The organism is Alteromonas sp. LOR (assembly GCF_000753865.1).
In the GTDB taxonomy this organism is placed as follows: Bacteria; Pseudomonadota; Gammaproteobacteria; order Enterobacterales; family Alteromonadaceae; genus Alteromonas.
Window position 1 is genome coordinate 115,344 of sequence record NZ_JQFW01000015.1, and the last position, 57,671, is coordinate 173,014.

Annotated in this window: 60 protein-coding genes (2 of these 60 cut by a window edge); 28 read left to right on the forward strand and 32 right to left on the reverse strand. The window is 45.0% G+C overall.

Annotation, left to right across the window (positions count from 1 at the left end):
• On the forward strand, positions 1-968 hold the 3' portion of the coding sequence (locus JV36_RS0105820) for a branched-chain amino acid aminotransferase (protein ID WP_268746554.1). The gene continues 61 nt to the left of window position 1, outside the view; the window shows 968 of its 1,029 coding nt (coding positions 62-1,029); its start codon lies beyond the left edge, outside the window; its stop codon occupies positions 966-968.
• 143 nt (positions 969-1,111) lie between these two features.
• Here the strand turns inward: JV36_RS0105820 and JV36_RS0105825 are convergent, their stop codons facing one another.
• Positions 1,112-2,902, reverse strand: a complete 1,791-nt coding sequence (locus JV36_RS0105825; protein WP_032096356.1) for a GGDEF domain-containing protein — start codon at positions 2,900-2,902, stop codon at positions 1,112-1,114.
• 252 nt (positions 2,903-3,154) lie between these two features.
• Positions 3,155-3,928: a haloacid dehalogenase type II gene (locus JV36_RS0105830; protein WP_081926545.1), complete on the reverse strand. Its 774-nt coding sequence runs from the start codon at positions 3,926-3,928 to the stop codon at positions 3,155-3,157.
• A 309-nt stretch (positions 3,929-4,237) separates the two neighbouring features.
• On the opposite strand from JV36_RS0105830, the gene JV36_RS0105835 reads away from it, so the two are divergent.
• The gene (locus tag JV36_RS0105835) at positions 4,238-4,555 is read left to right on the forward strand and encodes a DMT family transporter (protein WP_032096355.1); all 318 of its coding nucleotides are present in this window, start codon (positions 4,238-4,240) and stop codon (positions 4,553-4,555) included.
• A gap of 53 nt (positions 4,556-4,608) precedes the next feature.
• Here JV36_RS0105835 and JV36_RS0105840 read toward each other — a convergent pair whose 3' ends face one another.
• Positions 4,609-4,905 carry a hypothetical protein gene (locus JV36_RS0105840; protein WP_032096354.1) on the reverse strand — a complete coding sequence of 99 codons (297 nt, stop codon included), beginning with the start codon at positions 4,903-4,905 and terminating at the stop codon, positions 4,609-4,611.
• 442 nt (positions 4,906-5,347) lie between these two features.
• On the opposite strand from JV36_RS0105840, the gene JV36_RS0105845 reads away from it, so the two are divergent.
• A complete protein-coding gene (locus JV36_RS0105845; RefSeq protein ID WP_032096775.1) occupies positions 5,348-6,550 on the forward strand; it encodes a hypothetical protein in 1,203 nt (400 codons plus the stop codon).
• Entirely contained in the window at positions 6,550-6,969 is a 420-nt protein-coding gene (locus tag JV36_RS0105850; RefSeq protein ID WP_032096353.1) for a hypothetical protein, read from the forward strand. Before JV36_RS0105845 ends, JV36_RS0105850 begins: the two co-directional genes overlap by 1 nt.
• A gap of 11 nt (positions 6,970-6,980) precedes the next feature.
• Here the strand turns inward: JV36_RS0105850 and JV36_RS0105855 are convergent, their stop codons facing one another.
• The 3 genes from JV36_RS0105855 to zapE all read right to left on the reverse strand — a co-directional run bounded on the left by JV36_RS0105855 (position 6,981) and on the right by zapE (position 11,399).
• Complete coding sequence (locus tag JV36_RS0105855) at positions 6,981-9,074, reverse strand: EAL domain-containing protein (RefSeq protein ID WP_032096352.1); 2,094 nt, start codon at positions 9,072-9,074, stop codon at positions 6,981-6,983.
• Between the two features lie 305 nt (positions 9,075-9,379).
• Positions 9,380-10,102, reverse strand: a complete 723-nt coding sequence (locus JV36_RS0105860) for a YebC/PmpR family DNA-binding transcriptional regulator (RefSeq protein ID WP_032096351.1) — start codon at positions 10,100-10,102, stop codon at positions 9,380-9,382.
• A 199-nt stretch (positions 10,103-10,301) separates the two neighbouring features.
• Entirely contained in the window at positions 10,302-11,399 is a 1,098-nt protein-coding gene (zapE, locus tag JV36_RS0105865; protein WP_032096774.1) for a cell division protein ZapE, read from the reverse strand.
• Between the two features lie 264 nt (positions 11,400-11,663).
• Here zapE and JV36_RS0105870 point away from each other — a divergent pair, with 264 nt between their 5' ends.
• The 3 genes from JV36_RS0105870 (at position 11,664) to JV36_RS0105880 (ending at position 14,965) form a co-directional block, all read left to right on the forward strand.
• On the forward strand, positions 11,664-12,101 hold the full coding sequence (locus JV36_RS0105870; protein ID WP_032096350.1) for a ZapG family protein: 438 nt from the start codon (positions 11,664-11,666) through the stop codon (positions 12,099-12,101).
• Positions 12,102-12,183: 82 nt separating this feature from the next.
• The gene (locus tag JV36_RS0105875; protein ID WP_442853181.1) at positions 12,184-13,551 is read left to right on the forward strand and encodes a DegQ family serine endoprotease; all 1,368 of its coding nucleotides are present in this window, start codon (positions 12,184-12,186) and stop codon (positions 13,549-13,551) included.
• A gap of 334 nt (positions 13,552-13,885) precedes the next feature.
• A complete protein-coding gene (locus JV36_RS0105880) occupies positions 13,886-14,965 on the forward strand; it encodes a trypsin-like peptidase domain-containing protein (RefSeq protein ID WP_032096349.1) in 1,080 nt (359 codons plus the stop codon).
• A 164-nt stretch (positions 14,966-15,129) separates the two neighbouring features.
• Here the strand turns inward: JV36_RS0105880 and murA are convergent, their stop codons facing one another.
• From murA to mlaF, 7 genes are all read right to left on the reverse strand, one after another.
• Positions 15,130-16,392: a UDP-N-acetylglucosamine 1-carboxyvinyltransferase gene (murA, locus tag JV36_RS0105885; RefSeq protein ID WP_032096348.1), complete on the reverse strand. Its 1,263-nt coding sequence runs from the start codon at positions 16,390-16,392 to the stop codon at positions 15,130-15,132.
• 12 nt (positions 16,393-16,404) lie between these two features.
• A complete protein-coding gene (locus JV36_RS0105890; protein ID WP_032096347.1) occupies positions 16,405-16,662 on the reverse strand; it encodes a BolA family protein in 258 nt (85 codons plus the stop codon).
• Positions 16,663-16,691: 29 nt separating this feature from the next.
• Positions 16,692-17,000, reverse strand: coding sequence for an STAS domain-containing protein (locus JV36_RS0105895; RefSeq protein ID WP_032096346.1), 309 nt, complete (start codon positions 16,998-17,000; stop codon positions 16,692-16,694).
• Positions 16,997-17,635 (reverse strand): MlaC/ttg2D family ABC transporter substrate-binding protein, encoded by a 639-nt coding sequence (locus JV36_RS0105900; RefSeq protein WP_442853185.1) that lies wholly within the window; start codon positions 17,633-17,635, stop codon positions 16,997-16,999. Before JV36_RS0105900 ends, JV36_RS0105895 begins: the two co-directional genes overlap by 4 nt.
• Positions 17,636-17,759: 124 nt before the next feature.
• Positions 17,760-18,230 carry an outer membrane lipid asymmetry maintenance protein MlaD gene (mlaD, locus tag JV36_RS0105905; protein WP_032096344.1) on the reverse strand — a complete coding sequence of 157 codons (471 nt, stop codon included), beginning with the start codon at positions 18,228-18,230 and terminating at the stop codon, positions 17,760-17,762.
• An 8-nt stretch (positions 18,231-18,238) separates the two neighbouring features.
• Positions 18,239-19,015, reverse strand: coding sequence for a lipid asymmetry maintenance ABC transporter permease subunit MlaE (gene mlaE / locus JV36_RS0105910; RefSeq protein WP_032096343.1), 777 nt, complete (start codon positions 19,013-19,015; stop codon positions 18,239-18,241).
• On the reverse strand, positions 19,012-19,812 hold the full coding sequence (gene mlaF / locus JV36_RS0105915) for a phospholipid ABC transporter ATP-binding protein MlaF (RefSeq protein WP_032096772.1): 801 nt from the start codon (positions 19,810-19,812) through the stop codon (positions 19,012-19,014). The genes mlaE and mlaF overlap by 4 nt, the downstream gene beginning before the upstream one ends.
• A 388-nt stretch (positions 19,813-20,200) precedes the next feature.
• Between mlaF and JV36_RS0105925 the strand changes: the two genes are divergently transcribed.
• The 13 genes from JV36_RS0105925 to JV36_RS0105985 all read left to right on the forward strand — a co-directional run bounded on the left by JV36_RS0105925 (position 20,201) and on the right by JV36_RS0105985 (position 30,555).
• On the forward strand, positions 20,201-21,157 hold the full coding sequence (locus JV36_RS0105925; RefSeq protein ID WP_032096341.1) for a calcium/sodium antiporter: 957 nt from the start codon (positions 20,201-20,203) through the stop codon (positions 21,155-21,157).
• On the forward strand, positions 21,157-22,134 hold the full coding sequence (locus JV36_RS0105930; RefSeq protein ID WP_032096340.1) for a KpsF/GutQ family sugar-phosphate isomerase: 978 nt from the start codon (positions 21,157-21,159) through the stop codon (positions 22,132-22,134). The genes JV36_RS0105925 and JV36_RS0105930 overlap by 1 nt, the downstream gene beginning before the upstream one ends.
• 18 nt (positions 22,135-22,152) lie before the next feature.
• The gene (gene kdsC, locus JV36_RS0105935; protein WP_032096771.1) at positions 22,153-22,701 is read left to right on the forward strand and encodes a 3-deoxy-manno-octulosonate-8-phosphatase KdsC; all 549 of its coding nucleotides are present in this window, start codon (positions 22,153-22,155) and stop codon (positions 22,699-22,701) included.
• Positions 22,698-23,276 carry an LPS export ABC transporter periplasmic protein LptC gene (gene lptC, locus JV36_RS0105940; RefSeq protein ID WP_032096339.1) on the forward strand — a complete coding sequence of 193 codons (579 nt, stop codon included), beginning with the start codon at positions 22,698-22,700 and terminating at the stop codon, positions 23,274-23,276. The genes kdsC and lptC overlap by 4 nt, the downstream gene beginning before the upstream one ends.
• Positions 23,245-23,841, forward strand: coding sequence for a lipopolysaccharide transport periplasmic protein LptA (gene lptA, locus JV36_RS0105945; protein ID WP_052010202.1), 597 nt, complete (start codon positions 23,245-23,247; stop codon positions 23,839-23,841). The genes lptC and lptA overlap by 32 nt, the downstream gene beginning before the upstream one ends.
• Positions 23,842-23,843: 2 nt before the next feature.
• Positions 23,844-24,569 carry an LPS export ABC transporter ATP-binding protein gene (gene lptB / locus JV36_RS0105950; protein WP_032096338.1) on the forward strand — a complete coding sequence of 242 codons (726 nt, stop codon included), beginning with the start codon at positions 23,844-23,846 and terminating at the stop codon, positions 24,567-24,569.
• A gap of 77 nt (positions 24,570-24,646) precedes the next feature.
• Positions 24,647-26,146 carry an RNA polymerase factor sigma-54 gene (locus tag JV36_RS0105955; RefSeq protein WP_032096337.1) on the forward strand — a complete coding sequence of 500 codons (1,500 nt, stop codon included), beginning with the start codon at positions 24,647-24,649 and terminating at the stop codon, positions 26,144-26,146.
• A 28-nt stretch (positions 26,147-26,174) separates the two neighbouring features.
• The gene (hpf, locus tag JV36_RS0105960) at positions 26,175-26,462 is read left to right on the forward strand and encodes a ribosome hibernation promoting factor (protein ID WP_032096336.1); all 288 of its coding nucleotides are present in this window, start codon (positions 26,175-26,177) and stop codon (positions 26,460-26,462) included.
• A gap of 13 nt (positions 26,463-26,475) precedes the next feature.
• Positions 26,476-26,922, forward strand: a complete 447-nt coding sequence (ptsN, locus tag JV36_RS0105965) for a PTS IIA-like nitrogen regulatory protein PtsN (protein WP_032096335.1) — start codon at positions 26,476-26,478, stop codon at positions 26,920-26,922.
• 60 nt (positions 26,923-26,982) lie between these two features.
• The gene (gene rapZ / locus JV36_RS0105970) at positions 26,983-27,825 is read left to right on the forward strand and encodes an RNase adapter RapZ (RefSeq protein ID WP_032096334.1); all 843 of its coding nucleotides are present in this window, start codon (positions 26,983-26,985) and stop codon (positions 27,823-27,825) included.
• Positions 27,826-27,859: 34 nt separating this feature from the next.
• Positions 27,860-28,132 (forward strand): HPr family phosphocarrier protein, encoded by a 273-nt coding sequence (locus JV36_RS0105975; protein ID WP_032096333.1) that lies wholly within the window; start codon positions 27,860-27,862, stop codon positions 28,130-28,132.
• 296 nt (positions 28,133-28,428) lie between these two features.
• A complete protein-coding gene (gene mgtE, locus JV36_RS0105980) occupies positions 28,429-29,787 on the forward strand; it encodes a magnesium transporter (RefSeq protein WP_032096332.1) in 1,359 nt (452 codons plus the stop codon).
• Between the two features lie 39 nt (positions 29,788-29,826).
• Positions 29,827-30,555, forward strand: a complete 729-nt coding sequence (locus JV36_RS0105985) for a CBM9 family sugar-binding protein (RefSeq protein WP_032096331.1) — start codon at positions 29,827-29,829, stop codon at positions 30,553-30,555.
• 165 nt (positions 30,556-30,720) lie between these two features.
• On the opposite strand, the gene JV36_RS0105990 is transcribed toward JV36_RS0105985, so the two are convergent.
• The 7 genes from JV36_RS0105990 to rplM all read right to left on the reverse strand — a co-directional run bounded on the left by JV36_RS0105990 (position 30,721) and on the right by rplM (position 35,796).
• Positions 30,721-31,197, reverse strand: coding sequence for a ClpXP protease specificity-enhancing factor (locus JV36_RS0105990; protein ID WP_081926546.1), 477 nt, complete (start codon positions 31,195-31,197; stop codon positions 30,721-30,723).
• Positions 31,194-31,826 carry a stringent starvation protein SspA gene (gene sspA, locus JV36_RS0105995; RefSeq protein ID WP_032096330.1) on the reverse strand — a complete coding sequence of 211 codons (633 nt, stop codon included), beginning with the start codon at positions 31,824-31,826 and terminating at the stop codon, positions 31,194-31,196. The genes JV36_RS0105990 and sspA overlap by 4 nt, the downstream gene beginning before the upstream one ends.
• 114 nt (positions 31,827-31,940) lie before the next feature.
• The gene (locus JV36_RS0106000; protein ID WP_032096329.1) at positions 31,941-32,675 is read right to left on the reverse strand and encodes a cytochrome c1; all 735 of its coding nucleotides are present in this window, start codon (positions 32,673-32,675) and stop codon (positions 31,941-31,943) included.
• Positions 32,672-33,937, reverse strand: coding sequence for a cytochrome b (locus JV36_RS0106005; protein ID WP_032096328.1), 1,266 nt, complete (start codon positions 33,935-33,937; stop codon positions 32,672-32,674). Before JV36_RS0106005 ends, JV36_RS0106000 begins: the two co-directional genes overlap by 4 nt.
• A gap of 4 nt (positions 33,938-33,941) precedes the next feature.
• A complete protein-coding gene (gene petA, locus JV36_RS0106010) occupies positions 33,942-34,571 on the reverse strand; it encodes a ubiquinol-cytochrome c reductase iron-sulfur subunit (protein ID WP_032096327.1) in 630 nt (209 codons plus the stop codon).
• Positions 34,572-34,962: 391 nt separating this feature from the next.
• Positions 34,963-35,355: a 30S ribosomal protein S9 gene (rpsI, locus tag JV36_RS0106015; RefSeq protein ID WP_032096326.1), complete on the reverse strand. Its 393-nt coding sequence runs from the start codon at positions 35,353-35,355 to the stop codon at positions 34,963-34,965.
• 12 nt (positions 35,356-35,367) lie between these two features.
• A complete protein-coding gene (rplM, locus tag JV36_RS0106020; protein ID WP_032096325.1) occupies positions 35,368-35,796 on the reverse strand; it encodes a 50S ribosomal protein L13 in 429 nt (142 codons plus the stop codon).
• Positions 35,797-36,106: 310 nt separating this feature from the next.
• Here rplM and JV36_RS0106025 point away from each other — a divergent pair, with 310 nt between their 5' ends.
• Both JV36_RS0106025 and JV36_RS0106030 read left to right on the forward strand, forming a co-directional pair.
• Positions 36,107-37,159 carry a transporter substrate-binding domain-containing protein gene (locus tag JV36_RS0106025; RefSeq protein WP_152561550.1) on the forward strand — a complete coding sequence of 351 codons (1,053 nt, stop codon included), beginning with the start codon at positions 36,107-36,109 and terminating at the stop codon, positions 37,157-37,159.
• Between the two features lie 74 nt (positions 37,160-37,233).
• Positions 37,234-38,400 carry a hydroxymethylglutaryl-CoA reductase gene (locus JV36_RS0106030; protein WP_032096324.1) on the forward strand — a complete coding sequence of 389 codons (1,167 nt, stop codon included), beginning with the start codon at positions 37,234-37,236 and terminating at the stop codon, positions 38,398-38,400.
• Here JV36_RS0106030 and JV36_RS0106035 read toward each other — a convergent pair.
• The 12 genes from JV36_RS0106035 to djlA form a co-directional block, all read right to left on the reverse strand.
• The gene (locus JV36_RS0106035) at positions 38,397-38,789 is read right to left on the reverse strand and encodes a YbaN family protein (RefSeq protein ID WP_235207788.1); all 393 of its coding nucleotides are present in this window, start codon (positions 38,787-38,789) and stop codon (positions 38,397-38,399) included. The two genes, JV36_RS0106030 and JV36_RS0106035, sit on opposite strands and share 4 nt — an antisense overlap.
• 145 nt (positions 38,790-38,934) lie before the next feature.
• Positions 38,935-39,861, reverse strand: a complete 927-nt coding sequence (gene mazG, locus JV36_RS0106040; RefSeq protein ID WP_032096323.1) for a nucleoside triphosphate pyrophosphohydrolase — start codon at positions 39,859-39,861, stop codon at positions 38,935-38,937.
• Positions 39,839-42,022, reverse strand: a complete 2,184-nt coding sequence (gene relA / locus JV36_RS0106045) for a GTP diphosphokinase (protein WP_032096322.1) — start codon at positions 42,020-42,022, stop codon at positions 39,839-39,841. The genes mazG and relA overlap by 23 nt, the downstream gene beginning before the upstream one ends.
• Before the next feature lie 21 nt (positions 42,023-42,043).
• Complete coding sequence (rlmD, locus tag JV36_RS0106050; protein WP_032096321.1) at positions 42,044-43,531, reverse strand: 23S rRNA (uracil(1939)-C(5))-methyltransferase RlmD; 1,488 nt, start codon at positions 43,529-43,531, stop codon at positions 42,044-42,046.
• Positions 43,532-43,557: 26 nt separating this feature from the next.
• A complete protein-coding gene (acpS, locus tag JV36_RS0106055; RefSeq protein ID WP_032096320.1) occupies positions 43,558-43,938 on the reverse strand; it encodes a holo-ACP synthase in 381 nt (126 codons plus the stop codon).
• 106 nt (positions 43,939-44,044) lie between these two features.
• Positions 44,045-44,782, reverse strand: a complete 738-nt coding sequence (gene pdxJ, locus JV36_RS0106060) for a pyridoxine 5'-phosphate synthase (RefSeq protein ID WP_032096319.1) — start codon at positions 44,780-44,782, stop codon at positions 44,045-44,047.
• Positions 44,783-44,906: 124 nt separating this feature from the next.
• Entirely contained in the window at positions 44,907-45,617 is a 711-nt protein-coding gene (gene recO / locus JV36_RS0106065; RefSeq protein ID WP_032096318.1) for a DNA repair protein RecO, read from the reverse strand.
• A 137-nt stretch (positions 45,618-45,754) separates the two neighbouring features.
• Positions 45,755-46,036 carry a hypothetical protein gene (locus tag JV36_RS0106070; protein WP_032096766.1) on the reverse strand — a complete coding sequence of 94 codons (282 nt, stop codon included), beginning with the start codon at positions 46,034-46,036 and terminating at the stop codon, positions 45,755-45,757.
• Positions 46,037-46,117: 81 nt separating this feature from the next.
• Positions 46,118-47,839 carry a single-stranded-DNA-specific exonuclease RecJ gene (gene recJ, locus JV36_RS0106075; protein WP_081926547.1) on the reverse strand — a complete coding sequence of 574 codons (1,722 nt, stop codon included), beginning with the start codon at positions 47,837-47,839 and terminating at the stop codon, positions 46,118-46,120.
• Between the two features lie 308 nt (positions 47,840-48,147).
• Positions 48,148-48,852, reverse strand: coding sequence for a bifunctional protein-disulfide isomerase/oxidoreductase DsbC (gene dsbC / locus JV36_RS0106080; RefSeq protein ID WP_442853186.1), 705 nt, complete (start codon positions 48,850-48,852; stop codon positions 48,148-48,150).
• A 261-nt stretch (positions 48,853-49,113) separates the two neighbouring features.
• Complete coding sequence (gene xerD / locus JV36_RS0106085) at positions 49,114-50,040, reverse strand: site-specific tyrosine recombinase XerD (RefSeq protein WP_052010201.1); 927 nt, start codon at positions 50,038-50,040, stop codon at positions 49,114-49,116.
• Between the two features lie 96 nt (positions 50,041-50,136).
• The gene (djlA, locus tag JV36_RS0106090) at positions 50,137-51,012 is read right to left on the reverse strand and encodes a co-chaperone DjlA (RefSeq protein WP_032096317.1); all 876 of its coding nucleotides are present in this window, start codon (positions 51,010-51,012) and stop codon (positions 50,137-50,139) included.
• Positions 51,013-51,424: 412 nt separating this feature from the next.
• Between djlA and JV36_RS0106095 the strand changes: the two genes are divergently transcribed.
• From JV36_RS0106095 to JV36_RS0106120, 6 genes are all read left to right on the forward strand, one after another.
• A complete protein-coding gene (locus JV36_RS0106095; protein WP_032096316.1) occupies positions 51,425-53,659 on the forward strand; it encodes an LPS-assembly protein LptD in 2,235 nt (744 codons plus the stop codon).
• A gap of 61 nt (positions 53,660-53,720) precedes the next feature.
• Positions 53,721-55,004 carry a peptidylprolyl isomerase SurA gene (surA, locus tag JV36_RS0106100; RefSeq protein WP_032096315.1) on the forward strand — a complete coding sequence of 428 codons (1,284 nt, stop codon included), beginning with the start codon at positions 53,721-53,723 and terminating at the stop codon, positions 55,002-55,004.
• 14 nt (positions 55,005-55,018) lie between these two features.
• Positions 55,019-56,005, forward strand: a complete 987-nt coding sequence (pdxA, locus tag JV36_RS0106105; protein WP_032096314.1) for a 4-hydroxythreonine-4-phosphate dehydrogenase PdxA — start codon at positions 55,019-55,021, stop codon at positions 56,003-56,005.
• Positions 56,002-56,829 carry a 16S rRNA (adenine(1518)-N(6)/adenine(1519)-N(6))-dimethyltransferase RsmA gene (gene rsmA, locus JV36_RS0106110; RefSeq protein ID WP_032096313.1) on the forward strand — a complete coding sequence of 276 codons (828 nt, stop codon included), beginning with the start codon at positions 56,002-56,004 and terminating at the stop codon, positions 56,827-56,829. Before pdxA ends, rsmA begins: the two co-directional genes overlap by 4 nt.
• A gap of 8 nt (positions 56,830-56,837) precedes the next feature.
• On the forward strand, positions 56,838-57,212 hold the full coding sequence (gene apaG, locus JV36_RS0106115) for a Co2+/Mg2+ efflux protein ApaG (protein WP_032096312.1): 375 nt from the start codon (positions 56,838-56,840) through the stop codon (positions 57,210-57,212).
• Positions 57,213-57,221: 9 nt separating this feature from the next.
• Positions 57,222-57,671, forward strand: partial view of a symmetrical bis(5'-nucleosyl)-tetraphosphatase gene (locus tag JV36_RS0106120; RefSeq protein ID WP_032096311.1) — the 5' portion only. It continues 366 nt past the right edge of the window; 450 of the gene's 816 nt are visible here — the first part of the coding sequence; it begins with the start codon at positions 57,222-57,224; its stop codon lies beyond the right edge, outside the window.

Sequence of the window (57,671 nt, forward strand, 5' to 3'; positions counted from 1 at the left end):
TGGCGCTTACCCGCTTTGAAAACGACGCATGGTCTGAGACTGAGTTTGTCAGTTCAGACGCCATACAAATGCATCCTGGCGCGCATGTTCTTCACTACTCGAGCACATGTTTTGAGGGTCTTAAGGCGTTTAAGCACGAAGATGGCAGTATTAACATTTTTCGTATGGACAAAAATATCGAACGCTTTGCACAAAGCAGTCGTTTACTCAACTTGCCTGAAATAGATAAAGCGCAAGTAGAAGCAATGATTATCGACGTGGTATCGAAGTACAGCTCAGAAGTTCCAGAGCCTCCTGGTTCAATGTATATTCGCCCAACGCATGTAGGTACTGAAGCGTCTATTGGTAAAGCAGCTGCACCGTCGGCCACATCAATGCTATACGTGCTTTTATCACCCGTTGGTGATTATTTTGCCGGTGGTTTAAAGCCGCTTCGTCTTTTACTAGACGAAACGGGTATGCGCTGTGCGCCGCACATGGGTATGGTAAAAAGTGGTGGTAACTACGCCAGTGCATTACCGCCTATTCTAAAGGCAAGAGAAGAAGTGCAGGCCGATCAAATTCTGTTTTGTCCAAATGGTGACGTACAGGAAACTGGCGCGGCAAACTTCTTACTTATCGATGGCAACGAGATCATCACCAAAGGCCTAGATTCTAGCTTCCTGCACGGTGTAACTCGCGCGACAGTTCTACAACTAGCAAAAGACCATGGCATGACGGTAAGCGAAAGAGAGCTTACGGTGAGCGAGCTGCTAGAACGCGCAGCCAAGCCTGGCGCAGAGGCTGCTCTATCTGGTACAGCGGCAGTACTAACGCCTGTGGGCACGCTTATTCACAACGAAAAAGAGTATCAAGTAGGTAACGGCGAAGCAGGCCCAGTTACTATGAAGCTTCGTCAAGCGCTGAACGATATACAGTGGGGCAAGGCAGAAGATACGCATAACTGGTTAGTAAAAATTAATCCGTAACACTAGGCTACTGATTAAGAACGGTTGATTAGGCTCGTTAGATATTTCCTCTCGAGCCGCTATTGACAGCATGGCGAGGGCGCTTGTTGTGCTGTCAGTGTCTCTATCACGGTGCGCTCGTACTATTAAAAGCACGCTTTGGACTACGGCGCACTATACTGCTTCACCTGATTTCTACCACGGGTTTTCGCTTGGAACAGTGCTATGTCGGCCTGTTTATATAGCACATCGTATTGGGCCGCTTTCATACTTCCGATAGCAACACCTATACTTACCGTAACGCTTATATCTTGCGGGCATTCACTGGGTGGAATCATCGCCTCCACGTGTCCTCTCAAACGTTCAGCAAACGCCATTGCGTCAACTTCGCTTTTGTTGAAAGTCATAATGACAAATTCTTCGCCCCCAATACGGGCAAAAATATCATCACTTTGACATAGCGCTTTCACTTCATTAGCCAACGCAACCAGCACTTTATCACCAGCATCGTGACCATGAGTGTCGTTTATGGCTTTAAAATAATCGATATCTAGTAACAGAAAGGCCATGTCTATATTGATGCCCCGTTGACTTCGAAATTTTCGGTCAAGGTAACGACGATTTCCAATTCCTATTAAATAATCCGTTTCTGAGGCATCGATTAACACCTCATTGGCATGCTCCAGTCTAAGTAGTTTTTGTCTTCGCAATAATAATGTGAGGAACAATAATGCGCATATTAATGAGATAACTACAGCAGAAAATAAATAGAACGAGGAATGACGAGCCTCACGCTCTCGTTGTAACAGGCTTTCTTGAAGCTTAATCAACTCTTGTTCGTTTTTAATCTGAGCTTCGAGTTTTTTGATAATACCCGACTGAGTAACAGGCTGAATCGCATTTCGCCTGTCAATATATTCCGCCTGAACTTTTGCTGCTTCTTCGTAGTTTCCTAGCTTTAATTCAAGCATGGCTAAGCTTTCATACAGCGCTATTTCGCTCTCAACTGAGGTCTTGTTCTTAACGGTGACAATGCCCTGGCGATACAAACGCAGCGCATCATCATACCGAGTTAATGACTGGTACAAATCGCCTAACCCGAGATAAGCGGAAGCTAAAGCCTGAGGGTAAGAGCCTGCGCGAGCATTTTCGATAACGTATTTGTACATATCGATAGATTTGGTAATCAATCCTCGCTGTTGATATACGTGCGCCAAACTTACACTAGCTTCGCTGTAGGTGAAGTCAACAATAACATCATCACTGGCAAGAACGCTTTCAAAAATATTTTGTGCCTTATCTAATTGCCGAGACTTTAGGTAAGACATACCCAAACCAACGGTCATATTCATCACCATCTCAGTGTTGTTGGCTTGCTTGTGGATATCCCTCGCCTTTTTAAAATAATCGGCAGCCTCATCGTAATCACCCTGAGAGTTGAGTACGTTGCCTAAATTGCCATAAACCATGGCTAAATCGGCGGTATCTTCGCTACGCTTTGCAAATTTTAGGGCGTCTATATAGAACTTCATGGCATTGTCGTAATCCACAGTCAACTCGTAAAAAACACCAAGAGATCGATTACAAACAGAGAGTAGATGAGGATTGTTCGTGTTACGTGCGGCGGTAATTGCTTGGGTCAGATAGGTAAGAGCTTCTTCATTTTTACCTTGATACATAGTTGCCATACCAAGTAGGCGAGACACCTCAGAGCGGCTCATGTCATCTTTGCTCTCTACGCTTATAGGCAGAGCTTGTGAAGCATAGCGCTCTGCCAAGCTTGGATCTTTGTATAAGTAAGTCGACGATAGCTCAATCAACAAAGGTAACGTAGCAACACTTTTTTCATCAAGCTCAGAAAGTTGCTGCTCTACCGTTGCGATACGCTCTTCATTAGCAACTCCGTACTTAATCGGTAAAATGAGGAACAGAGCGATAATAAATCGATACGCCATTTTTCTTCCAGTTACATGTTATGGACAGTGCTTCTTGTTTTTTATTGGATTGAGAGGAGGCATTAATGCCATAGCCCCTTCTCGCAAGCATAATAGATAGGTTAACCATTGAACAGACGAAATAAAGGTTTCAACTATTTATAGTCGCTTTTGCCTGTTCAAACGTTAGAAAGTGCAACCGTTAGAAAGTGCAACCGTTAGAAAGTGACAGAACCGCGAATAAAAATGCGGTTCTGACCCCCTTTATGTCCTTTATTTTAACGCTGCGAGCATGCGAGCTAAATCATTCACGTCTGACACATTGTAGTTTGGCTTTTCCGCTAACGGAAAAAGGACTTTACCAGGGCGACGGATAAAGGCGGTTTTAAGACCAGCTTTGTTCGCACCTGCAATATCCCAGCCGTGGGCCGCTACCATAAGCGCGTCGCCAGCATCGACGCCCAAGTCATTAAGCGCCCATTGGTAGGTTTTTAAATGAGGTTTAAATACACCCACAGATTCTATGCTGAAGTTAGCATCAAAATATTGGCTTAATTTGGCATTCTTTAGCTGTAATTTAACGCCTTCAAGGGATGAATTAGTTAAGGTTACTAACTTATATCCTTGCGCTTTTAATGCCGCTAGCCCTTCGGCAACATCTGGATGCGCCGGCAAAGAGCGCAGCGGTGTCACGATGGCGGTTCGTGCATTATCGTGTGAAATAACAATATCATTATTTTCTGCCACCATTTCTAACGCTGCAACACCGATATTTCCAAAAGATTGGTATTCGCCTGTCGCTGACACCACTAAAGAATGATGCAACATAGTGGAAAACCACAATGGCAGTAAATCGTCTCGACCATTGAGCGCCTCGCCCACTGAGGTACGCATGTTTTCAAGGTCTAATAAGGTTTCGTTTACGTCAAAAATAATTACTTTAGGCTTTGTGTGTTGAGCCGTTGTCTCTGCTGAATCGTTGGCAAATACGCTGCTATTAAACAGCCAAAATACGCTAAAAAGGGATAGTAGTGTGCGACTCCTCATAATACCTCTGTCTATTTACGTTAAAGGTGAATGTGTATTTACGTTAAAGACGAATAACTTGAACGACCGTTCAAGCCATTCCTAGACTAAATGAAACACCGGGGAAAATCACGGGTTAATTGCAACATGGCGTAAATCACAGCTAAACGCATTGTTGAAATAAATAGAGAAATAGGCGTGTTTTTATCTTTTCAATTTGCCCTTTATAAAGAATCGCTCAGATGCAATCTAGTACGATATATCGAGTGTAATTTTAATATTTAAACGCTAGGCTACGCACCCACACAGCACGTTAAAAAGGAAAGACAAATGAGCTGGATATATTTGATAGTAGCGGGCCTATTAGAAATAGGATGGCCTGTGGGACTTAAGCTAGCACAGGAGGTTGAAACCCGTGTGGTAGGTATTGGGTTAGCCGTTGGCTTTATGGCTGCCAGTGGTTTTTGCTTGTGGATGGCTCAAAAGCACATTCCTATTGGTACCGCATACGCTGTGTGGACAGGCATTGGCGCGGCAGGCACTTTTTTAGTAGGCGTTATGTATTATGGCGACCCATCATCAATTGCGAGATACTGCGGCGTAGCGCTTATTGTTGCCGGAGTGATAGTACTTAAACTCGCTCACTAGAGCTTTTTCACTGTGCTGGCTTACTAAAACTGGCTTACACAAAAGCGTAACCTTTAAATATACAAAGCAATAGACAACAATTTACGCTGGCCTTTTTCTATTTTGCTCACGCTATGCAAATATTTGTCAGGGCGAAAAAAGTAAATGCGATTAAATAAGTTGAAGATAACTTTTTCTGCGCGAAACACACCGCCTCTCTCGGGCTTTTCCAACACAACATTGAATTTATAATAGCGCCCACTTCCCATAGGGTCATTGTGTTCTAACACACGATGACCTTCTTTATAGGTCACCACATTAATGGCGAGCCGCTTAGATGAGAGTAGTGCATTGTTTACAACGTTAGCCACGAACTAGGTTCGCCATATAAGTACAACCAAAATGAATAAAGTAGATAAGATAGTCATTGTCTCAATTCCACACGGTAATGACTACCGCAGACAAAGGTGAGAGAGAGGCTTGTTGGTGCTTTGATATGACGCAAACGCATATGCAGATACCACATTGCCCTTATGTAAAGGCGCGTTACCTCCCCCAATCACTCGGAGTATATCTTCAAAACACCAAGGCTTTTGGCAAATCCAGCAAATTATCGCCCTCTCGCCAAAGTGAACACCCGGTATACCCAATAAAAATAGCTATAAATGAAGCACATCTGCCACAGGTGGATTACACTAGTGTTGCGACATACGTTAAAATGTAAAATAACAACGTGTTTGCTTGGCTTTTGCTTTGTGGCTGAGCTTACTCAATAAAATACATATTCGACTGATACAGCAACAGGTTAACGTTTTGAAAAATACTAGTTTACTTAATAATGCCTTAAGCCTGCTTGCGCTGTGCTGGTGCTCTGCTTCTTTTGCAGACAACAGTGACATAGAATTCTCCGGATTTGCGCGTGCGGTAGGCGGTTATTTAGATACGTCTTCAGCAGAGTATGAGGGCTACGATGACTCAGTCAGTTTTTCAGAAAAGTCATTACTAGGGCTTCAAGCAGATTACACGCTAAATCAGTATTTTTCGGCATCGGTTCAAGTGCTGCTTCACAGCGATGAAGACCGTGAGTCTGGCATTGAGTGGCTGTATCTCACCTATGCGCCAACCGATTCTCTTCAATTTAATATTGGTCGCTTACGCACTCCCTTTTTAAAGTATTCAGACGTCACTGACGTTGGCTTCGCCTACCCATGGGTTAACGCCCCTCAGCAACTTTACAGCAGCTATTTATTTTCTCAGTACGAGGGTGGAAACGCTCGCTATAGAGGGCGATTAGGCAATTTCACTTACGACATTGAAGGGTATTTCGGCCAATACAACGACGAATTAAGAACCAGTGGCATTACCGCAGACGTGAACGTTAATTCGCTTTATGGTGGCGTTTTAGAGCTTAATTATGGCGGCTTTCAGCTTAGAACGGCTGCAGTAGAAGCAAAAACAGTAAAGGCTCAAATAGAGGGAGTGGCTCCTCTTGTTAATGGGTTACAAGCCGCTGGGTTTAATGATATTGCCGACAATTTTATTATTAATGACAGTGCGAGTTCATTTTTACTAGGGGCAAGCTACGACGGGCTCAAATGGTACGCTAGCGCCGAATGGATGAGCGTAAATTCTGATATCGGCACACTAGCTGAACTTGAAAGCTACTATGTCTCGGCAGGCTACTACATTGACAATGTGCTATTGCACGCGACGTTTGCATCTTCAAACCAGTCCGTTAATAACATTGAGAACACCATACCATTTGGGGTTAACCCCGACCTAGACACCCTATTTTTTGCCGTAGAGCAGCTAAACACTTTCTTTCCAACTGATAACCTCGATACGATAACACTCGGCGCGCGTTGGGATTTCAAAACCAACATGGCATTGAAAGCCGAAGTGTCCTTTCTTGATGGTGAAGAAGGCAATACCTCATTTTTCGAAGTGAAAGCGGGAGAGGAAGACTTTGACAGGCAAGCCACACTCTATCAAGTAGCGTTGGAGTGGGTGTTTTGATGAAGCAGGCTCTCCTTCTTTTTGCACTTTTAACACTATCAGTAGCCTCCTTTGCAACTGAGCGTGTGGTGGTGGTGGCCAACATTGCCCAGAGCAGCGTAACGTTAACTAAATCTCAAGTAAGAGACTTATTTATGAGCGGGACTTCTCCCGAGTTATTAACTCTTACGCCAGTGTCGATTGCGCCAGGTGAGCAAAGCAGAACGATATTCAACACACGCATTATTGGATTACCAGAATCTCGCATACAGGCGTACTGGGCACAAATGCGATTCAGTGGACGTTTGACGCCTCCTAAAGAAGTGGAGAGTGCAGAGCAAATGCTAGACTATTTGAGAGCGAATGAAGGCAGTGTCGGTTATTTGCCTGAGTCGACCCAACTACCTGAGGGTTTAAAAGTGGTGTACACCACAAGGTAGATCAGAAGCGCCTATTTCGTCGCAACCTGTTGCTGTAACTGACTAAGCGTAGAGGGCCGGCTATATAGAAAGCCTTGTAATAAATCGCAATCGTGTGCAAGAAGAAAAGTTTCCTGCTCTTCGGTTTCAACACCTTCCGCACACACGGCAAAATTGAGACTTTTTGCCATAGTAATGATAGCAACGGTTATCTTCTCAGACCGCTCAGACTGACCTATTTGACTGACAAACTGCCTATCTATCTTAAGCGTATCGATGTTAAATTCGGTGAGATAGCTAAGTGAGGAATAACCCGTGCCAAAGTCGTCTAGGGACAAATGGCAACCGTACTTTTTTAGCGCCAAAAAAAAACTATTCGCCACACCGAAGTTATTCATATAAGCAGTTTCTGTAATTTCAAACTCAATATGCTGAGCTGAAATCTCTCCGGAGTCTAAACCATTTAAAATATAGCTAGTCACTTCAGTATTATTCAGATCGTGAGGACTTAAATTAATAGACACACGAATATGACTACCAAACCGCGCTATCAACTGTGGCAACTCCTTACAGGTTTGATTAATAACCCATAGCGAAATAAGCGATATTTTGTCGGCTTTTTCTGCAACAGGAATAAATTCAGCAGGAGAAACGTGGCCTAATACTTCATCATGCCAACGAAGCAGTACTTCAACACCTTCAATATTTTTCTGCGGCCCGACTTTTGTTTGATAGGTAAGGTAAAAGCTATCATTTTCTAGTGCGTTAGCAAGACGCATCGATATCTGCATCTTTCGCTGTGTATCTTCAAACATGGCACTGTTAAACCAAACTAGGCGACCTTTGCCTTCTTTTTTGGCGCGGTACATTGCCACATCAGCATTGGTAATTAAGTTGGACGCCTCGTAATGACATTCACTCGCTACAGCAATACCAATACTTAAACTTGAGTCTAACCGCAGTCGGTTAACATCGTGTGCTTTCATTACCGAATCAATGAGGTTTGTCGCGATATGCTCCACATCTCCGTGAGTGCTCACGCTGTCTACAATAACGAGGAACTCATCTCCGCCAAGCCTTCCCAAGGTGGCATTATCTGGCAAGACGTGACTCATGATAGCGCTAATATGTAATAAGAGTTTATCTCCGGTGTCATGACCAAATGAGTCGTTGATATTTTTAAAGCCGTCAACGTCTAAAAACATAAGGCACAATTCGGTATTTTCTCGCTCATTTTTCGCTAACAGCGAGGATAGTATTTTCATTAAGTACTGTCGGTTTGGCAGGCCCGTTAAAACGTCAAAATTGGCAAGGGTTTCTAGCTTTGACTGTTGCTGTTCAAGCAACAGGTTTTTCTGTGCATTCATCTGTGACTGAGATTTGATATTAGCCATCATGTTGTTAAATGCGTGGGACAGTGCTGCAGTCTCTAACTTATTCGTTTCTTCTACCGTGACATCATAACTTTGTTCATCCACTACGCTATCCATTGTTTTTATCAGGTTTTCTAACGGACGTAGGGAACGACGATGGAGTCGTGTAGAAATAAATAATGATAACAGTGTTAGTGCAATAACCGATGGAGCAACTAAAATCACATACCGTTTGCGGTTTTCATGAAGCGCCTCTTGTAAGTTAAACGTGAGAACTAACTTACCCATTGGAAAACTCATTTCACCAATATTTTTGACAACGACAACTTTAGATTCAAGATTATGCATCCCCAAAGACAGTTGGCTGTAATCGCCATTTTCTGGGGTGCGATCAAATTCCATTGACGACTGAGCGACTGCTTCATCGCGACTGTTTTTAGCAACCGATAACCCTGCTGCACCCACATAGCTATTTAGCAGGTTGTTTTCATCATCGTACAAGTTGGCTGTTTCAACGTACTCATATTCTTCAAGTCTAAGCAAGATTTGGGTTTGATTAAATTGGCCTGCAGGCTCGTCGATATAATCAAGCAAATCAATCGCCATATTTTGTGCAATCGCTTCAACTTCTGTTGCTATAAACTCTATATATAGCTTTTCATACACATAAATCGACAGGCTGATAATGAGCGTGCTCACAACCGCTATCGATGTAATGGTAGTAAAAGAAATTTCAAAACGAAGACTTTTCAAAGGTACTCTCTATTTATTTCCAACTCATTAACAGCTGAACATCATTGGCAGACGCTGTCGAAAAATCATTTTGTATATTTTTTGTTTTAACGCTTTGTATTAAGACCAAAAACAGCGCGGTAAATCTCATCCCGACAAAACGGGGCGAATAGTAGCAAAACGTAAAGTGAACACTAATTATACTTTAGATGCTTCCCTTGTTTGCGCAAGTATAGTTGAGCTCACGAGCTGTGAGGTAGTTATTCTTGAAGCACAAAAAAGCCCACTAAAAAGTGGGCTTTGGTAGTCTAATCGACTGCTTTTAATTAATTAGGTGTTATTGCGTTGTGATAAACGTCTTGAACGTCATCACAATCGTTAAGCATGTCCATGAACTTTTCAAACATTGGCATATCATCTTCGCTGATTTCCGTTTCTGTTTGAGGCATCCAGCTCATTTCATCGGCTAAGAAATTGATATCTGGGTACGCTTCTGTAAGCGCAGTTTTAACCTGGTAGAACTCAGTATGTGGCGCGTATACCGTTACCTTGCCATCGTCTACTTCAACGTCGGTCACATCAACATCGGCTTCCATCAACACTTCTAAAATAGCGTCCTCGTCATCACCTTCAAACTGAAACACAGCTTGGTGGTCAAACATGTGAGAAACCGCACCTTGCGCACCAAGTTTTGCATTGGTTTTAGTAAAGCAGTTACGCACCTCAGTGATAGTGCGGTTAGCGTTGTCAGACAAGCAATCGACGATAACCATACAGTTACCAGGCCCGAAACCTTCATAACGCATGGGCTGAAAATCTTCACCAACGCCACCGGCTGCTTTGTCTATTGCCTTGTCTATAACGTGGCCCGGCACTTGGTCTTTTTTAGCTTTTTCCATCAAGCGACGCAGCGATAGGTTCGTGTCTGGATCGGCACCGCCATTTTTGGCGCACACGTAAATTTCTTTACCGTATTTAGAGTAGACCTTGGTTTTCGCGCCAGCTGTTTTTGCCATGGCGTTTTTTCTTACTTCGAATGCTCTTCCCATCTTAAGATTCTCTTCCTCGCAATTTTAGTGCAACTTTGCGTATTTTATCGGGTTGCTGCGTCTGTCTTCACCAATACACTAAATTGGTTAGCAATACGTGTCGCTTCGACACGCGAAACGCAGAAAAATATTGTAAAATTCTACCTAGTTTATGCACAACAATACAGTGTTTATAGCGTTTTACTTTATCCAGTTTGCACTATGGAAGGTGCTCGGTAGCTAGGTATTCATGAGATTGCATTTCTTTCAGCCTACTTAAGCAACGTCTAAACTCGAAGCTTAGCAGGCCTTCAGTGTAGAGTTCTTCTAACGCAACCTGTGCTGAAATAATTAACTTAACGTTTCGCTCATAAAATTCATCAACCATAGCAATAAATCGCCTTGCCACATCATCAGTTCCCCGACCCATTTGTTCAACGTTAGCTAACAATACTGAGTGATAACAGCGGCTAAGCTCTATGTAGTCGCTTTGGCTTCGCGGCCCTTTACATAAACTGCCAAACTCAATCATGAGTACGCCATCGGCGTTTCTCATTGTGGGAATTTGACGATGATTGACATCTATATCTTCGTTTTGTGTACCTGCTTCTGGTGCAAGTTGGGTAAAGTAATTATTCAGATTTTCCGTTGCTTGAGCATCGAGTGGATAATGATAAATCTCAGCTTGTTCAAGGGTTCTCAATCGATAATCGATACCGCTGTCTACATTCACTACGTTAGTGTTTTGGTTAAGTAAGTCTATTGCAGGTAAAAAACGTGCCCGCTGAAGCCCGTTTTTGTAAAGCTCGTTAGGAATGATGTTAGAGGTTGCCACCAGCACAATACCGTGACCAAACAACTCTTCCATTAATGTACCGAGTATCATGGCATCAGTAATGTCTGACACAAAAAACTCATCAAAACATATAACCCGCGCTTCTTTAGCAATTTTAAGCGCAATCGCTTTAAGCGGGTCTTGCGCATTTTTCAGCAATTTTAACTCGTCGTGAATTCGATGCATAAAGCGGTGGAAATGCACACGCATTTTACGATCAAAGGGTAAGCAATCAAAAAAGGTGTCAACAAGGTAGGTTTTACCCCGCCCTACGCCGCCGTAAAAATAGATACCTTTAATGTCTGTCTGAGTATCCTCTTTACCAAAGGCTGCTTTTAACTTGCTTCGCCAGTTCGCTTTGCTTTGTGGTTGAGTAAGTTCATCGTATAAACGTTGAAGCTCTTTCACGGCAGTTTCTTGCGCTGCGTCGTAATGAAAATCGGCTAATTCGAGATCTTGTTGATATTTTTCCCAGGGCGTCATCGCCAAAAACCACTCCGTACGAATGTCAATAGTGGTGCACGCTGCACCGACCTGCTTGAATTTCTTAATTATGACCTTAATTTTAATGAAAATCACGGTAGAATCACTCGTTCACAGTGCGCTATCTCGTAACCATCAGAATTAATGTTTACGAACAATGCGCTTTTCACCTTCGACCTTGCTATATTCAAGGTTTGGTCGAAAGCAGCAAAACCCACGTATCAATGGTTGTGCTGTGGGATGTAGATTGATTCGGAGAATATAATGGAATTGTTAGTATCTCTTGCGTTGTTAGTCGTCGGCTTAATTATCGGCTTTTTTGTCGGTCGTTTTGCTCAGTCGAAAAAAGGAGCAGGTAATGCTGCACAAACAGAGAAGCAAGTAAAAGAGATCCTTGCACAGCAAGCGCAACACCATATACATCAAACGCGTCAAAGCCTTGAAAGTATCGAAGGCCAGTGCGATGTGTTAAAGCAACAACTTGAAGAATATGAAACGCTGCTTGATCAAAGCGGTGATGATAATGATAGCAAGGTCCCTTTTTATGGGGAGCAAGCAACAACCTATTTACGTAATAACTTAAAAGGGTCTGATGGGTCTAAGGTTAAACGTGTTTCAGACACTCAACCGAAAGACTTTGCAAATTCAGGTTCTGGGCTGTTCGTCGGCGGTTCTGGTGAGAATACCGCAGAAAAACAGTAACATCGGGAACTTTTGAAAGGCCACAGACTCTTTTAGTGAGACCATGCTTTATTGCATATAACATTAAGGAGTGTAAGCGAACATGAAAATGTCTTTCCGCCATTGTGTTTTGGCGTCAGCCGTTGTTGTAAGTTCATTAGGCTTTACCGCTACTACGCAAGCGGCGTTGCCTTTCTTTTCTGATAAAAAAGCAGAAGTGCCCTCTCTAGCCCCCATGCTCGAAGAGGCCACGCCTGCTGTTGTAAGTATTGCCGTTGAGGGAACGCAAACATCTCGTCAACGCGTGCCTGAAATGTTCCGCTACTTTTTTGGCGCACCGCAAGAACAAGCACAAGAACGTCCTTTTAAAGGGCTCGGCTCGGGCGTCATTATCGACGCTGATAAAGGCTACGTAGTAACGAATAATCACGTTGTTGATAACGCAGACGAAATTACGGTTAAGTTAACAGACGGTAGAGAGTTTACCGCCAAGAAGCTTGGCGCCGACGAGCAAAGCGATATAGCACTTCTTAAAATCGATCCTGACAATTTAAAAGCACTGCCCTTAGCTGACTCTGATGCCGCTAGAGTGGGCGATTTTGTTGTTGCCATCGGTAATCCATTTGGGCTATCTCAAACTGTAACCTCGGGTATTGTAAGCGCGCTGGGACGCTCTGGTTTAAACATTGGCGGCTACGAAGACTTTATTCAAACCGATGCAGCGATTAACCGCGGTAACTCTGGGGGTGCGTTAGTCAACCTTCATGGAGAACTCGTGGGTATTAACACTGCTATATTCGGCCCTAATGGTGGCAATGTAGGCATTGGCTTTGCCATTCCTGCCAACATGATGAAAAACTTAGTGGATCAAATTGCAGAGTACGGCGAAGTTCGTCGCGGTCTACTTGGCATATTAGGTAGCGATATTGACGCTGGTCTTGCTGAAGCCATGAATACCGAGATTAACCTTGGTGCTTTTGTTAATGAAGTACAGCCAGAATCGGCAGCAGAAGATGCTGGTCTTCAAGCTGGCGACATCATCACTGCAATTAATGGTAGGAAGATAAGCACGTTCCAAGAACTACGTGCGAAAATCGCAAGCATGGGCGCAGGCGCAGAAGTCGAACTAACCGTAATGCGCAAAGGCGATGAGATGAGTGTTGACGTAACCTTAGACGACGCTACAGAACAAACAGTCACCGCAGCGCAAATTCATCCTGCATTAGAGGGTGCGACGCTGACAAACGGTAGCGATGGTGCTGGAAATGCCGGTGTTATTGTTTCTGACATTGAACGAGGCGCACCTGCTGCTCGCATTGGCTTACAATCTGATGACGTCATCATTGGTGTTAACCGCGTTCGCGTGGCGAGTGTAGCGGATTTCCGCAATGCCCTAGACGAAGCAAAAGGGGTAATAGCACTTAATGTGAAACGTGGTAATTCAACCCTGTATTTGGTAATTCGCCAATAAGCACCTCTCTATGTACTGTGAGATGTACTGTGATTTGAAAAATTCACTTTGATGAAATGAACATCGATAAATTAAAGCAGCGCCTCAGGGCGCTGTTTTCGTTTCTATTATTTCTTTCATTCCCCCTCTTCTCAAAGGCCTATAAAAAATAATCTGGGTTAGAGTAGTTTAGTAAATAAAATGATATCCTCATTTCACGAGTTATAATAAATAGCTGTTTCTCGTATCGGTGTGACATTGAGTGAGTGGAAAATTGTTTTTGACAATTAACCCATAACTACAAATACGCTAACGATAAGAGAACACCGTGCTAACTAACAAAAAAGTGTGATCAGTGACAAGCCGCTCAATTATTCGTTTTTTCATTAAATCTGTTGTTCTTGGCGCCGCGGTAGCAGCGCTTCTACTCTTATTCTTGCCCGACTTACGTCAGGGTAATGGCTTTACAAACGGCCTATTTACAGAGCCGTCGGTGAGTGCAAGTAGAGAGAGCTACTTCGCATCACTCAGTCGTTCAGCGCCAGCTGTGGTTAATATTTATAGTGTTAGCATTGAAACCGATGCAGGCCTATTTAGAAATCAACCTCGTGAGCGAGCAAGCTTGGGCTCTGGTGTGATAATGACTGAAAACGGCTATATTCTTACCTGCCATCACGTAGTGGAAAATGCAGACAGTATTTATGTAGCCGTGCAAGATGGGCGAGTGCTAGAAGCGCAGATAGTGGGTAACGACCCGCTTACCGACCTTGCGGTATTAAAAGTTACCGCAGAGAGTCTTAATATTATTCCGCAAGTTGCCGAACCCGATACACACGTTGGCGATGTGGTAATGGCTATCGGTAATCCTTTCGATCTTGGTCAAACTATTACACAAGGCATTGTGAGCCGTGCTGGTCGCAACGGGCTATCGAACTATGTCGACTTCATTCAAACCGACGCCGTTTTAAACCAGGGTAATTCTGGAGGCGCACTTGTTGACAGTAACGGTATTTTGCTAGGAATAACCAATGCTAACTTTCAAGTAAGAGACTCACGAAATAGAGTACGAAACGTTGATGGGATTAACTTTGCAGTTCCTTATGAATTGGCAAAGCGGGTAATGGATGAAATTATTAGTAACGGCAGGGTTATTCGCGGGCAGCTTGGCTTTATAGGCAGCGAAAGACGTAACTTAGCTGGCATACTGGGTATTGATGTGACCGCTGTCGCTAAGGGCAGCCCTGCTGATACCGCAGGATTACAACCCGGAGATATTATTCTGTCTATTGACGGCGTAAGAGCAGAAAGTGCATCAAAAACTCTGGATATGATTGCTGAGACAGAGCCTGGCACCAAGCTTGAGATTGAAATTAGTCGCAATGAAAAATCGATGATATTAACTGCTACCGTGGCTGAACTTCGTACTGGTCAGTAAAGTCTGAGCCAGTAGATAGTATTCGCTAAATCGTAGCAAGCTTTTAAGCAAGGTAAACATAAGAAAGAAACAGACATAAAAAAAGCGCCTTAGGCGCTTTTTTTATGTCTGTTTCGCAGAGAAATAGCTGTGTTCTATTTCTTTACTCTTTATTCCTTTATTCTCTATTCCTTTACGCGTTCAATGATAGCGCCAAGGCCGCCCAGCTTTTCTTCTATGGCTTCATAGCCTCTATCTAGGTGGTAGATACGATTAACGTGAGTCTCACCCTCTGCAATAAGTCCGGCAATCACTAAACTTGCTGACGCTCGTAAGTCGGTGGCCATTACTGGCGCCCCTTTCAGTACTGAGCTTCCTTTAGATACCGCAGAGTTCGCTTCAAGCGCTATTTCAGCACCCATACGCTGCAACTCAGGCACGTGCATAAAGCGATTTTCAAAAATGGTTTCTGTAATAACACCCGTGCCCTCGGCAACGCAGTTAAGCGTAACAAATTGCGCCTGCATATCTGTTGGAAATGCAGGATGAGGCGCAGTTTTCACTCTAACCGCTTTTGGCTTTTGGCCCTTCATATCAAGCTCTATCCAATCCTCACCAACAGTAATGTGGGCACCAGCTTGTTCAAGCTTGTCAATAACGGCATCGAGAGTATCTGGGGCCGCATGCGTACAGCGCACTTTACCGCCTGTCGCTGCTGCTGCCACTAAGAACGTACCTGTTTCAATGCGATCTGGAAGCACGGCATAATCACAACCATTTAGGGTTTCTACGCCTTCAACGGTAATTTTGTCAGTCCCTGCGCCTTTGATGTTAGCGCCCATTTGAATGAGACAGTTAGCAAGGTCAACAATTTCAGGCTCTCTTGCAGCATTTTCTAATATAGAGGTACCGTCTGCCAGTGCTGCTGCCATAAGCAGGTTTTCAGTTGCGCCTACGCTGACCATATCCATAAAGATACGGGCACCTTTTAAACGACCGTCTACATGGGCACGAATATAGCCTTCTTCTACCTCAATGATAGCGCCCATTTTCTCAAGGCCAGTGAGATGGAGATTCACCGGGCGAGCGCCAATGGCACATCCACCGGGCAAAGACACGTTTGCCTTGCCTTGCTTAGCAAGCAAAGGCCCAAGCACTAAAATGGAGGCACGCATGGTTCGAACAAGGTCGTAGGACGCCGTCACACTCTCAAGCGTGCTAGCATCGATTAACACGTCGTTAGGAGATGGCTGAGCTACTTCAACACCAAGCTCGCGCAGTAATGCCGTTGTTGTATTAATATCTCTCAGGCGAGGTACGTTGGTGTAACGACAAGGAGAGTCTGTCAGCAAACTGGTCATCAGTAGCGGCAGAGCCGCATTTTTAGCACCAGAAATTCGCACTGTTCCATTAAGTGCAGGACTCTTTTTAATAACAAGTTTATCCACGAAAAGCGCCTATTACTGAGGAATATTGAACTGGCGCTCGCGCTCCCAGTCTTTCACTGAAAAAGTTTTGATTGAAATCGCATGCATTGAGCCATCTGCGATTTTATCGGCAAGCGGCGCATAAACAGCTTGTTGGCGCTTAACACGGCTCATTTCGTTAAAGGCATCACTAACGGCAATGATATTAAAATGAGAGCCTTCGGCTTTTACGTGAACTTCGTGAAGGTCTAATGCATCCTTCAAAATGCTTTCGATTTCTGACAATTCCATAATGTACTTCTTTATCTTAAAAATTGGCGTTATTTAACCGGCAAAAAACCATCCACATTGCTTATTTTCGCAAGCTTGTGTAGTTTTTCAGGCATATGCTGTATGACCATGCTAACACCGTTTTGGTTCGTATCCCTAACGGCATTTATTAGCCAAGCCAATCCGGCACTATCCACTCGTTCCACATCGCTCAAGTCAACGTTACAAGTACCCAAACTTTTTAAGGTACTTTGCTGCTGTGAACTGAGACGCTGCCAAAGGTTCGTAGACAGGGTTTCACGGTCTAAGTTACCGTGAACAACAATATCTCCGTTTCCGCCAACGTCGAAAAGGCTCACACAGACTCTCCGTCAATTTCGATAGATTCACCGGCATTGAGTTCTACTGGCTTGCCAATTTTTTCACGCATCAGCGAGATAACCGCGTCAATACCGTCTGTACGTAGGATAGACTCAAACTCGCTGCGCTTGCTGTTCAGCATGCTGATACCTTCAGCAACCATATCGTAAGCTTTCCACTCATTGGTTTTACTATCTCTGCGCACTTTAAACGCAATTTTGATATCTGGACGGTTAGGATCTTTTACCACAGCACGCACCGTGACTGACTTTTCTTTAGAGAAGTCTGACTCAGGCTCAAAAATCACTTCTTGGTTATCATAATATCCCATTGCTACCGCGTAGGTAGTGACAAGATACTGACGGAATACACTGATGTATTCGCCCATTTTTTCTTTAGGCACTGACTTAAAATGTTTGCCCAACACCATAAATGCAGCAAACTTATAGTCGATATGAGGCACCAATTCTTCTTGCATAATTGTGCGCAACATTTCAGGATCAGCTTGTATTTCAGACTGATTGGCCTTAATACGCTCGAAGGTAGTGTTTGCTACACCATGAACTAATTTATAGGGATTTTGCTCGTCTACCTCTTGTGCACTGACGGCGCTCGATAACGACAATACAACCATACCTAATATGGCGATTAATTTTTTCAACGTAATTCTCCTAACAAAAACATGCTATACAGCAGACCGGACTGATGCTTAATAAGTTTCACCCGTGCTCCTGATAAATTTTTAATAATTTTCTACTCTATTCGTCGCTACCGCGATTGAATAAGAACTGGCCGATGAGGTCTTCAAGCACTAATGCTGATTTGGTGTCTTGTAAATAATCACCGTCTTGCAAATCTGCCACGCCATCAAACGAAAACCCCGGCTGGAAACCAACGTATTGCTCGCCAAGTAAACCAGACGTCAATATTGATACTGAACTTGTCTCAGGAAAGCCGTTGTACTGCTTAAGGATGGACAACTCTACTATTGGGGTGAAATCGTCTTTATCTAGCGTAATGGAAGAAACTCTTCCCACTGTAACACCGCCCACTTTCACCGCAGAACGTGCTTTTAAGCCACCAATGTTGTCGAATTTTGCGTAAAGGGTATAGCTGTCGCCTTCAGTGGCAACAGACTGCTCGGCAACTTTCAGTGCCAACAACAGTAATGCGCTAATAGTAAGGGCAACGAAGAACCCCACCATGACTTCCGTTTTATACTTGTTCATTCTATCCTCTACTCGATACCAAACATGAGGGCGGTTAGCACGAAATCCAGCCCCAATACTGCTAATGATGAATAGACCACTGTTTCAGTAGTCGCCTTGCTGATCCCTTCCGATGTAGGAATAGAATCGTAACCTTTAAATATGGCAATCCACGTCACCACCAAGGCGAACACGACACTCTTTATTACGCCGTTAATAACGTCTTGGTTCCAATCTACTGTGGACTGCATGATAGACCAGTAGCTGCCTGAATCTACGCCTAGCCAATCAACACCCACTAAGTGTCCGCCCAAAATACCAATAGCACTGAAAATGACGGCTAACATTGGCATAGCGAGCATGCCCGCCCAAAATCGCGGAGCGACTATTCTGCGCAAGGGGTCTACCGCCATCATTTCGAGGCTGCTTAGCTGCTCAGTGGCTTTCATTAACCCAATTTCTGCGGTTAACGCAGAACCTGCGCGCCCGGCAAACAGCAAGGCCGTTACTACGGGACCAAGCTCTCGCAACAGGGACAACGCTACCATGGGCCCGAGGCTTCCCTCAGCGCCGTAGTCCACTAAGATGGTGTAACCTTGTAAAGCCATTACCATGCCGATGAACAAACCCGACACCATAATGATAAGCAAAGATTGCACGCCCACCACGTAGAGCTGCTGTATCACCAGAGGGATATTTTTTACCCGAGGCACAGCCACTAACGCACCGAAAAGCATTAATGTCGCCCGCCCGATAGCGGTCAATTTTGAAATAGTAGAAGCGCCTAAAGACTGCAAGAACCTCATTTACGCTCTCCTAAGAAACTCTTTTCTAGCTCTGGCGCAGGATAATGAAAAGGAACAGGCCCATCGGCTTTTCCGTTCAAAAACTGCTGTACCAGTTCGGAATCGCTGTCTCTTATTTGTTGAGCGGTTCCTTCCCCAATTACTCGCTTGTCAGCCAAAATATAAATATAGTCGGCAATAGTCAGTACCTCTTTCACATCGTGGGTTACCACAATGCTAGTCAAGTTTAGGGCATCGTTGAGTTCGCGAATTAGCTTTACCAGTACGCCCATAGAAATAGGATCTTGGCCTGCGAAGGGCTCGTCGTACATAATAAGGTCGGGGTCTAACGCGATGGCCCGTGCTAACGCAGCACGCCTTGCCATGCCTCCAGACAATTCGCTTGGCATTAAATCGGCAGCGCCACGAAGGCCCACTGCCTGTAGCTTTAATGCGACAATGGTAGCAATGACGTCATCAGCTAAGTTGGTATGCTCTTTAAGTGGAAAAGCGACATTGTCGAACACGGTCATGTCAGTAAACAGCGCGCCGCTTTGAAACAACATGCTCATTTTACGCCGTGCTTTGTAAAGTGCCTTGCGAGACATCGACACGATAGATTCTTTATCAAAAAGAATATCGCCCTCGTCTGGAATCAACTGCCCGCCGATTAAGCGCAACAGGGTGGTTTTACCAATCCCGCTAGGCCCCATAACTGCAGTGATCTTTCCCTTTGGTACGTTAAGCGTTATGCCGTCGTAAATAACGCGGTCGCCCCGACTAAAGGTTAAATTATCTATCTCAACTAAATGTTCCATAGTGTTTTGTTGTCGGCCCTCGACTAGACATCGCTGCATGAATACGCGCAGTATGCAAAACGCGTTGTGCAAATTAGATTTAAATTGTCCAAAAGCAATACAAAATTCATGCCTTCGAACAGTAACTGACCCCGATATGAGCGGTAAGTTTAAATTTTTCAGCATTGTACGCTTTTTTGAATCACTCGCCAAAGTCAAAAAGTTACAAGTTATGTTCGATGAAGACGAATGATTCATAACATAAGCTGAATCTCATTAACGAAACCTGAACAAGCGTTCTTTTTCGTACAATTCAGCTCGATAATGAAAAATAAAAGCCTAGCAGCATAGGCAAAGGGCACCGTTTTTGCGACAATCTTACGAAATAGACATTTAAATACAGGTCGTTGTGCTTTTAAACATTGTTATTTTCATCATCGGATTGATTGTTTTGAGCTGGAGTGCTGATCGTTTTGTTTACGGCGCTTCTGCATTAGCGAAAAATATTGGCATTTCCCCCATGATGATAGGATTAACTATCGTAGCTATGGGTTCCTCCGCACCTGAAATTGTCGTATCGGCTATGGCCTCAATAAATGGCAATATGAATACCGCTGTGGGTAACGCATTGGGTTCTAACATTACCAATATCGCGTTAGTACTTGGTATAACAGCACTCGTAAAGCCCCTTCTTGTTTCATCCACAACGCTCAAGCGTGAACTTCCCGCCTTATTGGTCATCTCACTTATCGCCATCGCATTTATGTTTGATGGCGAACTAAAATCTTATGAAGGTGTGATTCTGCTCGGTTTGTTTATCTTCGTGCTGGCAATGATGGCGTGGTTGTCACTGCAAGTTGATAAAGAAGACCCATTGATTGCAGAAACTGCTGATGAAATTCCAAAAGGCGTGTCTAACACCGCCGCTCTCATTTGGATTGGTCTGGGGTTAATTGTATTGCCCCTCAGCGCTCACTTTTTGGTTAATTCAGCCGTCGAAATAGCCCGATACATGGGGCTTTCTGATTTGGTTATTGGACTAACAATTATTGCGTTTGGCACCAGCCTTCCAGAGCTGGCTGCGAGTATTGCTGGGGTCTTAAAAGGCGAGGATGACCTGGCGCTAGGTAATATTATTGGTTCTAACATTTTTAATTTGCTTGCGGTGCTGGGTCTGCCTGGCCTTATCGCACCTGGGCTTCTCGACCCAGACGTACACAATAGAGATATGTACGTCATGTTGGGTTTAACATTGCTACTATTTCTGTTTAGTTTTGACTTAATTGGCAAACGTAAAATATCCCGCACAAATGGTGCAATACTTTTAGCCTGCTTCATAGGCTATCAATTTTGGCTGTTCGGATAATGACTAATAAACAAAACGACTACATTACCTCTGCAAAACGTGTCATCGACATTGAGGCTCGTGCAATTAGCAATTTAGCACAGCGACTGGACGAGAGTTTTGTTGCTGCCTGCGAAATGCTCTACGCCTGCTCTGGCAAGGTGGTAGTTAGCGGTATGGGCAAGTCGGGGCATATTGGCAATAAGATAGCCGCCACGTTGGCAAGCACTGGCACCCCAGCCTTTTTCATGCACCCAGGTGAAGCGAATCATGGCGACTTGGGAATGCTCAGTAAAAATGATGTGCTTTTGGCTATTTCAAATTCAGGCGAAACCGGCGAGTTGGTGAATTTGCTGCCGGTTGTAAAACGTCTTGGCGTTAAAGTCATCGCCATGACCAACAGTATTACCAGTACGCTAGGTCAATACGCCGATGTAGTACTGAACATCAGTGTGGAACAGGAAGCCTGCTCACTAGGGTTAGCGCCAACTACAAGCACTACCGCTACATTGGTGATGGGCGACGCTCTATCGGTGGCATTACTCGACAAGAAAGGATTTACTTCCGACGACTTTGCGCTATCACACCCAGGGGGCTCCCTTGGGCGAAAACTACTGTTAAAAGTCAGTGATATTATGTTGACCGGCAGTGATATTCCGCTAATAGAACCGACAGCAACCGTTGCCCAAGCGCTTCTTGAGATATCGCAAAAAGGCTTAGGCATGACCGGTATTGTGAATGAATCCGGTAAGCTAACGGGCGTATTCACCGACGGCGACCTTCGCCGTATCCTCGATGCTAGGGTCGACCTTCATGAGGCAACGGTGAGTGACGTAATGACCCAAGGCGGCAAAACAACCACAGCCGACCAACTCGCCGTTGAAGCTCTCAATGTTATGGAGAGTTTTAAAATAAGTGCACTCATGGTGCTTGACGATAATGACCATCCAGTCGGCGCGTTTAATATGCATATGCTATTGAAAGCAGGAGTGCTGTAAATGAACAAGAAACCAGATATGACAACCACGCTGTACACCGAACTCAATACGGACCTATTTGATGCACTAGCCAATATTAAACTGTTGGTGTGTGATGTTGACGGTGTTTTTTCAGACGGACGGATTTATCTTGGAAATAACGGTGAGGAATTAAAAGCCTTTCACACTCGCGACGGGTACGGCGTTAAAGCACTTGTCAGTCATAACATTGATGTTGCGGTGATTACCGGTAGACGCTCAGCCATTGTTGAAAACAGAATGAAGGCGTTACATGTAGCGCATATTATTCAAGGCGAAGAGAACAAGTTCGACGCGTTAAAACAGCTTATGGACCGCCTTGAACTATCACCTGAACACGTTGCCGTTGTTGGTGATGACATGCCTGATACCGGCATGTTTAAACATGCGAGCGTTAAAATAGCCGTTGCCGACGCACACCCCTTTGTCGTAAAACAAGCAAATTGGATCACAACCCTACCGGGCGGTTTTGGAGCAGTGAGAGAGATAAGTGACACGATTTTGCAGGCGCAAGGCGTAAGCAATGGCATTTTCGGGGCCAGCGTATGAATCAATTCGGTTTCAACCGACTTGGCGTCAGTATTTCAGCGCTATTTATTTTAGCCATGCTGATGTACATTCCTACCTGGATGGAAGAAGACCCAGTATTAGAAACGTCTGAAGGACTGGATGCATTAAAGCCTGCGTATAAAGCCAAAAACTTAACCACAACCCTTTATAATAATGAAGGGCAACTGAATCATAAAGTGTTCGCTTCTTCCATGGAGCATTACGACCAGCTTGGCTTTGTTTCTTTCGACCGGCCGAACTACACTCTCTATACGAATGATGCAGGTTCACCTTGGGTCGTGACAGCGCAAGAGGGAACCTTGTATAACAATGAATTAATACAATTAGAAAACAATGTGACAATTGAAAACCAAAGTCAGGACGACTTTGTGAAGTCAATTACCACTGAATACATTCAAATTAATTTGGATAACAAGCAGATGACGTCAGATCAACCCGTAGAAATACGCGGCATGCAATATGTTATTCAAAGTAACGGATTCAACGCAAACCTGCGCACCCAAAAATATGAGCTTATCGACCATGTACAAACTACGTATTCTCCTAGCAACTAGTGCGCTGCTAGTGCTTTGCACTAGCCCGGCATTAGGCAATGAAAATGATTTTACGCTGCCTATCGAGATTGGCTCTAACTCTCAGTTCATTGATGGTAAAAATAAGACAGCGCTATATAAAGATAACGTACTTATTACCCAAGGCTCGCTTACTATCGAGGCTGACGAAGTTGAAGTTATTGCATCCCAAGGAAGCGGCCGAGAGATTTTTGTTGCTCGTGGAAACCCAGCCAGCTATTCGCAAGAGCTTGAAGACGGTAACCCTGTTTCTGCAAGGGCGAACGAGATACGCTATGAAGTGGCTAAGCGTACTATTTCCCTTACCGGAAACGCAGAACTAAAACAGGACACCAGCCAAGTTAAAGGCAACAGCATTACTTTTGATATGATCACAGAACAACTGCTAGCCACAGGTGGCGCTGGTGATGCTAGTGGGCGCGTTACTACCGTATTTACGCCTGAGTCTATTCGCAAAGCGAAAGACGAGAGCAGCGAGGATAATGACGGTAGCAACGGTGACGGCAACAATGGTAACGGCAACAACGACGGTAAAGGCGAGCAGTAACAATGGCAACTCTTAGTGCAAAGAACCTTGCTAAAGCATATAAATCACGACAGGTAGTGATTGATGTTAGCCTGTCAGTCTCTACTGGGCAAATTGTCGGGTTATTGGGGCCAAACGGCGCGGGAAAAACCACGACCTTTTATATGATTGTGGGGTTGGTTCCTTCAGACAAAGGCCAAATATCTATTGATGATAATGAATTAACTCATCAGCCTATGCATGAGCGTGCAAGAGGCGGTATTGGCTATTTACCACAGGAAGCGTCCATCTTTCGAAAGCTAACTGTGCATGAAAATATTATGGCGATTTTACAAACCAGAAAGGATTTAAATTCACAGCAGCAGGAAGAAGAAGCCGATGCGCTACTTGATGAATTTAATATCAACCATATACGTAATAGTATGGGTATGAGTCTTTCCGGTGGAGAACGTCGCCGAGTAGAGATAGCACGAGCATTAGCAGCAAAACCTGAATTTATTTTGCTTGATGAACCTTTTGCTGGTGTTGATCCCATATCAGTTAATGATATAAAGAAGATAATACAGCACTTGCGCGACAGAGGGTTGGGTATACTCATTACCGACCACAACGTGCGGGAAACATTGGATGTCTGTGAAAAGGCGTACATCGTAAGTCATGGTGAACTTATTGCGCAAGGAACGGCGGAACAGGTTTTAAGTAATCAAAAAGTAAGGGATGTATACCTAGGCGAACAATTCAGGCTATAGTTATTGTGTGTAACCTAATTGTCATTTTTCATAAGCGCTCAGGTATATTCACTCAAGAGCATTAAAATAAGATATAGATGAAACCATCTTTACAGTTAAAATTTAGTCAACAACTAACGATGACTCCACAGCTGCAACAGGCAATCAAGCTGCTGCAGCTGTCTACACTCGATCTTCAACAGGAGATTCAAGAGGCCCTCGACTCAAACCCTCTACTAGAAGTAGAAGAAGGTAATGACGAGCCTCAGGCAGAAAAAAACAACATGGACAATGACGATAGCCAAATCGAAGCTACCGCGTCAGCGTCCAGCGACACGCTAGAATCAGGTGATGCTTTAGAAAAGAACGACTTACCCGATGAACTGCCAATTGATAGCACCTGGGACGAATATTACTCAGCCTCTTCCGCGCCTGCGCCTGGCCCGTCAAATAACGACGATGACCATGTTTTCCAAGGCGAAACCACTGACGACATTCAAACACACCTACTTTGGCAGATGCGTTTAACCCCTTTTTCTGATGTTGACAGAGCTATCGCCGTTGCCATTATCGACTCGATTGACGAGTCAGGTTATTTAACCGCTACACTAGATGAGATATTAGAAGCGGTAAACTTCGAAGATATCGAAACCGAAAATATTGAAGAAGAAATCGAATTAGATGAAGTTGAGTGTGTACTGAAACGCATTCAGATGTTTGACCCTATCGGCTCTGGCTCTCGCTCTCCGCAAGAGTGTCTGTTGGTGCAACTGCGCCAGTTTGCTGACGACACACCTTGGTTAGATGAAGCAAGAAGACTGATTGAGGACTACTCAGACCTTCTCAGTAGCAAAGATTATAGAACCCTCATGCGTAAAAGCCGTTTGAAGGAAGATGAACTTCGCGAGGCCATGCGTTTACTTCAAACCTTGAATCCTCGCCCAGGTAGTGCTTTAGTTACTAAAGAGCCTGAGTACGTTATTCCAGATGTATCGGTGGCGAAGAAGAACGGTCGCTGGACTGTTGAACTCAACCCCGACAGCTTGCCTAAGCTTGGTGTAAATCAGCAATACGCAGCAATGAGTCGAAAAGCGAAAAACAGCAGTGACTCTCAGTTCATTCGTTCTCATATGCAAGAAGCTAAATGGTTTATAAAGAGTTTAGAGTCTAGAAACGATACTTTAATGAAAGTGGCTAACTGTATCGTTCAACAGCAAATGGGATTTTTTGAGCACGGACCAGAAATGATGAAACCAATGGTGCTCAATGATGTCGCAGAAATGGTGGATATGCACGAATCCACAATATCGCGAGTAACGACTCAGAAGTATATGCATACGCCGCGCGGTATTTACGAATTGAAGTATTTCTTTTCTAGCCATGTGGCAACTGAGTCTGGCGGCGAGTGTTCGTCAACGGCCATTCGTGCATTAATAAAGAAATTGGTAGCAGCAGAAACGCCAAGCAAACCATTAAGCGATAGCAAAATTGCTTTATTGTTGGCAGAGCAAGGCATAAAAGTCGCTCGGCGGACAATAGCAAAATACCGGGAGTCTTTATCGATACCCCCGTCTAACCAACGCAAAAGCCTTATCTAAAGGCGTTATATTAAAAGGAAGACGAAATATGCAAATCAACCTAACTGGTCATCATGTGGAAATCACCGATTCTTTGCGTAATTATGTCGATACGAAGTTTAGTAAACTTGAGCGTCACTTTGATCACATTTCTAATGTGCATGTCATCCTGAACGTAGAAAAAATAAACCAAAAAGCAGAAGCTACGATGCACTTAAGTGGTGCCGAAGTATTTGCATCCTCAGAAAATACCGATATGTATGCGGCGATTGACAGCATGGTTGATAAACTCGACAGGCAGGTGATCAAGCATAAGGAAAAACTGAAAAAGCATTAATAGATAATTAAGCATGGATATTAAAGCCATCGTAAGCCTAGACCGCACCGAGTGTGCGGTTCAGTGCAATAGCAAGAAGCGAATATTAGAAATCATTTCCGATATTGCTGCCCAAGACAATGCCAGCATTGACCAAGTCACCGTGTTGAATAGTCTTCTATCTAGAGAGCGGATGGGCAGTACAGGAATAGGTAACGGTATAGCGCTCCCTCATGGTCGTTTAGCGGGTTTAGAACACGTTATGGCCATTATTGTAACCTGCATTCCAGCGATTAACTTTGACGCCCTCGATGAAAAACCTGTCGATATATTTTTTGCACTGCTTGTGCCTGAAGAACAGACAGAGGGACATTTACAAACGTTAGCGACAGTGGCTGGTAAGCTCAGCGACAAAGACACTGTCAAAGCGATACGAAGAGCCAAAACCAACGAAGATATTGTTTCAGCACTTGGCATGTAAAGACAGTTTCAAAAGATACATTGACGTTTTCGTCATTTTTTTGTTTAGGGAGAAATATCGGTGAAGCTGATCATTATCAGTGGTCGTTCAGGCTCAGGAAAGTCGGTGGCATTAAGAGCACTGGAAGATTTGGGCTACTATTGTGTCGATAACATTCCCGTCAATTTGCTACCAACGCTCACCCATACTGTTGTGGATGAATACGATCAGGTAGCGGTGAGTATCGACGTACGCAATTTACCAAAGAATCCTAACGATTTGGTAGAAATATTAGACTACCTTCCCTCCTCTTGGTCGATGACGATTGTTTACATTGACGCCAGTGACGACGTGTTAGTAAAGCGCTTTAGTGAAACTAGACGTTTACACCCTCTAGCAAAATTAAATAAATCGCTCTCTGAGGCCATAAAGGCAGAATCAACGTTGCTTGGGCCTATTGTTGAGCGTGCTGACCTCTACTTAGACACAGATAAGCTCACTATACATCAGCTGGCCGAAATTATTCGAGAGCGGATTTTAGGTAAAAAGAGTTCTCGTTTGGTATTGGTGTTTGAATCTTTTGGCTTTAAGCACGGCATACCGAAAGACGCCGACTATGTATTTGACGCTCGTTTCTTACCGAACCCTCACTGGGAGCCTGACTTGCGGCATTTGACGGGTTTAGATGCACCTGTAGAAGTATTTCTTGGCTCACAACCTGTGGTAACTAAGTTTGTATGGCAAATCCAAAATTTAATTACTACATGGCTGCCTCATCTCGAGCGAAATAATAGAAGTTATGTCACGGTAGCCATTGGTTGTACGGGTGGTCAGCACCGGTCTGTCTATATTGCGCAGACGTTGTCAAAAACATTCGGTGAAATTCATCCGGATGTGCAGATACGCCACAGAGAGCTAAATTAACCACTCGCATTAATAAAAAAGAGCGTAAATACTAGTGACTATTGAGAAAACACTCACCATCGTCAATAAACTTGGCCTTCATGCAAGAGCGGCAACCCAACTGGTGCAGCTTGCGAATCAGTTTGATGCCAAAATAATTCTTGAAAAAGGCGATAAACAGGCCGACGCAAGCAGCGTGCTTGGGTTGATGATGCTTGAAAGCCATCAGGGTGAGCAGGTTAACGTGATTGTTGAAGGCGATGATGCAGAGGACGCCTTAGCCGCTATTGAAACACTCATTGAAGGACGCTTTAACGAAGACGAGTAACCTCGTAGGCCCTCCCATAGGCCAGCTCTCCTCTGGCCACTGGCTAAGCGTTTATATAACGTCTTATATAAGCGCTTATGTACGCTCTTATGTAAACGCTTATATCACTGATGATATAACTGCCGACAAGACAGCCAACATAACCGCTGACACGTAAAAACTCATTCTAAAACAATGTATTTATCATGACACTGCTAGGGTAAATACGCTATTCTATAAGCTCAATCTATTTGGTCATAGTCTACGGCGTGAAATACGCTTTCTTTGGGCACACTCTTGGTTAGGAATTGCTTTTCATGGCAGAAGCTCTCGTTTCTAAATATGTACAAACTCAATTGCGAACGCTCAACAATGCGCTGAGTAACGGCCAGTTTGTGTCGGTTAGAAAGCTCCTTCTTGAACTTCCGCCTTCCGACGTAGCCCACATTTTAGAGTCTAGCCCAAGCCGCACTCGTGACGAGCTATGGGAGTTGATTGACGGCGACTTTCACGGCGATATTTTAGAAGAACTGTCCGACGATGTTCGCAACGGCATAATTACTAAAATGCTGCCTGCAAACGTGGTGGACGCGCTTGAGGAAATGGACACCGATGACTTGGCAGAGACCCTAAGCAGCCTGCCAGAAACTGTCCTCCTCGACATCCTAGACTCCATGGACGCACAAGACCGACTGCGCGCCGAACAAGCACTATCTTATGGTGAAGAAACTGCCGGCTTCATCATGAATACCGACACTATCACCTTGCGTCCCGACGTTACTATTGATGTGGTGTTGCGTTATATCCGCCTCAAGGGCGAGTTGCCGGAAAACACCGATACCTTTTATGTGGTCAATCGCACCGATAACCTCGTGGGTATTGTACCAGTAACACGGCTTCTAACCGCAGACACTAGCGACACAGTCTCTGATGTGATGGATGAAGAGTCAGAAGCTATTCCGGTTAACATGCCAGACGATGAAGTAGCGAGCCTATTTGAACGCTATAACTGGCTCTCGGCACCTGTTGTTGATGAAAATAATCGCCTCGTCGGGCGAATCACTATTGATGACGTGGTTGATATTATTCGCGAAGACGCCGAACACTCCATGATGAGTATGGCGGGTCTAGACGACGATGAAGATACCTTTGCCCCTGTTATGCAAAGTACCAAGAGACGTTCAGTGTGGCTAGCGGTTAACCTAGCCACGGCATTGATGGCAGCTATGGTGAGCGACTTATTTGAAGCCACATTAAGCGCTTTAGCTGTACTCGCTATTTTAAACACCATTGTACCAAGCATGGGTGGTGTGGCAGGTAACCAAACCCTGACTCTTGTTATACGCGGTATGGCATTAGGCCACGTCAATGCAAACAACTCCCGCTGGCTGATCAGTAAAGAGATTGCCATTGGTGTGCTAAACGGCGTCATTTGGGCGGTATTAATAGCCTCTGTCATCGCACTGTGGAAACAAGACTATATGCTAGGTGTCATCATTGCATTTGCTATGCTTGTTAATATGATTGCGGCTGCATTAGCCGGCGCAACGCTGCCTATGATAATGAAGCGGCTAAAGATAGACCCTGCACTAGCGGGAAGTGTCATTTTAACCACCATCACAGACGTGGTGGGTATTTTTGCATTCCTAGGCACCGCCACATTGTTTTTGGTATAGCGGTAGCAGTAAATTTTCAATCATTCAGGGGGTATCTTTGTGAAGCACATAATATTAGCCGTTGGTTTACTTATTCCCTTCTTAGTAGCCGCTGGAAACGTTAATTACACGTCAACGCCTATCCACATTGATGGTGTATCAGAAGATGCTTGGAATAAAGCCACATGGCACGATATGCCCCATTTAATGGATGGAACGCTTCCCACATCAGATAACGACTTTAAAGGCCGCTATCGATTATTGTGGGATGAAAACTATCTGTATTTGCAGGCGAGTATCAGCGATGATGTGCTGATTGACACTCACCCTAACCCAACTAAGAAATATTGGGATGATGATGCGCTAGAGGTATTTATAGACAGCGATGCTTCTGGTGGGAATCACCAATTTAACCATACCGCATTTGCCTACCATATAGGTCTTGATAACCAAGCCGCCGATTATGGGCCTGACCAAAAACCGCATTTGTATACAGAGCATCTAATTAGCCATTGGCAACGACAAACATCAGCGCCTTATAACATCATCTGGGAAGTGGCGATTAAACTCTTTCCCAATAGTTATCAAGAAAATGGTAACAACACTCCATTAGTGTTGGATGAACATCGAGTGATTGGCTTCATGCTGGCCTACTGTGATAATGATGGCAGTGAAGTACGTGAGCATTTTATGGGCTCTCATGAGATACAGCCGGTCAACGGAGACAAAAACCGTGGGTACATAGATGCAGATGTGTTCGGCAAGATAACTTTGCTACCTAAACAGTAGAGGTGGCTACTTATCGCCTTTGGCAGGCATCGCCTTTAACAGCCTGACCTTTAAAAGCCATCGCCTTTCAAAAAGAACCGTCTAAAACAAAAAAGCCGCAGTATTTTAAAATACTGCGGCTTTTGAATAATTCGACCTATAACCTAGCTGATAATTACGCTTAGGCTACTTAATGACCTTCAGCGTGGGCTTACCCTTTTTAGGCGGTACAGGCGCGTCGCTTGAGGCAGGAGCATCAGCATCTTCGATAGATGTTGGCCCTGTTTGTTCTGGCTCACTAGATATAGGCTCTGCTGGCTCCATAGCATCAGAACGTGCTACGTCTTCTTCTGTGGCAAACACAGTACCAGCACCATTCTCACGTGCGTATATAGCAATTACCGCTTCGCAGGGCATGCTTAGACGACGAGGTTGACCTCCAAAACGCGCTTGAAAAGACAAACCGTTTATATCGAGGTTAAATCCAACGCAGGCACTCGGCGATACATTAAGTACAATCTGGCCGTCTTTAACAAATTCTTGCGGAACTTCCACCAATTCGTTTGTTGCATCAACAACAACGTATGGCGTCATATCGTTATCCACTATCCATTCATAAAAAGCCCTAAGTAGATAGGGCTGGTTTGACGTCATAGATGTCATAATGGGTTGTGGATCTCGCGCTCTTGGTCAGTCAAAGATGCTTTGAACGAACTGCGAGAGAAAATACGGTTCATGTAAGTACTGATTTCTTTGCTACCTGTTCCACTAAGCTCGATGCCTAATGCAGGTAAACGCCATAATAGCGGCGCTAAATAGCAATCTACCAAGCTGAACTCTTCACTCATGAAGTAAGGCATTTCAGCAAAAACAGGTGCTAAAGATAGAATAGCTTCACGAAGTTCATTACGTGATGACTCAACATCGCCTTCACCGCGGAAAATGCGTGCAGCTAGTGAATACCAATCTTGCTCGATGCGGTGCATCATTAAACGACTAGTACCACGAGACACTGGGTATACCGGCATCAATGGTGGGTGCGGGAAGCGCTCATCAAGGTATTCCATGATGATGTGAGACTTATAAAGTACGAGTTCACGATCAACAAGAGTGGGTACCGTACCGTATGGGTTTAACTCCAACAGATCTTCAGATAAGTTACTAGGATCTGTGTAGCTGATTTCAACACCCACACCTTTTTCTGCCAACACAATACGAACCTGGTGGCTATAAATATCAATTGTGTCAGAGAACAACGTCATGATAGAACGTTTATTCGCGGCTACGGCCATTCAATTTCCTCCGTCGAGAAACAAGTTAAAGCTCACTGTTACAATGAGCGAATTACAAATGCCAAAAAAGGGGGCGAGAAGCCCCCTTTTGGTATTATACATAAATCTGTGCGATTAGTGCACTTCTCGCCAGTAATCTTTCTTCAGCAAGTAAACAAACACAAACAATACGGCAATAAAGATAAGTACCCATTTACCGATTTTGTGCGACTCAAGTTTCGCAGGCTCGCCGGTGTACTCCAAAAAGTTCACGATGTCGCCTACGGCTTGATCGTATTCATCCGGAGACATTGAACCCGTTCCGTCAGATTTAATACCCACATAGCGCTTAACCATCTCGCCATCTACCATTTGCTCTTCATAGGTACGCGTTGGCGTGCCTTGAAGAGGTTGTAGAACATGAGGCATACCCACTTCTGGGAAGACAGTGTTGTTAACACCAAACGGTCTGCTTTCGTCCACATAGAATGCACGCAAATAGGTGTATATCCAGTCTGTACCGCGAACACGAGCGACTAACGTAAGATCAGGTGGCGCAGCACCAAACCACTGTGCTGCGGCATCTTCAGGCATAGCGCGTGTCATGTAATCAGACACTTTATCGCCTGTGAACTGCAGATACTGTTCGCCTAGTTCGTCTGGAATACCCAAATCAGTGAATGAACGCTGGTAGCGTTGATACTTCATTGAGTGACAGCCTGAACAGAAGTTCATGAACAACTGAGCACCGCGTTGTAGTGACGCCTTATCTGACAAGTCAATCGGCGCTTCGTCTAGATGCACGTTTCCACCTGCCGCCATCGCGACGCCAGGTAGAAAGAATGCTAAAAAGCACATCATTTTTTTCATTTAGGAATCCTCTCTGGCACAGGTTTAGTATTTTCGTTTTTGCTGTACAAGAACAATGCAATGAAGAAACCAAAGTACATGATTGTAGCAACCTGTGACGCAATGATTTTCCAGTTCTCTTGTGGCGTACCACCTAGGTAACCTAGGAAGATAAACACAATCGCGAACACGATAAGGTTCACTTTGTGTAAACCACAACGATAGCGCCATGATTTAACGCGACCACGGTCTACCCAAGGCATTGCGAACAATGCAGCAATAGCGCCAAACATAGCAAGTACACCAAACAGTTTGTCAGGTACTGCTTTCAAAATTGCATAGAATGGCGTGAAGTACCACACTGGGAATATATGCTCTGGTGTTTTCAGAGGATTAGCAATTTCAAAATTAGGGTGTTCAAGGAACTTACCGCCCATTTCAGGCGCGAAGAACAATACGTAAGTAAATAGTGCCAAGAATACACAGAATGCCACTAAGTCTTTCAACACAATGTGAGGGAAGAACGGTAGAACATCGTCAGCAATGTCGTATTTGCTCGTGTAGTACTCGTGAATTTTGTACTTCGTTTTCTCTGACTCTGGCAGTGAGCCTTTCTTGTGCTTAATGGCTACGCCATCCGGGTTGTTAGAACCCACTTCGTGAAGTGCAATAATGTGCAAGAACACAAGTATTACGATTACTAATGGCAATGCAATAACGTGCAGGGCAAAGAATCGGTTTAGCGTGGCGCCTGAGATAACATAGTCGCCCTGTAACCAAATAACGAGGTCAGGACCCACTACCGGAATGGCACCGAATAATGAAACGATTACCTGAGCACCCCAGTAAGACATTTGTCCCCATGGAAGTACATAGCCCATGAAGGCTTCAGCCATCAATGCAAGATAAATAAACATACCAAACACCCACAGTAGCTCACGTGGCTTTTGATACGAACCGTATATCATTCCTCGGAACATGTGCATGTAAACAACAATAAAGAACGCTGACGCGCCTGTACTGTGCATATAACGGATTATCCATCCGTAATCGATTTCACGCATGATGTATTCAACAGAAGCGAAAGCGCCCTCTGCTGAAGGTACAAAGTTCATGGTTAGCCAAATACCAGTAATTATTTGGTTGACCAGAACGATAGTTGCTAAAAACCCAAACACATACCAAAAGTTCATGTTTTTTGGCGCTGGGTATTGAATAGCGTGCATGTTTGCAACGCGCATCACCGGGATGCGGTCTTCAATCCAACCTAGAAAAGCGTTCATATAATTAAGCCTCCGCTTCTGAACCAATGATGATATTTGTATCATCAACGAACTGATAAGGCGGCACTACTAGGTTTAATGGTGCAGGAACGTTTTGGAATACACGTCCTGCCATATCAAACTTAGAACCGTGGCACGGGCAGAAGAAACCTTCAGGAACACCTTCAACGTATTCTTCAAACGCACCGTCTTTGAGATGCTGTGGAGAGCATCCAAGGTGAGTACAAATACCCACTAAGATTAAGTATTCTTCTTTCATGGAGCGGAAGCGGTTTTGCGCAAAGGTAGGTTGCTGCTCGGCTTCTGAATTTGGATCTTTAAGCTGATCTTCGTGCCCGCCTAGTGCTTCTAGAAGCTCAGGGGTACGACGCACAATCCACACGGGCTTGCTTCGCCACATTACACGCACTAACTGTCCAGGCTCAATCCCGCTGATATCAACTTCAACGTCAGCACCGGCCGCTTTCGCTTTGGCACTTGGATTCCAGGACGCAATAAAAGGCACTGCAGCACCAACGACACCTACACCGCCAACTACCGACGTGGCAACGGTCAAAAACCGACGACGGGTGTTGTTCTCAGGCTGATTTTCGTTGTGTGCAGACTTTGTTGCATCTACAGATACATTGCTCATCCACATTTCTCCAGGTTTGGATAATTATGATGCCATCTAAAAAGGCTTATACTGGTTTTATCTCGCCTGTATTACCGCATCATATGGCTTGTCGTGAGAGCGAAATAACAGCAAAAGGCGCTGTTTTACGGTTCCACGAAAGTTATCAATTTTTTCGACTGCAAATGATAAAAGAAAAGCCCTTATAAACACAAGGTTTTACTGGTATTTAAGCATAAATTTAATTCATTGAAGCTGAGGGTAAAATCGGTGATAAGCGCTTTAAATCAGGGTTTTAACATGAATAGCACCTAAAAAGCAGGGGAAATTAAACCTTTTTTATTTTGCTCAATATCTTACAGGCAATAAAAAACCCGGCAGAGCCGGGTTTTTGCAATACAAAAAACGTAAATTAACGTTTTGAGAATTGTGGACGCTTACGTGCTTTGTGTAGACCCACTTTCTTACGTTCAACCTGACGTGCGTCACGTGTAACGAAGCCAGCTTTGCGTAGTGCAGGACGTAACGCTTCATCATACTCCATAAGAGCACGAGTGATGCCGTGACGAATTGCGCCAGCTTGACCATTTGAACCACCACCTTTAACAGTGATGTATAGGTCAAACTTTTCTAGCATTTCTACAAGTTCTAGAGGCTGACGTACAACCATGCACTCAGTCTCACGACCGAAGTACTGATCTAGAGCGCGTTTGTTTACTTGAATGTTACCTGAGCCTGGACGCAAGAACACACGAGCGGTAGAACTTTTGCGGCGGCCGGTGCCGTAGTATTGAGTATCTGCCATGTCGATTGCCCCTTAGATGTCCAAAACTTGTGGTTGCTGTGCTGCGTGCGAATGTTCTGCACCAGCGTAAACTTTCATTTTACGGAACATTGCACGGCCTAGAGGACCTTTTGGCAGCATTCCTTTCACTGCTTTCTCAATAACCATTTCTGGTTTGAAAGCTAGCAGCTTTTCAAAGTTAGTTTCTTTCAGACCACCTGGATAGCCACTGTGCGCATAATAGATTTTGTTCAACGCTTTACGGCCAGTAACCGTAATTTTGTCAGCATTGATAACTATAATGTAATCACCAGTGTCCACGTGAGGCGTGTACTCTGGCTTATGCTTACCACGAAGGCGCAATGCGATTTCTGAAGCCAAACGGCCTAGAGTTTTGTCTGTGGCGTCAACCACGTACCAGTCACGTTGTACCGTTTCTGGCTTTGCAACAAAAGTTTTCATTTAAATATCACCCGAATAATATCGTCGTTACTGATTTCTGAACACCAGAAATCACCATAAAATCAACACAAGGACCCCTTCGAGCCGGTCGATTCTTCCACCTTCCCAAAGGTGGGCGTAACTGGGCAGGGCGCGAATTATACAGATTTTATGGCAAATGCGAACCCCTAGAGTGAAAAAATGTACAGTTTTTCTGCTTTAAACGGTGACATCCATTTCAATATAAGATAACGTTTATCTGCTTTATTTTTGACCAACCACACAAAACATAAAAGCAACCACAAAAAACTAGAAAAATAACGACGACATTATGAATCGCCCTACAGCATTTAGTATTGTAAACCTTATGGCGTGTGCTATCGCACTATCTGTTGTGTGTTATCCCGCAAATGCCTTTTATCCTGAGTCGGTTCAAAACGCAGTTAATGGAGCCGCTATTGAAGTAGATAACGAAACGGTTATTGAAACCCCTAGCGACTCGCCAAATAAAAAAGACGCTACTGCGGAGACCGTCGTACTTGCCAGAGCCTTCGCCAATGATGACTTTGGAAAGTACCAAATAGCAGTATTATCCCGAGCCCTTGAAGTCACATCAGAGTTCGGCGAGCTAAACATATCCCTTCACCCACAGCCCATGTCTCAAAGCCGTCAAGTGCGAAGCTTACTTGAAGGCTCTGCCGATATTATGTGGAGCGTAACGAGTAAGTCTAGAGAGCGCAAACTCACGCCTATACGACTGCCCTTACTGCGTGGTTATTCTGGCCATCGCGTCATCGTAGTAAACAAAGAGGAAAAGGCACAGTTTGACGACATAACCTCACTGGAAAGTTTAAAAGAGAAGCAGTTTGTACAGGGCTCCGATTGGCCGGATTTAACAATACTCAAAGCCAACGGATTTGGCGTAGTTAGCGAAGATTGGAGTACGTGGTTTCGTTCTATGTATCTGCTTGTTGAACGCAATGTGGTAGACGGCTTCCCTCGAAATATTATTGAGATTTATAACGACATTCAGCATTTTGACAACAACGTCTTAGCCATAGATAAGAACCACCTAATCACCTACCCCAACTACGAATATTTCTTTGTACGCCCTGATAAGCAGCAATTGGCCAATAGAATTCGCCTTGGGCTGATAAGGCTTATCGAATCAGGAGAGCTTGAAGAGATTTTCTATAGTATAGATACCCACTTACTCGCTATTGACCTGCTTAACGACCCCAAACGACAAGTACATGAATTAAACAACCCGCTCATTCCCGGCCCTCTTGACTATGCTGATTGGGTTAAAACCCCACAACTTGCGGTTAAAGCCATTGAGCTAGAGATGGGTTACCCCTCTTTAGCTATTGATGTGAATGATTAGTATATATCAGTTCTAAGCAGTTCCAATTTACCCATTGCGCTCCTACTATAAATAAAACGTAGAAAGGATTGTTTATGCCTAAGATACCCCGTTCTCCAGCTCTTGATTACACCCGTGACATGAGCGAAAAACGCAGACAGTTTATCGAAAACGAAACCAATGCATCCCTTACTCATTCGAGTCATTTTTCTCTTGAGCCAGAATCTCTGGCCGGAAATATTGAAAACTTTACCGGTGTGGCGCAAGTTCCTATTGGATTTGCAGGCCCCATGCTGGTTAACGGTGAAGCTGCACAAGGTGAGTTTTATGTGCCTATGGCGACGACAGAAGGTACGTTAGTGGCAAGCTACAGCAGGGGTATGCGCTTAACTCGGGAAGCAGGCGGCATTAAAACCACTGTGATAGACGACGCTATGCAGCGCGCACCTATGTTTGCTTTTGCTGACGCGAGAGAAGCCCTTGCCTTTGGAAAATGGATTGAGACTAACTTTGATCAGATAAAAGTTGCGAGCGAAGAAACCACTTCAGTGGGAAAACTCAGAGACATCGAACAATATGCAGTTTCAAAACTGCGCTGGCTGCGCTTTAACTTTACCTGTGGTGACGCAGCGGGTCAAAATATGGTGAGTAAAGCAACAAAAGCAGGATGCGACTGGGTATTAGACAACTACCCTGGAAACGTTGACCACTTTGTACTTGCTGCCAACTTAGACACCGATAAGAAGCACTCACACCTCAACTCATTACACACTAGAGGTAAACGGGTCGTTGCTGAAATCACCTTGCCTAAGCAGTTGATGACAGACATCATGCATTGTCCCCCTGAAGCGCTTTTTAAGCAGCGCCAGTATTCCAACATGGGAGCCTTAATGGCTGGCAGTGTTAACAATGGCGCTCATTTTGCCAATGGCATTACCGCGGTATTCATTGCCTGCGGTCAGGATGTGGCTAACGTCGCTGAGTCCTCTGCAGGCTTCACCTATGCTGAAATTTTACCAAACGGCGACTATTACTTTTCAGTTACCATACCATCGCTCATCGTTGCGACCTATGGTGGAGGGACCGGCTTAGCAACACAGCAGGAGTGTTTAAATGTTCTGGGCTGTGCAGGAAAAGGAAAGGTGAATAAGCTCGCAGAGATCATTGCGGCGACTGTACTATGCGGCGATTTATCTCTTGGCTCTGCTGTTGTTGCAAATGAATGGGTGTCTAGTCATGAAAAATTGGGCAGAAACCGCTAAGCATTAGCGCATTCAGGTCGAGATATGACAAAGTATGCGCCTGCGCTCATAAACACCGCAACGCCAGCATATGCATAAAGCGGCGCGTTGGCGAATATACAAAATGTGATGAAGCTAAGCAGCATGCTGCAGCATGCCACACACTTTGTCCGTTTAGATATTGCGCCATTGTCGCGCCATGCGCGCAAGGTTTCACCGAAACGCGGGTGTTGCAACAACCAGCGCTCAAGCTTGGGCGATGAGCGTGTAAAGCAATAAAGCGCACCAATGAGAAAAACAGTGGTGGGCATAACGGGCAAGAAAGCACCAATAACACCTAAGAGTGTGAATAACGCACCGAGAACGGCGAAAAATGGCTTACCCACTTTTTTAATGATGCGAACGCTCAATTAACTCCCCTTAAGACCGCTGACAGTGACGCGTGACAGTAACAAGTCAGCACACTGACGATTCAACAAAGGCCAAATTTCGATTTGATAATAGTATTAGCGTAGCACGGGTTTGTTATTACAGCGCTGAAATCTCGCTACTTTTTTACAGTTTTTCTTTCGCTTTTACTTTCACCCATAGCGACTCCATCTCATCTAGCGATAAATCGGTTAATGAGTGATGCTGAGCGTGAGCCAGGTCCTCTACCGCGGTGAAGCGCTTTACAAACTTAATACTGGCTTTGCGCAGTGCGGTATCCGCGTCTATGTTGCAGTGCCTAGCTAAATTCACCATTGCAAAGAGTGCATCGCCAATCTCTTCTTCAATGGCGTCTTGGTTTCGGGTTGAGGCGTTAAGCTCTTGCTTAATCTCTTCTAACTCTTCTTCAACTTTATCTAACACGGGCAGAGTATCTGGCCAATCAAACCCTACTTTGGCACATTTTTTTTGCAATTTTTGTGCGTACATCAGTGCAGGCATTCCTTTAGGCACACTATCTAAAAGAGGCTCATTGTTTACTCGATGAGGCTGGCTGATGTCTGTGTTGGCCTGTTTTGCTGCTTTTCTCTCTGCTTTTTCTTGGGCCTTAATGGCCTCCCACTGCTGAGCCAGATCTTCTTGAGATAACCCTTCTTGAGATAATCCTTGTTGAGAAAAGGCGGATTGACTGGTTTTGGCGCCGGTTGTTACGCTGGCCTGTTCCTGAGCAAAGACATGAGGATGGCGACGCACCAGCTTATCGCTAATGGCTGTTGCCACATCGTCAAAGTCAAACTGCCCGTCTTCTTGTGCAATGTGGGCATAAAAGACAATTTGAAACAGCAAGTCGCCTAACTCGTCTCGGATATCGTCTATATCGCCACCAGCGATAGCATCGACAACTTCATACGCCTCTTCAATAGTAAATCGCGTAAGGGACTCCATGGTCTGCTGTTGATCCCACGGGCACCCGCCGTCATCAGAGCGTAGCGCATCCATAATAGACAAAAGACGCGCCACGCCGGGCAAATTAGCTTTGCTTGCGTCTTGCATCAGTGACTCCTTTGAGCTGGCGTAGGCGAGTGATGACTTTGGACAAACTGTCTAGCGTAAGCACTTCAATAGATATAGTAATTAACGCGGTTTGACGGTTTTTATCACTTAAGCTGTTTACCCCAAGCAGCGGTACATTTTCGTTTGCCAACACGGTTGTGACATCGCGAAGTAGTCCGGTTCTGTCGTGACAATGAATATCCACCGCCGTTTCAAAGCCCACCTTGAGCTCTTGTGACCAGTTAACTTCTATTTGGCGTTCGGGGTGCTGAACCAATAAGTTCTGCAATTGGTCACAACTTTCTTTGTGAACACTGACTCCCCTGCCCTGAGTGATATACCCCATAATAGGCTCGCCAGGTACGGGCTTGCAGCAGTTCGCCAATTGACTCATAAGGTGACCAACACCTTGCACAACCACAGCGTCTTTTTTACCTGTTCCAGCAGCCGTTTTGCGGGTTTTAACTTTAGGGCTAATCTCAGGCTCTACCTGAGGCGGCTCTTGTAATTGATGAATGAAGTTAACAACCTGCATCACCCTTACATCGCCTGCGCCTACCGCAGTAAATAGGTCGTCTTTCGTCTGCAGATTAAACTTCTCACACGCTTGTGCCGGGACTTTCGTGGGTAAATGAGCACGATGAAGCTCTCGCTCTAGCAGCTCTTTACCGGCGGCAAGGTTCTTTTCTCTGTCTTGTTTTTTAAAGTAAGAATGAATGGTAGCCCGTGCCCGAGAAGAATGGACATAACCCAAACCGGGATGCATCCAGTCTCTACTTGGGTTCAGCTCTTTTCCAGTGAGCACTTCCACCTGGTCGCCACTTTGCAGCAAGTAAGTAAAAGGCACGATCCTGCCATTTATTTTAGCCCCATTGCAGCGGTGCCCTACATTGCTGTGTATGTAATAGGCGAAATCTAACGGTGTAGCCCCTTGGGGTAAATCGATAACATCACCTTTCGGTGTGAACACATACACCCTGTCGTCAAATACCTGACTTCGAATTTCTTCGACTAAGTCGCCAGACTCTGCCACTTCTTCTTGCCACGCTAAAATACGACGCAGCCAGTTTATTCGCTCATCGTAACCAGACTGTTTACCCGCACTGCCCTCTTTGTACTTCCAATGAGCAGCCACGCCTAGCTCGGCATCTTGATGCATTTGCTGTGTGCGTATTTGAATTTCGATTGGCTTGCCTTTGGGCCCAACAACAACGGTGTGAATAGACTGATAGCCATTGGGTTTAGGCGTCGCGATATAGTCGTCAAATTCAGTAGGTAAATGTTTATAGTTGGCGTGAACGGTGCCAAGAGCAGCGTAACAATCTTGTAGTCTATCGGCAATAATTCTCACCGCTCGAATATCGAATAGCTGCTCAAACGTGAGCCGCTTTTTCTGCATTTTTTTCCAAATACTGAATATGTGTTTTGGTCTTCCGTACACTTCTGCACGGATGTTTTCAGTATTCATTATTCCCTGCAAATCGTCGACTATGGAATCGATGTATTCAGCCCGCTCTTTGCGTTTTCCATCAAGCTGCTTGGCAATTTGCTTATAGGTAACCGGGTGCAGATAGCGAAAGGCTAAGTCTTCAAGCTCCCACTTTAATTGCCCTATGCCCAGTCGATTCGCTAACGGCGCATAAATGCTGGCGCACTCCCTGGCCACCATCACGCGCGTTTCTTCATCGGCAACTTTAGCTTGCTGTAACGCGCAAATTCGCTCCGCCATTTTGATAACAACGGCGCGCACATCCTCGACCATGGCCAATAACATTCTGCGAATACTATCGGTGTGCTGTTCATCTGAAGAATCTGCGCGTTCTTTGCCGCTTAGCCTGCGTGCATGAAGCGACTTGATTGCATCCATTCTGCGTACGCCAACAATAAGCTCTTTTATCTCAGCGCCAAATTCATCGCTAATATCGTCTTCATTTAAAACGTGCTGTTCACAATAGGGAAAGACGAGTGCGGCCTGAAGCGTTACGTCGTCCATATTGAGCTGACAGAGAATTTCCACCATCTCTTGACCCACAAGCAGCCGCTCGGGGGAAGCAGACACTGCTCGTAACTTTTCTTTTGTGTGACTGTGAAGCCCTAAACTATCTAACCACGCCTCGAAGGGGGGTCTATGCGCTTCGTGTACCTTTCTTGTTGATACCATATCCGTAACTCACTGCGACTGCTAACGTGTGAAAAGAGCCATCATTTCCATGTGATGGGTATAAGGAAACATTTCCACTGCCCCTGCTTTTTTCATCAAGTATCCTCCCTGGATCAATACATTTGCATCTCTTGTAAAGGTGCTTGGGTTGCAAGAAACGTACACTATTGTGCTTGGTTTCGCATTAACTAATGCCTGACAAACGGTTAAGGCGCCTTCTCTTGATGGGTCCAGCAAGACTTTGTCAAAGCCGTCATCAAGCGCGTCACTCACGTTTTTATTATTGCCTAAATCTAAATGCAGCCACTCTACGTTATCTACGCCCTGTTGTTGCGCATTTTCCTTAGCACGCTGCACCATTTCAGCCACCCCCTCCACGGCCTGAACAACCGCGCCGCGCTTTGCAATAGACAATGTAAAGTTGCCTAGACCACTAAACCAGTCGGCTATTCGCTCTTGAGGCTTCGGCGCGAGCCAAGACAACGCCTGCTCTATCATTTGGGTATTAACGGATTTATTGACCTGCACAAAATCGTTGGGCGCGGGGCTTAACGTGAATTCATCAAAACTACTCATCGTCAGTGCAGCCTCAAAGTGCAGTGGGTTAAACCGCCCTTTCTTGTTTTCCAGCACCACGTTTATACGCTCTTGCTTGGCAAACAAAGTGAGTTCACTGTATAGCTCGGGGCTAAGGGCTTTTGTATGCTTAATGGTTACCTGACACACGTTATCGCCAGCAAGTAGACCAATATGGCCGATGAACCTTGTGCTTTCACACCTTGATAGTACTGCCCGCAGCGGTGCGATAAGACGGCTTAACTCATCAACAAGTACGGGACAAGAGGTAATATCAACGATGTCGCTACTCGCCTGTGAGCGAAAACCTAGCTTGAGTTTATCCGCTCTTCTTGCGTCTAGTGCTAAACGCGCCTTTCGTCTGTAAGCTGGTTTATCGCCAGCAATCGGCGCTTGCCACACGCCATCTTCCATTGCCAATTGGCGCACCATCATCGACTTAAGCGCATTGTCTCGCTCTGTTAGGGCATGTTGAGCGTCTATATGTTGAAGCTGACACCCGCCGCATTGGTCAAACACAGGGCAAAATGGCGTTGATCTCATAGAAGATGGATGAGTTATTGTGGTCGCTTTTGCGTTTACCACATTCTTTTTTGCATGCAAAACGCTGATATCGCAGGTTTCACCAGGTAGTGCGCCCTCGACAAAATGCACTGGTGTAGTTCGCGCTATTCCCTGTCCCATCCAATCTAGACTTTCTATGAGAAGTGGAGATTGAGTGTGATTAGTAGCATGGCTTTCAGAAGAGTCATGTTCAGATGCATAGGCTTTAGCGTCTTTGGCTTTAGAGTTTTTGATTTTAGAGGCATTGGCTTTATCAGAAAAACGCAGGTTGGCTACCTGTGCATTAGCGCTGGTTTTACGTTTCAATGTTGGGGTACTAAACAGCCCGTTTTGTTTTTTGCCTTTTGCCGGCTTATTGGGGTTTGACAAGGAAAGCTCCGTAAGGAATTTATATTTTATGCTGATTCAAGAATAACAGTAGCAACAGCATAGTGCTGTTCATCAGAAATGCTAATAACGCTGTTGGTTATCCCACGCGCTTCGCAACGCGCCGCAAATTCACCATTAAACGCCAGTGTAGGCGCACCCAGCCCGTTGTTTTGAACCTCGATATGTTGCCAGCTTATCCCATTGCCGATACCTGTACCTAACGCTTTTACTGCTGCTTCTTTCGCTGCAAAGCGCTTGGCTAAAAATCGCTGTGGTGTGCGGTGCTGTTCAAACTGCTGCAGTTCGTTGGGGGTTAATACGCGCTTGGCAAGCCTCAGCATTGCTCCCTCGTCTTTACCTAAGCGCACAATTTCTACAATGTCGGTGCCTAACCCTGCTATGGCCACTCAACTTTCCTTTTTCATAAAACCAAATAATAGGTATTAGACGGTGCTAGTGCTTACTATAAACTAAGCGCTCATACCAAATGAGTACCGCTAGCACCATACCCCATTAAATACCGGCTCTTGCTTCCAACATAAGTTTGCGCATATCGGCAACGGCTGTGTGTAAGCCATCGAAGGCGGCGCGGGCAATAATGGCGTGTCCAATGTTAAGCTCTATTAGCTGCTTAATGGCGGCTATAGGTTTAACGTTGTGATAATGCAAACCGTGCCCTGCATTTACTTTTAGGCCCAAGCTATCGGCATACTCAATACCTTCAACCAATCGAGCGAGCTCTACTTCTTGTTGCTGCTCGTTTTCTGCCTCGGCATATTGACCCGTGTGAATTTCAATATAAGGCGCTTTACAAGCTACCGCTGCATCAATTTGTGCTTTATCGGCATCGATAAACAGCGATACCTGAATGTTGGCTGCGGCAAGGCGCTTGCAGGCCGCTTTCATAACATCGAGGTTACCCGCTACGTCAAGGCCACCTTCTGTAGTTAGCTCTTCACGCTTTTCAGGCACAAGGCAACAAAATACAGGTTTCACTTCTTCAGCAATAGCCAGCATTTCATCAGTGACTGCCATTTCTAAATTTAGACGTGTATTGATAGTTTGAGCAAGAATTCTTACGTCTCTATCTTTAATGTGTCGGCGATCTTCACGAAGGTGAACCGTTATTCCATCGGCGCCCGCGCGCTCCGCGATGTCTGCTGCATGCACAGGGTCTGGGTAGTGTGTACCTCGTGCATTTCTCAGTGTTGCAATGTGATCAATGTTTACGCCTAACAAAATTGAGCTCATATACCTGCCTAATAAGTGATTATTTACGCGGTGAAGTGTATCAAATTTTTGCTGATAATTAGATTGCTAACGGCTTGTGTTAACAGAAAATAATTTCTGCTCTCAGCTATTAAAACAGATCTCGCTAGCGTTTTGGCGCCATACGGCTAAAAAGCTCTCTGCTTTTTAAGGGTTTGTCGCCAATTAATGGTCGCAGTAAATCACGACAAAGGACTTTCGCCACGCGTTTACTCAGTGGTGTGAACTCACCTTGTGCAAGGTCTAGTAAGGCCTCTCCTGGAAACCCTTTAAGATGTAATGCGTCTTCAGGAATAACCACAAACCCCGCTTCTGCTTGAAAGTTGTATTGGCGAGAGACTTCAACGGGAAGCTCGTATTCTACATCTAAGGTAAAATCGGGAAGTAGCCCCATTTCATCGAGAATGGCAAACTCGAATTGGCGCAGTGTTATCTCTACGTCGCCTTGCTCGCTCAATGACGCAAGTGCATCTTGATAGGCCTCAAAAACCAGGTCGCTTGCTAACCCAATAGGCATAATGCGATTGCAGAGTTCATTGACATACATGGCACAAAATAAGGTTGTACCGGGCAGAATAATGGAAGGAGCGGTACTTTCTACGTGGCGTAAGTTTTTTAATTCCGATTTGCCGCTAAGCTGAAGACGCAGCGCTTGAAAAGGCTGCAATAAACTTTTTTTGTCTGATTTACTATTTTTAACGCCTTTTGCTACAGCGCTAACCCTACCTTCTTCTAGGGTAAAAAAATCCACAATATAGCTGGTTTCTCGATAAGGACGACGGTGCAGTACGTACGCAGTTAACCATTCATTATTCATTATTTTTCGCTCAACCGTAACGTCTTCAACGTGCCTACGTTAGTCTGTTCTAAGCCGTTTATGGCCGTTGTATGGCTTGTGTTTAACTTGAATTAACGGCGTTAACTTATTTGATTAACTTAACCAGCCTAACTAAATTAACTGCGTTTTACCCGAACCACCTTCATGGTTTCAAACTCAATACCGGCAACCTCTTCAACGTGTCGATAGTAGGTTAGGTTTACCCTAGCACCCGTGAGGGATTTATAATTGTGCTTGCGCCGATAAATAAAGGGCACATCAATGCCTTCTAACATAATAGTGTGCCGGATCCAGTCGCCGTCTTTTTCTTCCCGTTGAACGTGAGAGACCACTTTGGCGTTGTCCGTTTGATTAAGCTTGCTATGCTTTTCTACAAGCTTTTCTCTTTCGCTTTTCACCGTTTCCAACCTTTTATGCTTTGCTAATATAAGCTTCGCGCTGCTGGCCGCAGCCTGCGCAACAAACACTGCCGTTTGCTGCTATGCAGCATCAATCTGCTCAATGATAAGCTGCACAGACTCCTGACCGCGAAACACGTTAATATCGAGTCTATAGGCAATATGCACATTTTTCACCATGGCATTAGGCCACGTTTTTAAATCAACATTAAACGCAATGGCGTCGATTTCCGTGCCCTCTTTTGACTTAACAACCATTTTTAGGTGTTTTTGCCCTACCAATCGCTGATCGACCAACTGAAATTCACCATCAAAAAGCGGCGACTCAAAGCCCTGTCCGAAGGGTCCTGCTTGACGCAGCATATGGGCAAATGGCAATGATAACTCCTCTGTGCCCAAGTCTCCGTCGGATAACAGTGCATGCGCAGTGTCGAGTTTGTCCATGTGAGCCTGAGTAATGTCCACAAAAGCTTGTTCAAATTCAGCTAGCTTAGCTACCGGTAAACTTAACCCTGCCGCCATCGCGTGGCCGCCAAACTTATCAATAACATTGGGGTATCGGGTGTTAACTTCATCAAGCACGTCTCGAATATGCACCCCCGGGATAGAGCGAGCCGAGCCTTTAATCACCGCGTCATCTTGATGAGCAAAGGCAATAACGGGTTTTAAATACTTTTCTTTTAATCGCCCTGCCACAATGCCGATGACCCCCTGGTGGAAGTCTGCGCGATATACAACCAGCGCTGCAGGCATATCGCCTTCATCAATTGACATTTTTTCTAGTGCTTCTTCAGCCTGCGCCTTCATGCCTGTCTCTATTTCTCGACGCTCTTTATTTAACGCGTCAAGTTCAGCGGCAATCATTCTCGCTTGAATCTTATCGTCTTCTAGCAAGCAGGCAATGCCTTGCGACATGTCGTCTAAACGCCCAGCGGCATTTAAACGTGGGCCAACAACAAATCCTAAGTCGGTAGAAGTCAGATGTGAACACTCTCTATTAGCAACTTCCACCAGCGCCTTTATACCCGGTCGACATTTACCGGCGCGTATGCGCTGTAAACCTTGGTGAACCAGAATTCGATTGTTTTTATCAAGAACCACCACATCGGCCACCGTGCCTACGGCAACAATATCAAGTAGTGTGGCTAAGTTTGGGGGTACTACACCGCTGCGTTCAAAGTAACCGCGTTGCTGTAACTCAGCCTTAATGGCCAGCATAATGTAAAAAGAAACGCCAACACCGGCCAAATTTTTTGATGGGAAGGTACAGCCGGGTTGGTTCGGGTTAACAATGGCATCAGCAGGCGGAAGTGTATCGCCAGGCAAATGATGGTCGGTAACGATTACCTCTAAGCCTTTTTCTTTAGCATGGGTGACACCGTCGATACAGGAAATACCATTATCCACGGTAACAATAACGTCGGCATCCCGCTCTATGGCCACATCGACGATAGGCACACTTAAGCCGTAACCAAAATCAAAGCGGTTGGGAACCAAATAATCGATATTGTTAAAGCCCATTAGCCTCATTGATAACAAGCATACGGCGATGCTGGTTGCCCCATCGGCATCGAAGTCTCCAACAATAATAATACGCTTATTCTGCTCTACTGCATCAGCAAGCAGCGCAGCACCAGCTTCTATTCCTTTTAGGGCTTTGTAATGGGTAAGCCCTTTAAGGCCATTTTCAAGTTCATCGGTATGACTGACTTGCCTGCCTCTATAAATTCTATCGATAACAGGATGTAACTGTGAACTAAGCATATTCGGGCTTAACTCTCGGCGCACAATAGGCAATATCATGAGGTACCACTAAGTAATGAAGCGTTGTTTCGAGGTATCGATTCTATCGCAGAGGTAGAAAGGGGTACAGTGATTCAATGAAACCAGTGTGCCTTGCCATTTAAATTTAAATTTAACGCGGACTCACTTCGCAGCATAAGTCTAAAACACGTGATGAAGAACCGTGACATTGGGTGATCAAAAATCTGAGGCATCAAAAAGAAGTTAGAGAACTGAAAGATGACAAAGCGGGAAAGACTCCCGCACTGTCACTGTTTATTTACGAGCATTGCTTTTTGACGAGCGCAGCTTATTAACAGGCTCTACTATTAACCCGCTTGCTCTAAAGCGCTGACAATAAGTGAGGCTGGTTGGTAACCAGGAATAAGTGAGCCATCTGGTAAAATAATGTTAGGAGTGCCGTTTACACCAAGTTTCTGACCGAGCTTATATTGCTCAGCCACTTTGTTTTTACACGTAGCCGATGCAACATTGTCGCCGGCTTTTGCATTGGTCAGGGCTTGCTGAGGATTCTTAGCACACCATACCGACACCATGTCATCATAATTTTCGCTGTTTAGCCCGGCGCGAGGAAAAGCTAAATAGTTTACCGTAATACCGTTGTCGTTTAACTCGCCAATTTCATTGTGAAGCTTGCGGCAGTAACCACAGGTGATATCGGTAAACACTGATATCACGTGCTTCTCATTTTTGGCTTTAAATGTGATAGACGACGCTTCCATTTCTTCTACGCCTTTAAGTCTTAACGACGTCATTGCTGCCTCGGTCTCATCTCGCATCCCTTCATCGATATTGAGCACGCGAGCTTGAATAAGAAACTGACCATCATCGCTGATGTAGAAAAAGCCTCTGTCTGTAGAAACTTGAACTAAACCAGGAACAGGGGAATCGGCAATTGAATCTACGGTTAAGCCTAATACTGAGCTAAGTTTTTGTTGAATTGCGGCGTCATCGGCAGCCTGACTAACACTACTCATCATGACTGCTGCAACAGCGATGGCGTTAATTGCGATGTTTTTTACTACTTTCACTTTAGACTTCTCCAATTGGACTCACATGGCCGCGGATGATGGTTGACGCTGGCGCAGTTTATGCGGCACGTCGCAACGACGCATTATAAAAATGTGGTTCTGACCCCATTTATTTTTTTAATCGTACCATAGGCGGTTGGAATTAAGGTAGGTGGAAGCATCCGTTTGTCGCGACTTTTGCCTGTTCCACAGCTTTCGGTACGACTCACCTTTCAGCTAACCTGTTTCACTCTCTATGCACTGCTACCCTCTCGGGTGGTGGCTGTGAATGAGCGTTTGCAGTCGTTCGGTGGCAACGTGGGTGTATATTTGCGTTGTCGATAAATCGCTGTGCCCTAATAGCATTTGTACCACTCTTAAATCAGCGCCGTGATTTAAAAGGTGAGTGGCAAAAGCGTGTCTTAATGTGTGGGGAGACAAGTGCTGCTCTATTCCCGCTTTCACCGCATAATATTTAATACGATGCCAAAAGGTCTGACGGGTCATTTGCTGCCCTCGGCGACTTAAAAACACCACGTCAGATTGCTTGGTAGCCAGCATAGGCCTTGCCGTTTTGATGTACACTAAAAGCCACTCGATGGCCTCTTCGCCAAGGGGCACTAAGCGCTCTTTATCGCCCTTACCGACTACGCGAACCACGCCTTGCTGCAAACTTATCTGATCCATGGTCAGCCCAATTAGCTCACTCACTCGAAGGCCAGTGGCATACAGCACTTCAAGCATACTCTTATCTCGACACTCGATAGGATCGTCAGTGAGCGGCGCTGCCAATAGGTCTTCCACTTGCTGTTCGCTGAGAGAAGTCGGCAATGATTTGGGCGTTTTGGGGTTAGACAGGGTCGACACTGGGCTGTCTACGCGAACCTGTTTAGCAATCAAAAAGACATAGAACGACCTAATAGCGCTTAACGCCCGCTGAGTACTTCGACTCGATAGGCCTTGTTCGTAGCGGTAGGCTAAATAGTCTTGAAGCTGCTCAGTAGTGACAACAGCAAGGTCTTTAACTCCCTCGTTGTTAAAGTAAATTGCGAGTTTTTTTAAGTCGGTTCGGTAACTTTGCTGGGTATGCTCAGATAGTCCTTTCTCTAACCACAGCATCTCAATAAAATTATCAATGTGCGCTTGGCTAGCGGCAGGCACATAGGTTAACTGTCTTGTTGTCTGTGTCATGGAAATATCACAATAGCGTTAGCATTTGAAAACCTCAAAAAAAGCCCATCAAAAGCACCGTCTAAGTCCCCGTTTGAAAACGCACTGCACGCCATATTAAAAGTCACGTCGCTGTTTAATAAGCTCATAGGCAGACTGAATATCCTGCGCTTTTTTCTTTGCAATCTCCATGGCTTGTTCAGGTAAACCTTTTGAAATCAGCTTATCCGGGTGATGCTCTGACATTCGCTTGCGGTAGGCCCGTTTAATGGTTTTTTCATCGTCTGATGCGCTAACGCCTAAAATACGATAGGCATCATCGAGGGTCTGCTGCGCGGAATAAGGCGCTTGCTGCTGGCGTGAATGCTGACGTCTACCGTTTGCTTGTCCTCGCTGGCCTCCTTGCTGTCCTTCCCGCTGGCGAAAGCGAAGCTCAGCTTCAAACATAGAAATTAAGTAGTCGAGGTCACGACGTCTAAAACCAAGAGGCTTAGCGACTTTTTCAAGCACCACATATTCTTCTTGTGAAAGCTGGCCGTCGGCAAATGCAGCTTGGATCAAAATCTCCAAAAACACTTGTAGAATATCTCGTCGACCATGCGTTGCCTCATAAAAGCCCTTGAGCATATCGGCAAGCGGAAAGTCTCGTGCTTTCGCTTCTCTGAATGCATCTTGGGCCTCGCGACGGGCATCACCGGTTAACTGCATTTCATCCATTAGCGAAGTGGCTATCTGAATTTCTCTGTCTGTCACTTTCCCATCAGACTTTGCGAGATGTCCAAGGGCACTAAACAAACTATGAAAGAATATGGCCTGCTGTTTGAGGGAGTTTTGGTCGCTGAAGAATCGGCCAAAGCCACCCATTCTATTGAAGTTTTGGCTGTAGGCTTTGTCGAAGAAGTGGCCAACCACTAACCCTAAAACGATGCCAAGAAAATGTTTCAAAAACATGAAACCAAAGAGGGCTCCGAGAACCTTACCCCAAAAAGACATTAAATTGCGCTCCTGTAGTGCTACCTTTGGCAACATCAGCTTTGTGATTTTCACAACAACTATATCAAAGACATGCCTACAGTGAAGCAGCAATGTTTGATGTATTTGCCGTTCTTAGAGGGTTATTGTGTGTAAAACGCCCTACTTCAACCTAAAAATGCGTATTATTGTGATATTTTTTTGGGCGAACGGTTGGTAATTGGTTCAGAAGTGCTTAGAATTGACCGGCTGTAGTCTACATTAAACGTTGGCGGTCTCTCGACAGTGTATCGACAGTCTTTCAACTTGGCCCGCTGCGTTTAAAACGTCTGCCGCCAGCACATTTTAAACACAGCACCGAACTTAAAAAGACCTACAGCGTCTTATATGGGGTTAAACGCATTATATTATTTAACAGGCCGCCTTTTTACGCATGAAAAATACCTGCGCCTTGCTCGTTTTCGCGACTCTATTGCCTATCGTCGCGTTTGCACAGGACACCTCCACATCGATAGCTGCTCCGTTGGCTTTTTGCAGTGCTGAACCGGTTTCGTTCAGTAGCAATAAGCTAATGGAAAAAGGCCATATAAAGGTAGAAGCAAATCGTACTGAGATTGTTGAAAACAAGGTAGCTCTGTTCTCTGGCAACGTTGATATAACCTCGGACACTGCGGTGATTAGTGCATCTCAAGCACAAGTGAACAGCGGTGGCAAAGATGTTATCGCCAAGGGCGATGTGACCTACCAAGATTCAGCGCTAAAAGTGCAAAGCGATACTGTGTCATTGCGTTCTGAAGAAGAACGCTTAGAAATGACCAATACCAAGTATGAACTCACCGGTTTTGTTGGTCAGGGCGCAGCGAAAGATATTGTGTTGGACACCGATACTGGGATAGTACTTAAGGAAGTCAGCTTTACCACATGCCCAGAAGGCGATGAAGACTGGTTAATCAGGGCCAGCGAAATAAGCCTGGAGAAAGGCACCGCGTGGGGCCAAGCCAAGCACACTCGCTTTTATATCGCTGACGTCCCCGTATTTTACCTGCCCTACTTTGCTTTTCCTGTGAGCAATGAGCGTCAGACAGGTCTGCTTTTTCCAGAATTAACCAGCTCTAGTCGAACAGGCGTAGACTACACCCAACCTTTTTACTGGAATATTGCCCCTAATTACGACATGACCATTTCTCCTCGCTTAATGACGAGACGCGGGGTTCAGCTCAATACTGAATTTCGTTACTTAACGGAAAAAAGTGAGGGTATGGCCTATGTGGAATACCTTCCAAGCGATAGCGATATTGACGGTAATCCAGACCGCTATTTTTATCGATTACAACATCAAGGGCTTGTTGGTGATAACTGGCTACTCAATATCGATTTTAATGGATTAAGCGACGATAACTATCTGCTTGACCTTGGTTCTGATTATTACAGCCGTTCCGACACTCACCTATATCGCAGCGTCGGACTTAGTTATTACGACGAAAACTTATCAGTCAACGTTGAGGTAAAAGACTTTGAAGTGCTTGGAGATACCGCCGACAGTTATCGCGCAGTACCTCAAGTAAAAGTTAATTACAGTACCGAAATGTGGCGCTATTTTGAGTTCAGCTTAGACTCGGAAATAGCCCATTTCGACAACACACTTGATACCGCGCCAACGGCCACACGTTTTCACATCGCTCCTACATTGGCGTTACCTTTACGAGCGGCATGGGGAGAAGTGGTAGCTGAAACGTCGCTGTTTCAAACCGTATACAAGCAAAATAATGTTGAAGGGACCGCATTAGAAGAAGATGTAGAGCGAAGTCTTGGGCAAGCAAGACTGTACGGTGCGCTATATTTTGAAAGAGATACCTCTTGGTTTAATGATGAACTGTCCATGACCTTCGAACCAAAAGTACAGTATTTGTATACCTCATATGAAGACCAAACTGCTATTGGTTTATACGACTCCACGGCCCTTTTAACCGACGTTGAAGGCCTGTTTCGCGGGCAGGAATTCACAGGCCTTGACCGCATTAACGACAACAATCAAATTACCCTTGGCGCAACGACTCGCATGTTAGATAAAAACAATCGGGAACAATTTGTTCTTAGTGTGGGTCAGATATTCTATCTTGAAGACAACAAGGTGATAGCAGCAACAAAAGATCAGGACCGTTCTGCCCTTGCCGCCGAGATAGACTGGCGCTTTGACCAAAATTGGTATTTCCACTCCGACGTTCAGGTAACCACCGACACCGATAAGGTTGACTTGAGCAGCGTTGGAATAGAATACAGAAAAGATGCATCTCGCTTTCTTCAACTTAGCCATCGTTATGTTCGCAATTTAAGTGGCGAGACAATTGATCAAATTGGAATATCTGCCAGCTGGCCTATTAACAAAAACTGGCAATGGGTTGGCAGAACGTACAGAGATTTAGAAAGAAACCGCAGTGTCGAAACCTACGCAGGCCTGCAATATGAATCTTGCTGCTGGGCTGTGCGCTTTGTGGCCCAGCGAACGCTTAACAATCGTTTTAACGACAATGGTGAGCAAACCACAGACGATTTTGACTCAGGGGTTTCACTGCAGTTTATTTTCAAAGGAATTGGCTCGATGGCGAGCAGAAGAAGCATGCTGGAAGACGGTATGTTTGGCTATCGACAGCCTTATAGTTTAAATTAACCCGTAATTACGCACCGATTAAACGTGCGTTAATACATTAACCAATAATAAAAGAGTGTGTATGAAGTTCATTATCCGTGCATTGATGTTAGGTGCAGTACTCTCATTTAGCAGTATGGCACAAGAGGTCATGCTTGATCGCGTTTCCGTGATTGTTGACCAAGGTGTAGTGCTAGAAAGCGAAATCGCTGCACTAGTAAAAGAAGTAAAGCGCAACGCAGAGGCGAACAATCAAGAGCTTCCCTCAGATCGCGCCCTAAGAACTCAGGCCATTGAGCGCTTAATAACCAAAAATCTTCAGCTTCAAATGGCTGACCGTATGGGTATTCAAATTAGCGATCCACAGCTAGAGCAAACCATTGGTAACATTGCGGCAAATCAAAATGCCTCTATGGAACAATTGAGAACTCAACTCGCTGCAGAAGGCATTGCGTATGACGACTACCGCGAAGACATTCGTGAAGAAATCATCATGGGCGAAGTTAGACGGGCCAATGTTCGTCGTCGTGTTTATATTACGCCACAAGAAATTGATACGTTAATGGGTCTTATAGAGCAGCAAGGTGCAGAGCAAGCAGAATACCGCCTTGGTCATATTCTTATCGGTTTCCCTGCCGACCCTACCGACGAAGATATCCAAGCCTCTCGTGAAAGAGCGGAAAAGGTTATCTCGTTACTCGAGTCTGGCTCAGATTTCACTAAAATTGCTATCGCATCATCGTCGGGTAATGAAGCCCTTGAAGGTGGTGACATGGGTTGGTTAAACATCAACGCAATGCCGACGCTGTTTGCTGAAGCCGTGCAAAACAAAGAAGTGGATTCATTGGTAGGCCCCATTCGAAGTGGCGCCGGTTTCCACATACTAAAAGTCGTTGATACCCGCGGTATTGAGAAAGTGACGGTGCAAGAAGTTAATTCTCGTCATATTTTGGTTAAGCCTTCTATTATTCTTAGTGAAGATAAAGCGAAGGACATGCTTGCTGGTTTTAAAGAAGACGTAATAGCTGGCGAAGCTGAATTTGAAGAGCTGGCTAAAGAATATTCAGAAGACCCTGGTTCAGCCCTTCGCGGCGGAAATCTTGGTTGGTCTAACCCAGATAACTACGTACCTGCATTTAAAGACGCGCTGGCAAACCTTGAGCCAGGTGAGTTTAGTGAGCCTGTGCGCTCAGTTCACGGTTGGCATTTAATTCAGCTTATTGAACGTCGCGTTGACGATGCAACTGATAAGCGCAAAGAAGAAAAGGCCTATCAGCTGATCTTTAATAGGAAGTTTGCCGAAGAAACAGAAAACTGGCTTCGTGAAATGCGCGACGCAGCGTATATCGAAGTTATCGAGTCTTAAACTATAAGTTATTCATGAGCAGACCAATTAAAATAGCAGTAACGCCGGGCGAACCAGCGGGCATCGGGCCAGATTTGATCATTAAACTGGCCCAAGAAGAATGGCAAGCTCAGCTTGTTGTATTTGCCGATAGCGATATGCTTACGGCACGTGCCAAGGATCTTGGCATTCCTTTAACACTAGTCGATTACGACCCCGACAACGCTGATATTCAAGCGCCGGGGTCATTGTTTATAAAGCATATCGATAAGTCGGCAGACGTTGTTGCCGGTACACTCGATAGTGAGAACGGCCTGTACGTAGTGGAAACACTGCGCCAAGCCTGCCAGGCCAACATTGATGGTGATTTTGATGCTGTGGTGACTGGCCCAGTTCACAAAGGCATTATTAACAAAGCGGGTGTTTCTTTTAGTGGTCACACTGAGTTTTTTGCCTACCAGTCAAATACGATTGATGTGGTGATGTTGCTTTCTACAGAAGGGCTCAACGTTGCACTGGCCACCACACATATTCCTTTAGAGTATGTTGCAAAAGCCATTACGGGCACTCGCCTTCACAAAGTGATTCATATTATTCATACCGATTTAAAGCTTAAATTTGGTATTAAAGAACCACGTATTTACGTGTGTGGACTGAACCCTCATGCGGGAGAAGACGGTCATATTGGTACTGAAGAAATCCGTACCATCACGCCTGCCCTCAACGAGCTTCGCGAAGAAGGGCTTGATATCATCGGCCCACTCCCCGCAGACACCATTTTTCAACCTAAATACCTGCAAGATGCCGACGTTGTGTTGGCGATGTACCATGACCAGGGCTTACCTGTGTTAAAGTACAAGGGGTTCGGCGCGGCGGTAAACATCACTCTGGGTTTACCCTTCATTCGTACATCGGTAGACCACGGTACTGCGCTTGATTTAGCCGGTACTGGAAATGCCGACGCCGGTAGTTTCAGAAAAGCATTGGAAAAAGCCATTGAGCTTGCGCAGCATCAACAATGAGTAAAACACACTTAGGCCACACGGCACGAAAACGATTTGGGCAAAACTTTCTTCACGACGATTATGTGATTGGAAAGATTGTTGCGGCTATCGCCCCCAAAAATGAACAAAACTTGGTTGAAATAGGACCGGGTTTAGGCGCGCTTACCGACCCGGTATGCGAAGAAGTAGACAGACTCACAGTTATTGAACTTGATAGAGATTTGGCCAAGCGCCTGCGTCAACACCCGTTTAATGGTGAAAAGCTCAACGTTATTGAGCAAGATGCAATGACAATGGATTTCTGCGCATTATCAAAAGAAATGCCTGATAGCGACCGTAAGCTTCGAGTATTTGGCAATCTTCCATACAACATCTCAACGCCACTTATGTTTCACCTTTTTGATCACGCGCCCTGCATTGAAGATATGCACTTTATGCTGCAAAAAGAAGTGGTAAACAGACTGGCCGCTGGCCCTGGTTCAAAAAGCTATGGCCGCCTTTCGGTAATGGCGCAATATTACTGTCATGTTATTCCTGTACTAAATGTACCACCAGGTGCTTTTAACCCGCCGCCTAAAGTAGATTCAGCGGTTGTTAAACTTGTACCTCACAGTGTACCGCCTGTTCAGGTAGAATCGCTAAGCACCCTTGAAAGAGTCTGTGCTCAAGCATTTAACCAGCGCAGAAAAACAATTCGTAATTCTTTGAAAGACTGTTTAAGTGAAGAAGAAATCACTGAGCTGGGCCTCGACCCGAAGTGTCGCGCCGAAACGCTCTCACTGACTGATTTTGCTACCATTGCAAATGCCGTTTCTAGCAAAGAATACCACCAAGAGTCTTAGTTTTTTCTATGCATGAATTAGATATCCAAGTGCGAGTGAAAACTCGCCACTTGCCTGAACATCTCCCCTCCGATTCCGCGCAATTCGCATTTGCCTATCACATTACGATTGAAAACAAGAGTGATGAAACCGTTCAGTTGATTAATCGCTACTGGCGTATTACTGATGCAAATGAAAAAACGTCTGAGGTTGAGGGTGCAGGTGTTGTGGGAAAACAGCCTATACTGAAACCTAATGAAAGTTTTGAATATACCAGTGGCGCGGTAATCGATACCCCTGTAGGCAACATGGAAGGGTATTATGAAATGGAGCGCGAAAATGGTGAGCGCTTCAGACTCCCTATCGATGTATTTAGACTTGCGATTCCCCATATACTGCATTAAGGATGAATGATGGCTAAAGGCAACACTTATGTCATTGGCGATATTCAGGGCTGCTACGATGGGTTACGACGCATTTTAGACAAAGCCAAGTTTGACCCTTCCAAAGACACGCTTTACGCCGTGGGCGACTTAGTGGCACGCGGAGAAGACTCCCTCAGCACACTGCGATTTTTAAAGTCCCTTGGAAACAGTTTTTCTAGCGTACTTGGCAATCACGACCTCCACTTCTTGGCTACGCTCAATCATATTCACAATGCCAAAAAGTCTGACAATTTAGACCCTCTGCTAAACGCCAGCGATGTCAAAGAGCTAGAGACATGGCTGCGCCAGTTTCCCCTAGCGGCCAAGTTAGACAAACACACGCTAATTGTCCACGCTGGTCTTTATCCAAGCTGGTCAATGAAAAAAGCACTGTCGCTCAGTAATGAGGTGTCTGAAGCCTTAAAGGGGCCTGATTAC

Bases quoted from the DNA above. Each gene is read 5' to 3' on its own strand.
- JV36_RS0105825 (WP_032096356.1), bottom strand. From the start codon at position 2,902: ATGGCGTATCGATTTATTATCGCTCTGTTCCTCATTTTACCGATTAAG.
- JV36_RS0105830 (WP_081926545.1), bottom strand. From the start codon at position 3,928: ATGAGGAGTCGCACACTACTATCCCTTTTTAGCGTATTTTGGCTGTTT.
- JV36_RS0105835 (WP_032096355.1), top strand. From the start codon at position 4,238: ATGAGCTGGATATATTTGATAGTAGCGGGCCTATTAGAAATAGGATGG.
- JV36_RS0105850 (WP_032096353.1), top strand. From the start codon at position 6,550: ATGAAGCAGGCTCTCCTTCTTTTTGCACTTTTAACACTATCAGTAGCC.
- JV36_RS0105860 (WP_032096351.1), bottom strand. From the start codon at position 10,102: ATGGGAAGAGCATTCGAAGTAAGAAAAAACGCCATGGCAAAAACAGCT.
- zapE (WP_032096774.1), bottom strand. From the start codon at position 11,399: ATGACGCCCTGGGAAAAATATCAACAAGATCTCGAATTAGCCGATTTT.
- JV36_RS0105870 (WP_032096350.1), top strand. From the start codon at position 11,664: ATGGAATTGTTAGTATCTCTTGCGTTGTTAGTCGTCGGCTTAATTATC.
- JV36_RS0105875 (WP_442853181.1), top strand. From the start codon at position 12,184: ATGAAAATGTCTTTCCGCCATTGTGTTTTGGCGTCAGCCGTTGTTGTA.
- JV36_RS0105890 (WP_032096347.1), bottom strand. From the start codon at position 16,662: ATGGAATTGTCAGAAATCGAAAGCATTTTGAAGGATGCATTAGACCTT.
- JV36_RS0105900 (WP_442853185.1), bottom strand. From the start codon at position 17,635: ATGGTTGTATTGTCGTTATCGAGCGCCGTCAGTGCACAAGAGGTAGAC.
- mlaD (WP_032096344.1), bottom strand. From the start codon at position 18,230: ATGAACAAGTATAAAACGGAAGTCATGGTGGGGTTCTTCGTTGCCCTT.
- mlaE (WP_032096343.1), bottom strand. From the start codon at position 19,015: ATGAGGTTCTTGCAGTCTTTAGGCGCTTCTACTATTTCAAAATTGACC.
- mlaF (WP_032096772.1), bottom strand. From the start codon at position 19,812: ATGGAACATTTAGTTGAGATAGATAATTTAACCTTTAGTCGGGGCGAC.
- JV36_RS0105930 (WP_032096340.1), top strand. From the start codon at position 21,157: ATGACTAATAAACAAAACGACTACATTACCTCTGCAAAACGTGTCATC.
- kdsC (WP_032096771.1), top strand. From the start codon at position 22,153: ATGACAACCACGCTGTACACCGAACTCAATACGGACCTATTTGATGCA.
- lptC (WP_032096339.1), top strand. From the start codon at position 22,698: ATGAATCAATTCGGTTTCAACCGACTTGGCGTCAGTATTTCAGCGCTA.
- lptA (WP_052010202.1), top strand. From the start codon at position 23,245: ATGTACAAACTACGTATTCTCCTAGCAACTAGTGCGCTGCTAGTGCTT.
- lptB (WP_032096338.1), top strand. From the start codon at position 23,844: ATGGCAACTCTTAGTGCAAAGAACCTTGCTAAAGCATATAAATCACGA.
- JV36_RS0105955 (WP_032096337.1), top strand. From the start codon at position 24,647: ATGAAACCATCTTTACAGTTAAAATTTAGTCAACAACTAACGATGACT.
- hpf (WP_032096336.1), top strand. From the start codon at position 26,175: ATGCAAATCAACCTAACTGGTCATCATGTGGAAATCACCGATTCTTTG.
- ptsN (WP_032096335.1), top strand. From the start codon at position 26,476: ATGGATATTAAAGCCATCGTAAGCCTAGACCGCACCGAGTGTGCGGTT.
- mgtE (WP_032096332.1), top strand. From the start codon at position 28,429: ATGGCAGAAGCTCTCGTTTCTAAATATGTACAAACTCAATTGCGAACG.
- JV36_RS0105990 (WP_081926546.1), bottom strand. From the start codon at position 31,197: ATGACATCTATGACGTCAAACCAGCCCTATCTACTTAGGGCTTTTTAT.
- sspA (WP_032096330.1), bottom strand. From the start codon at position 31,826: ATGGCCGTAGCCGCGAATAAACGTTCTATCATGACGTTGTTCTCTGAC.
- JV36_RS0106000 (WP_032096329.1), bottom strand. From the start codon at position 32,675: ATGAAAAAAATGATGTGCTTTTTAGCATTCTTTCTACCTGGCGTCGCG.
- JV36_RS0106005 (WP_032096328.1), bottom strand. From the start codon at position 33,937: ATGAACGCTTTTCTAGGTTGGATTGAAGACCGCATCCCGGTGATGCGC.
- petA (WP_032096327.1), bottom strand. From the start codon at position 34,571: ATGAGCAATGTATCTGTAGATGCAACAAAGTCTGCACACAACGAAAAT.
- rpsI (WP_032096326.1), bottom strand. From the start codon at position 35,355: ATGGCAGATACTCAATACTACGGCACCGGCCGCCGCAAAAGTTCTACC.
- rplM (WP_032096325.1), bottom strand. From the start codon at position 35,796: ATGAAAACTTTTGTTGCAAAGCCAGAAACGGTACAACGTGACTGGTAC.
- JV36_RS0106025 (WP_152561550.1), top strand. From the start codon at position 36,107: ATGAATCGCCCTACAGCATTTAGTATTGTAAACCTTATGGCGTGTGCT.
- JV36_RS0106030 (WP_032096324.1), top strand. From the start codon at position 37,234: ATGCCTAAGATACCCCGTTCTCCAGCTCTTGATTACACCCGTGACATG.
- mazG (WP_032096323.1), bottom strand. From the start codon at position 39,861: ATGCAAGACGCAAGCAAAGCTAATTTGCCCGGCGTGGCGCGTCTTTTG.
- relA (WP_032096322.1), bottom strand. From the start codon at position 42,022: ATGGTATCAACAAGAAAGGTACACGAAGCGCATAGACCCCCCTTCGAG.
- pdxJ (WP_032096319.1), bottom strand. From the start codon at position 44,782: ATGAGCTCAATTTTGTTAGGCGTAAACATTGATCACATTGCAACACTG.
- recO (WP_032096318.1), bottom strand. From the start codon at position 45,617: ATGAATAATGAATGGTTAACTGCGTACGTACTGCACCGTCGTCCTTAT.
- recJ (WP_081926547.1), bottom strand. From the start codon at position 47,839: ATGATATTGCCTATTGTGCGCCGAGAGTTAAGCCCGAATATGCTTAGT.
- xerD (WP_052010201.1), bottom strand. From the start codon at position 50,040: ATGACACAGACAACAAGACAGTTAACCTATGTGCCTGCCGCTAGCCAA.
- djlA (WP_032096317.1), bottom strand. From the start codon at position 51,012: ATGTCTTTTTGGGGTAAGGTTCTCGGAGCCCTCTTTGGTTTCATGTTT.
- JV36_RS0106095 (WP_032096316.1), top strand. From the start codon at position 51,425: ATGAAAAATACCTGCGCCTTGCTCGTTTTCGCGACTCTATTGCCTATC.
- surA (WP_032096315.1), top strand. From the start codon at position 53,721: ATGAAGTTCATTATCCGTGCATTGATGTTAGGTGCAGTACTCTCATTT.
- pdxA (WP_032096314.1), top strand. From the start codon at position 55,019: ATGAGCAGACCAATTAAAATAGCAGTAACGCCGGGCGAACCAGCGGGC.
- rsmA (WP_032096313.1), top strand. From the start codon at position 56,002: ATGAGTAAAACACACTTAGGCCACACGGCACGAAAACGATTTGGGCAA.
- apaG (WP_032096312.1), top strand. From the start codon at position 56,838: ATGCATGAATTAGATATCCAAGTGCGAGTGAAAACTCGCCACTTGCCT.